The sequence below is a fragment of the Bacillota bacterium genome, from assembly GCA_033549065.1.
Lineage (GTDB): Bacteria > Bacillota > Dethiobacteria > DTU022 > DTU022 > JAWSUE01.
Genome location: JAWSUE010000002.1, coordinates 173015 through 230685 on the forward strand (window position 1 = coordinate 173015; position 57671 = coordinate 230685).

The following is a 57671-nucleotide window of genomic DNA, read 5'->3' on the forward strand; positions in this document are numbered from 1 at the left end:
TCGCCCAATGTATCAACCCCGGTGCCCGTGTTGTTTACGGTGGCGCACCGGTCCAGTTCGATATGCGTTTCGGAACAACACCGTTCAGCGCTGTCGAAGCAACCATGATGGCCGCTGCATATGCCCAGATGGGTAAATATTTCGGCATGCCGACCCACACATACGCCGCTCTGAGCGACTCCAAAACAATTGATACCCAGGCCGGAATAGAGACAGGTATGAGCGGGATTATCGCCCAGCTGGCCGGAATAAACATGATTTCAGGCCCCGGTTCACTCGATTTTGTTAATACTTTCAGCCTGGAGAAACTGGCTATCGATAATGAAGTTTGTGGAATGGCCCTGCGGATGCAGAAGGGCATAGACTGCTCACCTGAATCACTGGCCATCGATGTTATCGACGAACTAGGACCCGGCGGTGCCTACCTGGAAGCGGAACATACCTTCCGGTGGTTTAAAAAAGAGCCTTATATTCCGTCCCTGATAATTGACCGTCACGACCGAAAGAACTGGGAAGACGAGGGAAGCAGGAGCGCCTTCCAGCGAGCGCAGGAGCGGGTTAAAGAAATCAAAGAAACTCATACTCCCCTGCCCCTGGGAGATGATAGGGAAGAGAAACTTGATACGGTTACACGTGAAATCATGAAAGAGCTGAAGATCAGCGAGCTCCCCCAGGGCCCGAAATAAGCCGGGTAAAGAGCTCAATATAAAATCAAGATGATTATAAAAGAAAATAAGTTGACGAAAAGTGGACAGGCTTTAAATCGTCAACTTATTTTTGTTAAAAAGCTGAACATGATATGATAAAGGAAAAGAAGAAGAGGAGAAACCGATGATTTCCCCTGGTTCAGATTTTCAGGACAGAAGAGCGGTTATTGTTTCCAACAGGCTGCCGGTAACCGTTACCAGAAAAGGTGGGATAATAAAAGTCGCACCCAGCGTGGGCGGGCTCGCTACCGGTTTGTCATCTTTTCATCGAAGCAATGACGGATTATGGGTCGGCTGGCCCGGATTCAGCCCCGGAAGCCAGGCGATACAGGAAGAAACTGAGGAAATACTCCGCAATGAACAAAACTGTGTTCCTGTTTACCTCTCTGCATCTGACCTTAAAAAATATTATAATGGCTTCAGCAACGGAACTCTTTGGCCTCTCTTTCACTATTTCACAACATACTGCTCGTATAAGATCTCAGAATGGGAAGCCTACAAAAAGGTTAATCAAATGTTTTGCCGCAGGTTAAAAGAAGTGGTCCAGCCCGATGACATGGTATGGATTCATGACTACCATTTACTCCTTCTCCCGGAACTCCTGCGCCGGGAAGTGCCTGATGTGACCATCGGATTTTTTCTACATATTCCCTTCCCTTCCATGGAAATCTTCCGTCAACTGCCCTGGAGAGAAGAGATCCTGAACGGGATGCTCGGGGCCGACCTGATCGGCTTTCACACTTACGATTACACCCGGCATTTCTTGAGCTGTCTGCTGCGAATACTGGGTAAGGAGCAGTCATACGGGAAACTGGTTGTTGATAACCGAATGATCACGGTTGATACTTTTCCCATGGGGATCGATACAGAAAAATTCGCTTCAGCATCTGCATCTCCGGCAGTATCTATTAAAAAGGAGCATCTCCTGAAAAAAGTTAAAACAGAAAAAATCATTCTCTCCGTCGACCGTCTTGATTTCTCAAAGGGAATTCCGGAACGGCTTAAAGCTTTTGAACTCTTCCTTGATCAATACCCGCAGTGGCAGGGGCGGGTAACCTTCATCATGCTCTGTGTTCCATCCAGGACCAAGGTTAGGGAATACCGTATGTTAAAAAGCGAAATCGATGAACTGGTTGGAAGGATTAATGGCCGTTTCGATACACTGGAATGGCTGCCCATCCTTTACATGTACCGATCACTCCCCTTTGAAGAGCTGGTATCTCTATATACTTCAGCTGATCTAGCCCTCGTAACCCCCTTGCGAGACGGGATGAACCTGGTTGCCAAAGAATATCTGGCCTGTCAGAGCCATACTGCCAAAGGTGCGCTTGTTTTAAGTGAAACTGCCGGCTCTGCCGCAGAACTTGGCGAGGCTATATTGGTCAACCCGAATGACCTTGAAATGATGGCCGGAGCCATTGCCCGGGGGTTATCGCTTACGGATGAAGAAAAGAAGTATTCAATTGATACCATGGTCGACCGGCTCAACAAATATAATATATACAGATGGGCGGAGGACTTTATTACTACCCTTACCCAGACCAAGGAGAACCAGGTTAACAGCAAACAGCGTTTTATGGTTCGGCAGTATGAGAAAAAATTGCAGGAAAAATATCAGCTGGCAGACCGCAGATTATTGCTGCTCGACTATGACGGCACCCTGACCTCCATCAGGAAAAGACCGGACCTGGCCAATCCCGATGCTGAACTCATAGAGCTGTTGGCCGGATTGAAGAATGACAGTAAGAACACGGTAGTGATTATCAGCGGCAGAGACAGGGAAACCCTTACCCGGTGGCTGAGCGAAACAGGGGTTGATTTAGTTGCAGAACATGGTACCTGGCTTCGTGAATCCTCCTGGGAATCCTGGAAACCGACTATCGAAGGGCTGACAGACGATTGGAAACAAAATGTTCGGCCTATACTCGATCAATTCAGTATCAGGACGCCAGGCTCATTCATCGAAGAAAAGGCGCATGCCCTGGTTTGGCATTACCGAAAATCAGACCCCGCGCTCGGTGACCTGCGGGCCAAAGAATTAAATGATGCTTTACACGACATTCTCTCAGGGACTGACCTTCAGGCGCTCCCCGGCAGAAAAGTATTGGAAATTAAACCGGTAGGTGTCAATAAAGGGCGGGCAGCCCAGCACTGGCTGGAAAAAGCTGACATTGCTGACAGCTGGGATTTTATCCTAGCCATGGGTGATGACCTGACGGACGAAGATATTTTTTCAATCGTTCCTGAATATGCCTGGAGTATCAAAGTCGGGTTGGCTTCGTATACCAGGGCTGGTTTCTTCCTGGAATCGCCTGATCAGACCAGGAAGTTGCTGCAAAATCTTGAAAAATCGTAGTAAGATTTAAGTGAGTGGTCGCGCTGTCTTGACAGAACACGATCATTTCCAAACGAACATACAATATATCTGGGAGTGTTGGACAATGGCAAAATACAAAAAATATCACCCAGTTGATTCCTCTGTTATTTCCCGATTTTGAAGACCTGGGTTTTCAAGTTATCACAGCTGTACAGCTTCATCAACTCGGTTTAGATCAGGTGGGTCGGATCATTAATGAGCGGGTTGGCGACAAGAAGGCGTTTTTGACCTTTGATATTGACTTTTTAGATCCTGCCTATGCCCCTGGTACTGGTACCATTGAAGTTGGTGGTTTTACCAGTTATGATACATTGTATCTTTTACGACAGACCAAAGATATCAATTATGTAGCCTGCGATGTAGTAGAGATTCTTCCGGCGTTTGACCCTACACAAATTACTGCCTATATGGCCGGATGTATTATTCACGAGTTTATTGCAATGTTAGCATATCGTAAGAAGAAAGAGCTTGAAGCGCAGAATTTTTGACCAGGTATTCCTTAGTTGCCAAAAGCCGGATAAACTAACCAAAAATATCTTCGAGTCTGATTGCCGCTACTGAAGGATAGACAAAGTCAGCATCTCCCACCCGCTCGGGAGGGCCGATACCGATCGTAGCCATTCCGGCCTGCCGGGCAGCTGCAATGCCCGCTTCCGCATCTTCCACCACGATGCACAACTCCGGTGGCACATTGAGCTTTTTGGCGGCATAGAGAAATAGATCCGGCGCCGGTTTGGTCCTTTCAACACTGCTGCCGTCGGCAATTACCTCAAAATAGGAAGCTATCCCCAGAGCATCCACCACCGTTGGGGCATTTTTACTGGCTGAGGCAAGGGCAAGCCTGAAACCTTTTGATTTTAGCTCCCGAAGCAGGTCAACTGCGCCGGGCAGTAAGTCTTTCCCGGAAACCGATTCCAGATAATCACGGTAGTAACCATTCTTGCGGGCCATTAGTTCCAGCATTTTTTCTTCAGGTAAACTGCGGCCTTTCAGGATCAATTCAAGTGAAGCCCTTCGCGAAACTCCGCGCAGTTTCTCGTTATCCTCCCTGGTGAAAGGCAGGTTTTCTTCGTCAGCGAGGCGTTTCCAAGCCCGGTAGTGATACTCTGCCGTATCGGTTATGACTCCATCCAGGTCAAAAATAAAAGCTTCTATTTTTTTCTTGATCTCTTTTCCCATACTTACACCACCACCAAAGCTTAACTTATTCAATGTGAGTTGATTTGTTGTTTCTGGCCAGCCAGTTTAAAATTGACAGTTTCGCCCTCGGACAGCGTAACCCAGGTCCCCTGGTGAGCAAAACTGATACTTTCCCCTTCCAGAAGTTTATACCTGGCCTTTCGCTTCCTTACAATTACTTCCAGCAAACAACCTCTGACTCTGATTCTGAATCGATACTGTTTAAGGTTATCAGGCATATAAGGATTAAAGCTCACAGAGCCTTCCGAAATGCGCATTCCGGCAAACCCACTGACCAGGCACATCCAGGACCCGGCCATGTTGGCCATATGAATGCCGTAGTGAGTAACCTTCATTATATTCTCCAGGTCCAGCCGCGCCGACATGAGGAAATATTGATAGGCATCTTCACAGTAGCCCAGTTCAGAGGCAACGATACTGAAGATGGAAGGGGAGAGGGATGAGTCATGAGTGGTGATCGGTTCGTAATAGTTATAATCGCGCCGTTTTTGCTCAAGACTGTAGCGCTCACTCAATAAGAGGTGGGCAAGAATAACATCCGGCTGTTTGCAGACCTGGAACCTGTAGATCACCAGGGGATGATAATGCAGAAGCAGGGGGTAGTTGTCTGCCGGTGTCGACTTAAAATCCCAGACTTCTTTATCGAGAAAGCCGTCATCCTGGGGATGGATCTGCATCACTTCATCGTAAGGAATATACATGTATTCAGCCGCCCGCTGCCATGCCTTTAACTCCTCTTCGCAAAGCTTGATTTTTTTTGCCAACTTGCTGAATTCATTTGGATGGTTTTGCTGCAGGTAACGGGCGGTTTGATAGGCATACCGAAGGTGCCACTGTGCCATCAGGTTTGTATAACAGTTATTATTGACCAGTGCGGAATACTCATCGGGGCCGGTTACCTCGTTATAGCAGAACCGGTTTCCTTTCCTGGGGACATATGTGCCCAGATCTTCCCACAAACGTGCAGTTTCAAAAAGAATTTCTGCTCCGAAATCGAGCATTAAAGAAAAATCTCCGGATATTTCAATATATCTGTGCATGGCAAAGGCAATGGCGGCGTTGATATGGTACTGTGCCGTACTGGCCGGAAAATATGATGAACCCTCTTCACCGGCAATGGTTCGCCAGGGGTAGAGAGCGCCTTTCTGATGCGATAATTCACGAGCTCTGCTGCGGGCATGATCAAGAATACTATACCGGAATTCAAGAAGCTTGCGGGCTTGCTCCGGCTTGATCGAAGTAAAAAAGGGAACCATGTAAATTTCCGTATCCCAAAAATAGTGACCGTCATATCCCTCACTGGTCAGACCCTTGGCCGGGATACCTGTTGTACCGTTGCTTCCAGACGCCTGTAAGAGGTGGAAAAGGTTAAAGCGCAGTCCCTGTTCAGCTTTTGGATCTCCTTCCAGGTAAACTCCTGCGGAATCCCAATATTTTTTGCAGTGTTCTTTCTGTTCGTCGCACAAAGATTTGAAACCGATTTTTTGCGCCTTCCCGACTGTTTCCAGGGCCATGTCAGGTATCTTTTCCGCTGGGTAATCCCGCGATGTAAAGTAAGCCACATATTTGAGCAGGGTGATCTTTTCATTTTCATTGGCAGTTAGCTGGAAAGTTGTAGTAGCCTGCTGATCAGTTCGCCCGGTATCTGCCTTGAGCAGTTTTCCACCTTTAAGCCGGTTTTCCATGGCACAGGCCATGGCCAGTTGGGAGCGGACAGTCTCCTGAATGATAACTGCCCCTGTATCCTCCAGCTTTATATCGCTTACCTGCAGACGGAGATCGCCAAGAGATGCCGAGAATCGTTGATCATATTCAACATGGGTATGGTTATCAACATTTCCGTCCAGTGAAGAACGGAGCGTAATTTGGCCGGAAAAATTTAGCGGTATAACCTGGTAGTTGAAAACAATCAGATGGCGGTGTTTGAAGGGAACCAGGCGTGTAACCGTGATCTGTACTTCCCGGCCTTCCGGAGATTTCCAAACCACCTTTCTTTCCTGACAACCCTCTTTCATGTTGAGAATTCGCCTAAAAGATAAAATGGCTCCGCTGCCGAGACTGAAGCGTTCACCATCCAGGTAAAGCTCAATAATTTTACTGTCGGTAACATTCAACAGGGTTTGGGTATTCTGCGCAAACCCATAGCCTCTTTCGGCATGGGGGATCGGCACTGATTCAAAAAAACCATTCAGGTAAATACCGCCAATCGTCCGGTCGGGATGTTCGAAAAGCCCTTCCTCGAAACTTCCCCTGATCCCGATATATCCGTTGCTAACGGTAAATAAGGTTTCACTGAGCATATTATTTTCCGGAGAGAATTTATCCTCGATAATTCTCCACGGATCAACCCTGTAAGCCGGCGGGTGTTTAAAGTTCAGCAGTTTCACAACTTAGTAAGCAAACCTCCATCTGTAATTATTTACTGTTTGAAAGGACATACTGCCAGCCGGCTTCAAAGGACTGCTTGTTAATCTCCACCAGCTTGGCCTTGATCTCCTGTTCCATCACTGTCAGCCATTTACCTTTGTCGAAGGGCATGATATGGGCCAGGATACCCAGTAGAAAAGTGTTAACCATGCGCGGGTTCGCTTTAACCGGTTCAATGGAGAGGGCGTCGACAGCAATCAGCTTTTTCACCTTGCTCCCGATCTCTTCCAGAATTCCGGTAAGATAATCCACCTGCCCGGTCAACACCGGCAGCGGTTCCAGCTCCTGGGTGTTGACGATTACTGTCCCCTTTGGTGAAAGGAAGGGCAGCCAGCGCAGGGCCTCCAGCTTTTCGAAGGAGAGCAGGATATCACCGTCCCCCTGGGGGATCAGTGGTGAGTAAACCTTTTCACTGATTCGGACATGGGTAATCACACTTCCACCCCTCTGAGCCATCCCATGGGTTTCAGCAGTTTTAACATCCAGCCCCTCGGAAATGGCCAGGGCGGCGATCACTCTCCCGGTAAGTATAGTTCCCTGCCCGCCAACACCGGCAATCAATATATCGGTCTTATTCATTATCTTCACCGGCCTCTCCTACAGGATATTTAATGGCATCAAAGCGGCATAACTGTTCACAGAGACCGCAGGCGTTACAGATTGTGCTGTTGATAATCGCCTTGTCATCTTTAAAACTGAGAGCGGGGCAGCCCAGGGCAATACAGGCTTTACAGCCGTTGCAGAGATCCTCATCAATATAGAGCGGTTCGTCAAAAGAAGTAAGCAGGAATATACAAGGCTGGCGGGCGATTATTACCGACGGCTCTTTTACTTCTATTTCAGTATTAATGACCGCACGTACCTCCTTCAGGTCAAAGGCATCGACGGCAGTTACCCGTTTTACACCAAGCGACCGACAGAGGGTTTCCAGTTCAACAGCCGGAGCGGCTTCGCCCTGCAGAGTTGTTCCGGTGCCCGGGTGTTCCTGGTGTCCGGTCATGGCCGTTATTCCGTTATCAAGAATCATCAATGTTATTGGAGCCTGGTTATAGACTGCATCAAGCAGCGGGGTGATTCCAGAATGAAGAAAGGTGGAATCCCCGATTACAGCCACTGTCTTTTCAGCAGAATCGGGATTGGCCCGGGCCATACCGAGCGCTGTTCCCACGCTGGCTCCCATGCAGATACAGGAGTCGATCGATTCCAGCGGTTTAAGAGCTCCCAGGGTATAGCAACCAATATCGCCCATTACGTTCAGCTTCAACTTGCGCAGCGTGTAGAATACACCGCGGTGTGAACAGCCGGGACACATCACCGGCGGCCGGGCCGGAATGTCGCCATCGATCTTGATCAGCTCCGGCTTGATATTATAGATTTTCTCACGGATAATCTCCACTCCCAGTTCGCCGAGAAGGCTGAATATATCTTTGCCTCTGACCGGCACATCAAGGTGCATGGCCAACAGCTGCTCTTCAAAGAAAGGATCGAGTTCTTCGATGACCAGGATTTCTTTGACCATGGAAGCGAACTGGCGGACCATTTTTTTCGGCAGCGGGTGGCTGAAACCGAGTTTCAGGAAACTTGCCTCAGGCAGCGCCTCTTTGGCATACTGGTAGGCGATACCGCTGCAGACGACTCCCAGCTCACCTGAGCCCTTTTCGATCCGGTTGAGCGGGTTCTTTTCGGCTTCAGTCTGCAGGTCAATCAGTCGCTGTTCTACTATGGGGTGACGCATGCGGGCAAAGCCGGGCAGCATAACATACTTGGCCGGATTTTTCTTGAAACCGGGAATTTCCATTTCTTCCCGCTCTCCGGGAATAAGGGTGCTCCTGGAATGGGAAATTCTCGTTGTTGTACGCAGAATTACCGGCGTATCGAAACGTTCGCTCAAGTCCAGGCCGTATTTCACAAAATCTCTTGCTTCTTCACTATCGGACGGCTCGAGCAGGGGGATCTTGGCGAAACGTGCGTAATGGCGGTTATCCTGTTCGTTTTGTGAACTGTGCATCCCCGGGTCGTCGGCGGAAACCAGCACCAATCCACCGCCCACTCCGGTGTAGGATAAAGTCATCAGCGGGTCGGCAGCAACGTTTACACCCACATGCTTCATTGCCGACAGAACCCGCGCTCCCTCCATGGATGCGCCGATGGCCGTCTCTAAGGCAGTCTTCTCGTTGGATGACCAGTTACAGTTCACCCCCGGATAACGGCTCAGGTTCTCCAGAATTTCGGTACTCGGGGTGCCCGGGTAAGCTGTTCCCACCCGCACACCGCCTTCATAAGCCCCGAGGGCGATCGCCTCGTTGCCGGTCATAATTAATCTCTTATTGCTCAAGGCTTTGATCCTCACTTTCGATTATCCTTTTTGCCTTACCGGTAGTTCTCTCCAAAGATTTTGGTTCCATTAATTTTATCTTAGGCGCCAGTGATAATGTGGAGCGCAATTTGGTGCGGATCCGCCCTTCCAGTGCTTCCAGATCTTTAAAACGATCAGTGAAGCCATCGGGGGTCAGTTCAACCTGAACTTCCATATCCCTGATAAAGCCCTTCTGCTTGTGCAGGACGAGCAGGTAGTGCGGCGATACCTCGCGGAATCCGGCCAGAACCTCCTCGATCTGTGAGGGGAAGACATTAACACCCTTGATGATGATCATGTCGTCGCTGCGGCCGGTGATATAATCCATGCGCCGGGTAGTCCTTCCGCATGGGCAGGCTTCGGCGATCAGGCGGGTAATGTCACCCGTGCGGTAGCGCAGTACCGGAAAACCTTCTTTGCCAAGCGGGGTTAGCACCAGTTCACCGGTTTCTCCGTCTTTTAGAACGTTGCCGCTGATCGGATCGATTATTTCCGGATAGTAAATATCCTCCAGGATATGCATTCCCGCCCGCTCGGAACATTCGCCTGATATACCGGGGCCGACAACCTCGGTCAGTCCGTAATTAACCGTTGCTTTCAGCTGCCACTGCCTCTCGATATCTTCCCGCATCGCCTCCGAGCATGGTTCGCCTCCGAAAAGGCCAAGCCTCAATCCGAATTCAGCCGGATCAAAACCCATGTCCCTGGCTACTTCGGCCATATAGATGGCAAAGGAAGGGGTACTGACCAACACGGTTGTCCGGAAATCCTTCATCAGTGATAGCTGGCGTTCAGTGTTTCCGCTCGAAAAAGGCACGACGGTTGCGCCCAATCTCTCCAGGCCGTAGTGCAGGCCGAATCCACCGGTAAAAAGACCGTAGCCGAAAGAGATCTGGGCAATATCGCCTGCAGTCACACCGGCCATTTCGCAGATCCGGGCCACCGCATCCGCCCAGTCATCCAGGTCGCGCTTCGTGTAACCGGCGACAATCGGCTTGCCGGTAGTTCCAGAGGAGGCATGAATTCTTAAGATCTGTTCCAGCGGAACAGCCGCCATTCCGTAGGGGTAGGCATCCCGCAGGTCTTTTTTAGTGGTAAAAGGGATGGACCTGAAATCTTCAGGTTTCCCGAAATCCTCCGGTTTCAGGCCGGCTTTCTCAAACAGCTGGTGGTAAAATGGGCTGTTGCTGTAAGCATGTTCAATAGACTGCTGAAGGCCGTTTTTCTGCCTGAGCAGACGCTCTTCAGCGGTCAGGTGATCCTTCTGCATCTGTTTCAACTCCTGTAGGTTTTAGCTGCGGTTAGAAGCTGTAAATGCGGTCACTGCCGACGAGAGGAACGTTATTTTTCTCCAGCACGGCTATGGCATCATCAATTCGCTCAACACGCATCATTATTATAGCATTATGAGTCGGTTTTTCGATAAAGGAATAGAGGTATTCAATGTTGATACCTGCTTCCTCAAGGAAAGAGAGGACTTTGGCCAGGCCGCCAGGCGTATCAGGCACCTCCATGGCAACAACCTCGGTTACCGTGGCCATGATGCCTTTGTCTTTCAACTCCTTGATGGCCTTATCGGGTTGATCGACGATCAGGCGCAGGATGCCGAAATCGGAAGTGTCGGCAATGGAAACCCCGCGGATATTGATCTCTGCCTCGCCGAGCACGGTTGCCACCCGGACCAGTCTGCCCGATTTATTCTCCAGGAAGACTGAAATCTGTTTGATCATGTAATTTTACCTCCGTAACATTCAAGTAATAACAGGGCACAAAATTAAAAATTCAATATTTAACAGGTCTTTTCCTGCCCCGGGGTGACTTTTTGTTCAGTTCTTAAGGCTTGCGCTTTATTCTCTCATACTGTAAAATGTTTCCATAGAGACCAAGGAGAGGTGTGAAGAAGATCCCTCCCAAAGCCAGATTTATACCAGCTTACCTGAAGATGAATCCTGCTGACCGGAAAAAACGTGTTGAGCGGTTTTACCAGATCATGAGCCGCTGCCGGATCTGCCCACGCGATTGTCAGATTAATCGTTTGCTTGGGGTTCGCGGAAAGTGCGGCGTTGCCGATGAGCTGGTCATCAGCAGTTATGGCCCGCATTTTGGTGAAGAGAGAGAACTGGTTGGTCCCGGCGGATCAGGCACCATCTTTTTTACCCATTGTAACCTTGAATGCTGTTTCTGCCAGAACTGGACGATCAGCCGCGGGGCAGAAGGTGGGGAGCCAATCACAATCGAAGAACTGGCTGGTATAATGATCGATCTCCAGAAACGGGGCTGCAGCAACATCAACCTGGTCAGTCCCACACCTTACCTCTACCAGATTACAGCAGCAATCGACCTCGCTGCCCAAAGAGGCCTTAACCTGCCGACAGTCTACAACTGCGGAGGCTACGAATCCGTCGAATCCCTGCGGCTTCTCGAAGGATTTATCGATATCTACATGCCCGATGCCAAGTACGGATTCGATGCAGCCGGAGAAAAATATTCTGGTGTGAAAGACTACTACACCCGTCTGAAAGAAGCCTTATTAGAAATGCAGTGCCAGGTGGGAGATCTGCAAATCGGTCCCGGCGGCCTTGCCACCCGCGGTTTGCTGGTCCGTCACCTGGTAATGCCGGAAGACCTGGCAGGGAGCGCGGAAATTGCTTGCTTCCTCGGTGAAAAAGTATCCCCAAATGTTGCGGTCAATGTGATGGCCCAGTACTACCCGGCCTACCGGGCGATGAAGTATCCCGAACTCTCAAGGCGTATCACCTCCGCTGAATTCACTGCTGCCTGTGAAGCATTCAGAAAAGTGGGGCTTCGCCTGCTCTGATCTCTTTAAATTAACCCAATTTACCTGATCCGGTTGACCCTGCCGGAAGGGCTGGTGTAGAATGATAATAAGCAAAGCCAAAGGTTTGGCTTTACTGAAATACTGAAGGAGGTAGTGCTATGGCTGGTGCTGTAAAGGAGATAACCGAATCACAATTTGAAGCAGAAGTAATGAAAGCTGAACTTCCCGTCCTCGTTGATTTCTGGGCCCCCTGGTGCGGTCCCTGCAAGATGCTCGGACCCGTGCTTGAAGAGCTGGCTGCAGATAATGACAGCCGCTTGAAAGTGGTTAAGGTCAATGTTGACGAGAACCCCGATCTGGCCCAGAAATACGAGGTAATGAGCATCCCTACCATGTTCCTCTTCAAAAACGGACAGGTGATCGACAATTTTATGGGCGCAATGAGCAAGCAGGCCTTGAACGATAAAATCAGCCAGTTTATTTAATCGATACGTAAAACCTGGACAATCCGGGCCTTCCGGGACTAATCTCACCGGTGGGCAGGAACTAGATTTCGGTTGGCGAATAACAGTTTAAATATTCCGAAAGGATGTGTTGTTAGCCATGGAACGACAGGTAATCGGCCAGGTAACCCATTTTTACAGTAAGATCGAGGTGGCCATTATCGAGCTCGAAGGCCCCCTGAAAGTAGGAGACCAGATTGCGATTGTCGGCTCGACATCCGATCTGGAACAGCCGGTCAAATCGATGCAGGTTGAACACCAGAATATCGAGGAGGCAAATGCAGGCGACCTGGTCGGCCTGAAGGTAAAAGATAAGGTCCGGGCCGGAGATACAGTTTTCAAGTTAATCTGAACAATAAATAAGTTGGAGTGTCTAACCGGGATTAACCGACTTATTTAGTACCCCAAGGTGATTTTTTGGATTTTAAGAGAGCAAATGAAACCTCGGCCTCATCTGAAGAGGCTGCAGCCGGGGTTAAAGGTGAGCAAAGAAATCAAGCCCTGATCGGGATGATCAGGGCTGTTCCAATTATGCTCGGTTACCTGCCCATCGGCTTTGCCTTCGGTGTACTTGCCGTTACAAACGGGTTAAGCATCTACAGCGCGGTGGCCATGTCAGTATTCGTTTTTGCCGGTTCATCCCAGCTTATTTCAGTAGGCATGATCGGAGCCGGTGCCGGCATAGCCGCCATAACCATGACTGTTTTTCTTGTAAACCTGCGTCACATGCTGATGAGTGCCTATCTTGCCCCCTACCTGAAGTTATTCAGCCCGCTGCAGCTCGCCCTCTTCAGTTACGAGGTAACAGACGAATCTTTCGCCGTCCATTCCGCCTATTTCCGTTGTGGCGGGATCCCTCCGGCTGCACAACTCTTTGCTCTCAATGTATCAGCCCAGCTATCCTGGGTGATCGGCACCCTGCTTGGAGCGTGGATCGGCGGTCGTCTCTCCTTTGATATCGCCACATACGGAATAGACTATGCCCTGCCGGCAATGTTTATTGCCCTGCTGGTGATGCAGATCGACGGCTTACGCCGCGCTTATATTGCTCTTCTTTCCGCTGCAATTGGCCTTACACTTTACTTGGCTGGTATGAGTCAGCTCTATATAATTGTAGCCACCGTGGTAGCTGCTGCCGTCGGTGCTGCTGTCGAATACAGGAATGAAAAGAAGGGAGTGGAGGCAACCTGATGCCTGAAATCGCCCTTTTAATCTTTCTCATGTCTCTGGTCACTTACCTGCCCCGGGTAATCCCCATGATTTTACTCTCCAGGCGCACCCTGCCCCGGGCAGTTGAACTCTGGCTTTCCTATGTCCCGGTAGCCGTCCTGGCAGCCCTATTGGCTCCCGGACTTTTCGTGCCCGATAGCCGTTTTGAACTGGCCCTGCCGGCCAACCCGGCCTTTTGGGTCTCCATCCCGCTCTTCATTATCGCCTTCCTTACCCGCAATCTTTTTATCACTGTCCTCAGTGGAATGGTTTTGATTGCAGCCTTACGTTTATTTATCTGAACTGAAAATAGGTTAGTTATATGTTGGAAAAGAATGCTAATAATTAGCAATTGACCGACAATTTACGCTTATGCTATACTAGACGAAGATTATGGTAAGGCGGATGATAGGCTGCCAAAAAGTGATCTTAATCCTCAAAGTAACCGCATCAAGTAGCACATCTAAATTTAGTTGATTTCCAGCAGCGCAGTATAATTTCTGAGTTAAACATACCATCCGTCAAGCCAAAAAATGTTCAAGGAGGAGCTCGTATGGACAAAATTGTTCGCGTCAATATGACGGACAAGAAGGTAACGGTTGAACCGGTTCCGGATAAGTACAAAGGTAAAGGTGGACGCTGGCTGACCTCTCTGATGGTATCCGATGAGGTACCGGCCGGAGCACACCCCCTGGGACCGAATAACAAGTTATTCTTCGCCCCGGGGATGGTTACCGGCACCCATGCGCCCAACTCGGGACGCATCTCGGTCGGTGGCAAATCTCCTCTCACCGGTGGGATCAAGGAAGCCAATGCCGGATCTCCCTTCCCCCAGAAATTGGCCCGGATGGGCTATGCAGCCCTGGTTCTTGAAGGCCTCGTGGAAGATGACAAACGCTGGTTGCTCAAGCTTGGATTGGACGGCGGAGAACTGCTGCCGGCAGATGACCTTAAAGACAAGGGAACTTATGAATGTGCGAAGATGTTATGGGATAAATACGGAGAAAAAACTGCCTTTTGCGTAAACGGTCCGGCCGGAGAAGCAAAAATGGCCATGGCCGGGATAGCATTTAATGACCCCGAGGGAAGGCCCGCACGCTATGCCGGGCGAGGCGGACTCGGAGCCGTTATGGGCAGCAAGGGGCTGAAAGCAATTGTTCTCGAAGATGAAAATGCCCCGGCAGTTAAGCCAAAAGATCCTGAAATGTTCAAGGCCGGTCAGAAAAAACTGGCTGATGCCATCCTTTCTCATGATGTAACCAAGAAGGGCGGAGCGCTGAACAGCTACGGTACTGCAGTGCTGATCAATATCCTCAATGAAGCAGGCGGTCTACCGACCAACAACTTCCGCACCGGCGTTTTCGACGGCGCCCAGAAAATCAGCGGTGAAGCCCTGGCCGAGGCAGCCAAGACGAGAGGCGGCGCCGGAATGATGGGTCACAGCTGCCACCCCGGCTGTATTATCCACTGCTCCAATGTCTATGCAAAGGAAGACGGCAGTGAGCATGTTTCCTGCGTGGAATATGAATCATCCTGGTCGCTCGGGGCAAACTGTGGTATCGACAATCTTGATCAAGTAGCCGAACTGATCCGGATGTGCAACGACTACGGAGTAGATACCATCGAAGCCGGCGTTACTGTCGGTGTGGCCATGGAAGCAGGTTTGGCCAAATTCGGCGACGGTAAAGGGGCCATTGAACTTTTCAGTGAGATCGGCAAGCGCAGCCCGCTTGGCCATATTCTCGGCCAGGGTGCCCAGTTCACCGGTGAAGCCTACGGCGTGACCCGCATTCCCACCGTCAAGCGCCAGGGAATGCCTGCTTACGAACCGCGTGCAGTCAAAGGGATTGGCGTAACCTATATCACCACCCCGATGGGTGCCGACCATACGGCCGGCTATACTATTGCTCCCGAAATCCTCTCTGTTGGAGGTAAGGCAGAACCGCTGTCGGCGAAAGATAAGATCGGTCTCTCCAAGGCTTTCCAGCAGACAACCGCCTTTATCGATTCCTGTGGCTACTGTCTCTTTATTGCCTTCCCCATCCTCGACATTCCATCCGGATTCGACGGGGTAGTAGAAACGGTTAACGGCATGCTCGGTACCAAGTACACCGGTGATGATGTAACCAGGATCGGTGATGAAATCCTGCGCATCGAGAAAGATTTCAATGTCAGGGCCGGAGTCGGTGGCAAAGATGCCGACCGTCCGCCCGAGTTTATGCGGTATGAAAAACTGCCGCCGCACAACCATGTCTGGGATATCCCCGACGAAGAACTCGATACTTTCTGGGATAAGTAATGAAAATAGAGGTTGTGCTCTACGCTACCCTGACCCGCTATCATCCGGAAGAGAAAGGCAATAAACCTTTCAGCGTTGAACTACCGGAAGGGGCGACAATAAAGGAACTGATTGAAAAAGTGGGAATTCAGGAAGGCGAGGCGAAGCAGGTTTTTATCAGGCACAAAAGCCGCCGACCCGATTACGTTCTTGAAGATGGTGAACGGGTGGCTATATTTCCTCCCGTAGCAGGAGGATAGGATCCGCAATAAGAGGCCCGTTGCTCTAAACCGAGCAACGGGCTTTAATATTTATCGATCCATTTAGATCTCAGATCAGGACGAATATTTTTCAAGCTTTTCTGCCACCCAAAATTTTATTACTGATTGTCTGGGTACCCCCAAGCGTTTTGCTTCCATGTCCAGAGCTTCAACCATCCAGGATGGAAAATCTACATTGACAAGTTGTATTTGTTCGTAAAAAAACCCTCCCTGGTGCAAAGGGAGGGTAAGGGTGAGGGTGAAAACTTTTTCAATCTAAATTTTTAAACTTTATATCAGGGGCAGCGCACGATCCCCTGCGACCATAAACAGTCGGCACAGGAGGGGACATTGCCCCAGCAATCTTCATTTTTATCGGCATAATCACAGGTTTTGCTTGCCGAGCAGTCCATGCATGACGGGAAGCTGTAATTCCGCACTTTATATCTGAAGCGGATGTAGTCGGGACTATTCCAGATATCATATAGATCCTGCTCGCCGATGTTGCCCAGGCTGTATTCGGAAACCTCTTTCCTGCGGTTATCAAGAATATATGGGTATGAATACATCAGGGCAAAACAGGGGGCGACCATGCCGTCCCAGCGGATTACCGCAGCGTCCTTATCAATAAAACTGCAGCGGCGGCTGCTGCCCCAGTACATCCTCGGCAGGCGCATGGAGCCCCATAATACAAAATCCTGTTCTACGGCCGGCCAGACTGCCGGTTCGGGAAACTGGAACTGCGGCTCAACGTTTTTCCAGCTCAGCGGAGCGAGTGCCCCTGAACCCATACTACGGTCTACACCTGGTACTTCATAGAGCACTTCGTTATACATCTCTTCCGAATAAGCCAGCAGGTTAGTTATCAGCACTTCCGGCGAACCGAGTTCTTTGGCCAGCATAGGAAGCTTGGCCAGTTGGTCCACGTTGCTGCGCATCATTACAAACTCCAGCCCAATTTTGGGGTTGTAAACCTTCATCTCCTGTTTCAGTCGGCGCAGGGTCTTGATATTCTCAATGACTTCTTCCAGTTGTCCGTTAACCCTGATCTTGCCGAACATATCCTGGTCCAAGCCGTCGATGGAAAAGTAGACGGCCTGCACACCGCTTTTGATCAGCTCCCGGGAAACCTCTTCTGTAACCAGGGTGCCGTTGGTATTAAAGGAAACTCGGTAGCCGTTTTCAGTCAGCCTGTGGATCATTTCCAGCGCTCTCGAATGGGCCAACGGTTCACCGAAGCCGCCGAGATGGACCCTTTCCAGATCGGGGAACTGCGTCATCTGATCCAGAAGTTTGTCGAAAAGCTTCATGCTCATTTCACCGTCAGGTGCATCGGGCCACTGCCGGCGCATGCAGGTGATACATTCGAGGTTGCAGCGGGCTGTCGGTTCCAGGTAAAGCTTCTTGAGCCCGGCCCCAATCTTGTGTAAAATTATTTCCCCGTTCCGTTCATCATAGACATAATTATCTTTCTGCATTATATGAGCAACCTCGGGAAGGGAATTGAACTTTCTTGCTACGGCCATCAACTGCACCTCGAATCACCGAACTATATATAACCAGAATGGTTATATATATTATAGCGCAATAATCCTACCAATGCAATAGTAATTATTTTAAATAACATTTTTTTTTCAATTATGTTATTATATGAACTGTATGAAAGGAGGGCAACTATGAAATTAAAGGAAAAAATTTTCATGTACCTATGGCAGGGCCGGGCCAACAACTGCAACAGCTACATCTATAAGGGAGAGAAAACAATACTTTTCGATCCGGGACACATTTTCAATGACTTCGACGAAAACTGCCTGGAACAGCTCTACAAGAAAATGGTCGAAGACGGCTTCAAGCTGGAAGATCTTGACTACATACTCTGCACCCATGGTCATCCCGATCATGTCCAGTCGGTTGGTTTGCTGCGTGAGCAGACTGGCGCCCGCTTCGGCATTCACCAGGGCGATTCCTTTATTCTTGAAGCTCTGAGCAAGCATTATGGTTCAGGCAGCGATATAGAGCTGCCTTCCCTGCAGCCGGATTTCTACCTGGAAGAAGGCCTGCTTGATATCGGTTTGAGTGACAATAACAGCGCCGACCAGATTGAAGTAATTCATACCCCGGGACATTCTCCGGGCTGTGTCTGTTTCCATCTGCCCGGTGAAAAAGCGCTGATCAGCGGTGATACCGTTTTTCAGGGCAGTGTCGGCCGGACCGATCTGCCGGGAGGCGATACAGGAACACTTGGTCAGAGCATCGAGAAACTTTCCGGGATCGAAGGCATTGAATTTGTCCTGCCCGGCCATATGGGCTACGTAAAAGGCGCAGCCATGGTCATGCAGAATTACGACCGGATCAAACGCTACTTTTTTGGCTAACCATTGCGGGGCAGGATTAAACCGGTCAACCGCGAATTATTTATTATTAAACGTACACAATAAGTAAACGTTTTAAAGCCTGTCCAGAAATCGTACACTTATTTGATTTCCATAAGGAGAAAAGCTAAATGATTTACTATAACCACCAGAGACCGACCACGCTTTTCAAGCGTTTTGAAGGCAATCCCATCATTACCCCCGATACCTGGCCCTACCCGGCAAATGCTACTTTCAATCCGGGAGCGATCAAGCATAATGGGGAAACAAAACTGCTGGTCCGGGTCGAGGATATGCGCGGTTTTTCGCACATTACTGTTGCTCGCAGCAAGGATGGTAAAAAAGACTGGAAAGTCGATAACAACCACATCCTCCTGCCCGATTCAAATTACAACGAGGAGAGATGGGGGATAGAAGACCCCCGGATCGTTTGGCTTGAGGACCTCGGTCAGTATGCTATTACATATGTTTCCTTCTCCAAAGATGGACCGGTGGTATCACTGGCCCTCTCTAAGGACCTGAAGAAATTCAAACGTCGCGGAGCCATGCTCCCCCCTGAAGACAAAGACGCATCACTATTCCCGCGGAAGATCAAGAATCGCTACATGCTCATTCACCGCCCGATAATCCGCGGTGAAGCCCATGTCTGGATCGCCAATTCACCCGATCTGATCCACTGGGGAGAGCACAGGATTCTACTGCCGGTCCGTCCGGGCTGGTGGGACAGCACACGGGTCGGCCTGGGGCCTCCGCCGCTTGAAACGAGTGAAGGCTGGCTGATCATCTACCACGGAGTGCGCATGACTGCTTCGGGCAGCCTCTATCGGGTTGGCCTGGCTTTGCTCGATCTTGATGAACCATGGAATATTATCAAGCGCAGCGATCAGTGGGTCTTTGGCCCTCATGAACCTTACGAAAGGGTCGGCGATGTGCCGGGTGTAACCTTCCCGACCGGAATAACCCATGATCCCGCCACCGATGAACTGAACATGTATTACGGAGCCGCCGACACCAGTGTCTGTGTCGCCTCCGCCAAACTGCAGGACCTGCTTGATTACCTGAAAAGCTGCAGTGATTCGAAAGAGGAGGGTTTCTGCGTCATCTGATGATGAAAATTGCGATGCTGGCCCCCATATCCTGGCGTACCCCACCCCGACACTACGGACCCTGGGAGTGGGTGGTCAGCATGCTCACTGAAGGTTTGGTCAGGCGCGGCATTGACGTTACCCTCTATGCTACGGCCGATTCTCTCACCAGGGCTAAACTCGAAGCGGTGGCGCCACGACCCTGGTCCGAGGACCCCGAGCTGGAACCGAAAGTCTGGGAATGTCTCCACATCTCGGAGGTTTTCGAAAATGCGGGTCGCTATGACCTCATCCATAACAATTTCGATTTTTTACCCTTAAGCTATTCAGGCTTGGTTAGCACACCTGTTCTGACTACCATCCACGGTTTTTCTTCTCCGCGGATTCTGCCTGTTTTCCGCAAGTACAACGGGAAGGCCCACTACGTGGCGATCAGCGAAGCAGACCGACATCCCGATCTCGATTACGCCGCAACGGTCTACCACGGCATTCCCGTTGCAGATTATCCTTTCAGCGAAAGCTTCTCGACCGCTCAGTCACCCGAAGGTTACCTGCTATTCTTCGGCCGCATTCATCACGACAAGGGAGTTTACGAATCGATCCGTCTGGCCAAGCAGGCCGGCTTACCGCTGGTGATCGCCGGGATAATTCAGGACCAAAACTATTTCGATCGTTACGTCGCCCCGTACCTCGACGATGAAACAGTACGCTACATCGGCCCGGTCGGCCCAGGTAGCAAGGGAAAGCTGCTCGGCGAAGCCCGTGCCCTGCTGCATCTGATCAATTTTGACGAGCCCTTCGGTATCAGTGTGGTAGAATCGATGGCCTGCGGCACACCGGTCATCGCCTTCAACCGAGGTTCCATGTCCGAGCTGATCGTCGACGGTGAAACCGGATTTCTGGTCGGCGATCTCGACGAAGCCAACGGCACTCTCTACAAGCTCGATAATATCGACCGCCGGAAGTGCCGGCAGCGGGTTGTAGAGAATTTTACCATCGATATCATGGTCGATCGCTACATAGAGGTCTACAGGAAGATAATCAGCTAACCACCCGGTTTGACCTTACCCTTCATATCTTTTAACTGGTATAATAGAAGATAAGAAATTCACAAGTAACTTAAGAAACCTGAAATGATCTGAAATAAGCTTCCTGATTACGGCTTCTGACTTCGATAAGTGAGGTGACCGCAATGCATCCAGGTAAGATATTACGACCGGTTAAGGTTTCATTTATCTCCACCTACCCTCCGCGCCAGTGCGGCATAGCCACCTTCTGCGGGGATCTCTTAAACAGTATTAAAGACCTTTATGTAACCGGTGATTCCGCCGGGGAGCAGAGCAATTTTGAAGTGGTTGCCCTCAATAGCGCCAACGACGACTTTAACTACGGTCGTGAGGTAACCTTTCATATCCGTGATCAGTACCGCAGCGACTACCAGCGGGCGGCTGACTTCATCAACCATTCCCCTGTTGATGCTGTCTCAATTCAGCACGAGTACGGCATTTTCGGTGGCGAAGATGGCAACTATATTATCTCGCTCCTGTCCGGCCTGAAGAAACCGGCCATCACCACTTTGCATACAGTTCTGGAAGAGCCCTCTGCCGGACAGAGACAGACCCTGATGCGTATCTGTGAACTATCGGTCTACGTGGTAGTAATGGCGCAGGCTGCCGTCGATATTCTTACCAGGGTTTACCGTGTTCCTGACGAGAAGATCCTGCTTATCCCCCACGGCGCTCCCGATGTCCCATTTCTCGATTCATCCTACTACAAAGACCAGTTCCAGGCTGAGGGGCGCAAGGTCCTGTTTACATTCGGCCTGCTCGGCCCGAGCAAGGGACTTGAATATTCTGTGGCAGCCATGGAAAATGTGGTCGAAGTCCACCCAGACGTCCTCTATATCATTCTCGGTGCGACCCATCCCGAGGTGAAGCGGCGTTACGGTGAGGAATACCGCCACATGCTGCAGAAAATGGTTCAGGATAAAGGTCTGGATAAAAACGTTGCCTTCTACAACCAGTATGTATCGGTGGAGAGGCTGGTCCAGTTCCTGGTAGCCACCGACATTTATATCACCCCCTATTTAAGCCGGGAACAGATTACTTCCGGAACGCTCGCCTACGCGCTGGCATGCGGTAAAGCGATTATCTCCACTCCCTACATCTATGCCGAAGAGCTGCTGGATAACGGCCGGGGTAAACTGGTGCCCTTCAAGGATAGTGATGCCATGGCGGAGGCTATTATCGACCTGCTCAGCGACGAGGGATGGCGTAACCGTATGCGCAAGAACTCCTACCAGTACGGCCGTCAGATGATCTGGAAGGAAGTTGGCCGCAGCTATGCTGCCGCTTTCGAGCAGGCTCGTTTCAACTTTGGTGATATGTTTATTCGCACCGTGCAGAGCACCGATGTAACAGAGAGGGCCATTCTGCCTGAAGTTAACCTAAAGCACCTGCGGAACATTACCGACGATACTGGTATCTTCCAGCATGCCCTTTTTGCCACACCGGATCGCAACCACGGTTACTGTACCGATGACAATGCCCGGGCCCTGATTGCTGCGGTGATGAACTACCGCCTGTTAAAAGATGATCAGGTTTTGCCCCTGCTCAATACATATTTAAGCTTTCTCTACCACGCCTGCAACCGGAAGAAGAAGTGGATGCGCAACTTCATGAGCTTTAACCGCAGCTGGCTCGAAGATGTTGGCTCCGAAGACAGCCACGGCCGCACCATGTGGGCTCTCGGCTATACTGTTGCCCACCCGCCAAACGATCATATTCTAGGTCTGGCTACCAGGCTCTTCAAAGAAATCGCTCATACCCCGGCTAAATTTACATCTCCCCGGGCCTGGGCCTTTTCGACCATCGGTGCCAACTACTACCTGCGCCGCTTCGGGGGAGATGCCCGGGTGCGCGACCTGATGACCGAACTGAGTGAAAAAATCTATGATCTCTTCAGGGAAAACGCCACCGAAGAGTGGTACTGGTGTGAGGATATTCTGGCCTACGACAATGCCCGTCTGTCCCAGGCTATGATCATTGCCGGCAGTTACCTTGATCATGAAGAGATGTTTGATGCAGGCATAAAGAGCCTGCAGTGGTTGATAAAAGTGCAGACCAGCCCGGAAGGGGGACACCTTTCCCTGGTCGGAAACGATGGATGGTATAAAAAAGGCGGGACAAAAGCCCGCTTCGACCAGCAGTCACTCGATGCTACGGCGATAACCGATGCTTGCTATCAAGCTTACGTGTTAACCGGTGAATCAAGCTGGCTTAAGCAGATGGAATGGGCCTTCAACTGGTTTTTCGGCAGCAACGATGTCAAGCAGCCGCTTTACGATTTTCACAGCGGCGCCTGCTATGACGGACTGCAGCCCGGCGGAATCAACCAGAACCAGGGAGGCGAATCACTGGTATCCCTGCTGCTTGCTCTACAGCGAGTCCACCTGGTCGCTCACCAGGGCCTATTCCAACAGCAGCAACAGCTAAACCTCACCAAAAAATAACACACGGGGACGGTTCTCTTGTGTCACAAAACAGCACAGGGGGACGGTTCTTCTGTGTTGACGATGACAAAGTTAAACTAATATATTATCAGACTTCTAATATATAGCTTAGGAAGCATTATAAAACTTTATGTAAAAAAAGATACGTAGACAAAGGTATTGTGAACTTCTGTAGCAAGCTTGAAAAATGGGCCAGCGATTTTGCAAAGATAGATAGAAAGCTTTTCCGGGGACGTAACCATAAGTCTTGGTTAAGAATTGAATGAATTTAAAACAGAAAAGTGTGTCAGGAGAACCGTCCCCGTGACACACCGTCCCTGTGACACGAAAAGGAGGGAATTTTATGTATGCTATAATCCTTGCCGGTGGCAGCGGTACCAGGCTATGGCCGATCAGCCGCGAACTCTATCCCAAGCAGTTTCTTCAGCTGCCGGAAAACTTAAAGACACTTAAGGGAGAAATCAAAGCTCATACCGCGGGAGAGACGCTCGACACAACTTCCCCGCTGAAGAATATCAACCTGACCTTGATTCAGGCTACTGTCAGAAGGGTTCTCGCTGCCGTCCCGGAAGAAAAAATTATTGTCATTACACATTTTGAACAGGCAGACGAAATCCGCCGCCAGATCATGCAGCTTGGCCATTCGAAAATCCGTATTCTCGAAGAGCCGGAGGCCTGCAACACCGCTCCGGCCATCGGACTTGCCGCTACTTTACTTGACTACGAATCGGGTCCAGACGAAATAATGGCTGTATTGCCATCGGATCACCTCATTCCCGATCATGCCCAGTTTGTCGAACTAATGAAGCAGGGGGAGAAGGCCGCCGAGGAATATGGTCTGGTTACCTTCGGTATCAAACCGACCTACCCTGAAACTGGTTATGGCTACATCTGTACCGGGGAAAAACTCGACGATCATACCTTCAAGATTCACCGCTTTGTTGAAAAACCTGATCTGCCTACGGCGAAGATTTACATGCTTGATAACCGCTATCTCTGGAACAGTGGCATGTTCATCTTCAACGTTGGCGATTTATTGGATAAGTATGAAGAGCTGCTTCCGGAAATGTACGATTCCCTGAAAAAAATCTACCTTCCGAGTTTAAGAAATTTGGATGAAATATACCCCGCACTGCAGAAGATATCGATCGACTACGGCATCCTCGAAGCGGCCAGCGATGTTACGGTCATTCCCACCGATATCGGCTGGAGCGATCTCGGCAGTTGGGATGCTTACTACCAGATCACCAAAAAAGATGAAAACTTAAATTACATCAGGGGCAATGTTATCCCCTTCGAAACCGAAAAGAGCCTGATTATCTCAACTTCCCGACTGGTCGGTACTGTTGGTTTGAACAACATGGTGGTGATCGATACCGAAGATGCCCTGCTAATCTGTGACCGCGACAACACCCAGGATGTCAAAAAAGTAGTCGATCAGTTGAAAAAGGAAAAAGCAGTCGAAGCCCGCGAGCACAGAACCATCTACCGCCCCTGGGGCAGCTATACCTCGCTTGAAGTTGGCGGAAACTATCAAATCAAACGGATTAATGTCAACCCCGGAAGCCGTCTCAGCCTGCAGAGCCACAAGCACCGCTCCGAAAACTGGATTGTCGTTGAAGGAGAAGCGCTGGTTACGGTTAATGACCGGGTATTTGTAGTTAAAAAAGGTGAAACAGCCCATATTCCGAAGGAAGGTCGCCACCGCATGGAAAACAAAGGCCCCGACCCCCTGACACTGATCGAAGTCCAGTACGGAGAATACCTGGGTGAGGACGATATCGAACGCTATGAAGATGATTACGGCCGTGCAGGTAGTGTAACCCCGACCTTTGAGAGGCCGGCCTATAAGCAGGAAACATCTGAAAGAACCGCTTCGGAAATAGCTTACTCCGAGCCGTCGCTCCCCACAGATAGTCCGAAATTGACCGGGAAGCCCGAGACCGATCTGCCGGAAAGGGATCTGCCAGAAAAGGTAGTGCCAGATGAACTAACAATTGAAATGACGGAAGAGGAGACACCTCCAGCCGAAACTTCTGAACAAGAATTTTCTGAAGAGGGAAAAGGCGATGAAGGCGAGCAAAAAGAGGAAGTCAAAAAACTGCAGGAGGAAGCGCCGAAAGAGCCCAAGCTGATGCCTTACGGCCGAATCGATGCCGGCGATGCCACCTACAAGCCGCTAACCGAAGAGGAGATCCAGAAATACACATCGCCCGATTTTAAAGATCTTAAAGAGCCGGCTCAGGAAGAACCGGAGGAGGACGTTGATGAAGAGGAAGAAGGCGTTATTCGGCCGGCTGGAAAAGATGAAGAAGATTCTATCGAAGACACTTTAATCATCCCCACCCCGCCGAAACCCGTCTCCGGTATTCCACCCCGTACCGTGGAAGGCCCGGAAATTCCCTTCCCCTCCTGGCGAGACGTTAAACCCGGAGATGAAAAAGATTCGTATACACCCTATGATGCCGAAAATCTTTCAGATGAATTCTCAACTGCAGATGAAGTTACCGATATGTCCTCTCCTCTGATCGAAGGGGACACAGACACTGCTCCACCAACCGTAGAACCAGAAACTCCCTCACCTTCACCCCCAAGTGGAGAAGTTCAGGATGAGACTGAAGAAAAAGATTTCTGCGCCCTGCCCGACGAGGAAGATACGCAGAAACTGCCCCCGCTCAAGAGCAAACCCTGGCTTAATGACGAAGACTACATCAAGCCTCCTTCAGAAATCCTGCTCGAAAAATGGATTACCCATCCCGAACTCGAGCCCTCCATGCGCCGCGAGCTGCTGGCGATGAAAGAGAATATAGTTGTTGTCGACGAGCATTTCGGCAATGAACTGGAATTCGGAACCGGAGGGATGCGCGGACTGATCGGACCCGGTCTGAACAGGGTTAATATCTATACCATTCGCAGGGCTACCCAGGGTCTGGCCAACTATATAAACAAACAGTCCCCGTCTAAAAGCGCCCCGAAAGTGGCCATCGCCTACGATACCCGCCACCACTCGGCTGAATTTGCCGAAGCGGCCGCCCTGGTGCTTGCCGCCAACGGTATTAAAGCCCTGCTTTTCAAAGATATCCGGCCCACACCGCTGCTCTCTTTTGCTACCCGCGAGCTCAAATGTGCAGCCGGAATCGTGATCACCGCCAGCCATAACCCTTCGGACTACAACGGTTACAAAGTCTACAGCTCCGACGGAGGTCAGGCGGTCAGCCCATTCATCGACGAGCTGATCAGCGAGATAACACAGCTCGATATTTTTGATGATGTAAAAACCATCCCCCTCAAAGAGGCGGTTAACCAGGGATTGATCAAGGCAATCGATCCCGCCCTTGATAAGTATTACCTGGAAAAGGTAAAGAGTCTCTCCCTGACCAAACCGGAGAAGTGCCTGAAGGCGGTTTTCACTCCGCTGCACGGGACAGGTTCTGTCTTCATCCCTGGCCTGCTTACCAGCATGGGCTGTGTAGACCTTGTCCTGGTTGAAGAACAGATGACAGCAGACCCCGAATTCAGTACGGTCAGGGTGCCCAACCCCGAAGATCCGGCAGCCCTCCAGATGGCCCTGGAAAAAGCGGCAGAAGTAAAAGCCGACCTGATCCTCGCCACAGATCCCGACTGCGATCGCGTGGGCACAGCCGTCCGTGACACCTTCGGGCGCTATGTAATCTTGAGCGGCAACCAGGTAGGCGCCTTGCTCATCGAATATATCTGCAGCAACCTTGTAAGCAGCGGTAAGATGCCGATTAGTCCCGCCCTGGTCAAAACAATTGTTACCGGGGACCTCGGCCGGAAAGTGGCCGAATCGTATGATTTGCATATTGTGGAAACCCTGACTGGCTTTAAATTTATTGGGGACAAGATCAGGCAATTTGAAGAAGAAGATACCTTTGACTTCATTTTCGGTTACGAAGAAAGCTATGGGTACCTGGCCGGAACCTTCGTCCGCGACAAAGACGCCGTTATAGCTTCCCTGCTGATCGCCGAGATGACCGCTTTCTACAAGCAGCAAGGTAAGAGTTTGCTCGACGTGCTTGATATGCTCCATCGCCGATTTGGATTCTTCCGGGAAGATCTGCTCACCGTGGAACTGAAGGATATCTCACTGGCCGACCGTCATGTGAAGGCTTTTCGTAATCTGCCTGCCGAAGTTGCCGGTAATCAGGTGATTGAGAAAAGGGACTACGAATTAAGCAAGGGGTGGGATCTCGCCAATAACCGGGAATTCGAGTTAACCCTGCCCAAATCGAAGGTTCTCCACTACACCCTGGGAGACGGTTCCTGGTTTGCCGTCAGGCCGTCCGGCACCGAACCAAAGGTAAAATTCTACCTCTCGGTAAGCGCGCCCACGGCATCGGAAGCCGACCACAAACTGGGCCAGCTCCGCCAGGCGATCAAAACGATCTGCTGATTTCAACAAAATGTCCTTCTATGATATAATCATAATATCAGTATGCTGAAATACTGAAATGATGAAGTAATGGAGGGGTGAAAAGATGAATAATGCTCAGTTAAATGATCGGGGACAGCTAACTATCCCAAAAAACATACGTGAAAAGCTTAATTTAAAGCCGAAAGATATAGTTAATATTGAAGTTATAAACAATGACAGAATTCTTATTTCAAAGCGTGATATATACGATGATCTGGATGATCTAATTAAACGAGATCTGATTAATGAAGGTTGCGCTCCTTATGAATTGGATGATAAAATTGCAGAGAAAAAGAAAGAATTGGCGACTGCTCTCTTGAAAATGACTAAGGATGCTGGCGAGGATGTATCAAAAGGTAAATATGTAACACTTGATGAACTCGAGAAAGAACTCAATGAAGAATAGAATATTTGAAGTAACTATTCCAAACAAAGTCAAACAGGATATAAAGAAAATTGATGTGAAGGCTGTAAAAGGAACTTAATATAAATGGATAAAGTCAACACACTAATAATCGGTGCCGGGGTGATCGGTCTGGCTGTAGCTGCCGAGCTTTCAGCCGGAAGCCCCGGCTCTTATATTGTAGTTATGGAACAGCACGAAAGCTTTGGCCGTGAAACTTCAAGCCGCAACAGCGAAGTGATACACGCCGGAATCTATTACCCTAGAGGCACCCTGAAAGCACGGCTCTGTGTGGAAGGCAAAGAACTGCTCTACAGTTTATGCGAAAAATGGTCAGTCCCCTACCGCCGCACAGGCAAGCTGATAGTAGCCAACACCCCCGAAGAATCGGCCTCCCTTGACGACCTGCTATCTCAGGCGGTTTCCAACGGGGTAGATGATCTCGAAGATCTTGCCCCTGCGCAGATTTCCCGCCTGGAGCCGCACATCAAGGCTGAACGGGCCCTGTTTTCTCCTTCCACCGGCATATTAGACTCTCACACCCTGATGGATCGACTCGAATACCTGGCACAGCAAAACGGTGTTCTCATGGCCTACTGCCACCAGGTTAAAGATATTGAAAAACTCTCTGACAGTTACCGGATCACTTTTCAAAACCCAGATGGCAGCTTGGATACTATCGACTGTATCAACCTGGTGAACTCTGCCGGTCTGCAGGCAGATCAGGTTGCCTCCCTGGCAGGCATCGATATCGACCAGGCAGCCTACCGCCAGCACTACTGCAAGGGAGAATATTTCAGCCTGCCCTCCTCGAAAGCATCACTGGTTAATCACCTGGTATACCCGCCGCCCCTGCATGAGTTAACAGGACTCGGTATTCATCTAACTAAAAGCCTCGACGGCCGCCTGCTGCTCGGCCCGAATACTATCTACACTGATGAGCCGGAATACAAAATAGAGCTGACCCACGCAGCCGATTTCTACAGCGCCGTCAAACCATTTTTTCCCTTTATCGAACCAAATGATCCCGAACCCGACATGGCCGGTATCCGCCCCAAGCTTTCAGGCCCCGGGGAACCCTTCCGCGACTTCATCATCACCGAAGAAAGCTCCCGCGGCTTACCCGGCCTGATCAACCTGCTCGGCATGGAATCCCCCGGCCTCACCTGCTGCCTGAGCATCGCCCGCCAAGTTCGGAAACTTCAAAGTGAATAAATAATTTCAATTTGCATAGCTACCTACTTGATCAATAAGGGTTATTAAGTTAAAATAGTCTTACTTGTAAAGCAGGAGGTGTATTTTGGTGAAAGTTAAAATATCATCAAAAGGTCAAATATCTATCCCTGTCGATTTCCGAAGAAGGATGCACGTTGAACCTGGAGATGAAATTTCAATTATTGATAGTGGTGACAGCCTGATTATTTATCCAAGTAAAAAATATGATCCGGAAGAACTAAAAAATATATTCGAGGAACTCAGGGGAAGCTGGCATGATTTGGAAGTAGATGGTGCCGAATACGTCCGTGATATAAGAAAAGGTGGAACTCGTGATGTTTGGTAAAGCCAGCTTATTGTTAGATACCGATATATTTATAAATTATCTGCGCGGTCAGTCAGAAGAGGCAGAGCTAATCAGGAGAATAATTTTTAATGAAGAGTTTAACGGATTCTATTCAGCAATCACTGAGATTGAACTTTATTCGGTTGAGCGGATGAGTTTAGAACAAGAAAAGAAGATCAAGATACTCTTAAGTAGTTTGCAGCGAATTGAATTAAATTCACCGGTTGCTCAACTTGCCGGTAGATTGATTGCCCGATATCGGAAAAACAATGGATTGGAAATGCCCGATGCAGTAATTGCTGCATCCGCTGTCATAGTCAATGCCTCCCTGGTATCAAAAAATATAAAACATTTTTCATATATTCCGGGATTGGTTTTATCGCCACCGGATGCCTATAGTTACTAATCGAGGAACTTAGATGCCTTTACTAAACCTATCACAAATCAGCAAGTCATACGGTGCCGAATCGATCCTTACCGGCATTACCATCCAACTGCAACCCGGTGAAAAAGCAGGCCTGATCGGCCCCAACGGGTCGGGTAAAACCACTCTGCTTAAAATTCTGGTCGGTGAACTGGAAGCAGACATTGGCTCAGTGCATCTTTCCCGCGGCACCCGTATCGGCTATTTGCCCCAGGAGCCCCGGGCCATCCCTGATGGAACATTGCTCAGCCACCTGCGCTACCCCCTGAAGCATCTCTTTGATCTCAGGGATGAAATCGCCGCCCTTGAAAAGGAGATTGCTTCCCGGGCGGAAAGGGAAGGAAAATCCCCGGAGGATTTACTTGAAAAATATGCCACCCTGACCTCCCGGTTTGAAGAAAACGGGGGCTACCAGGTAGAAAGCAGGCTGCTTTCTGTAGCCCGCGGGCTCGGCTTTGAAGAAGGTGACCTCGATCGCGAGCTTTCATCCTTCAGCGGCGGGGAAAAAACAAGGGCGCGCCTGGCCGGCTTACTCCTCCAGGACCTCGACCTTTTGTTGCTCGATGAGCCGACCAACTTCCTCGACCTGTCAGCCCTCGAATGGCTGGAGAAGTTCCTGCGCGACCTGCCCTGTGCCCTCCTGGTGGTCAGTCACGACCGGTTCTTCCTGGACCGGGTAGTTAGCCGTATTTTTGCCCTCAGTCGCCATGACATCAAAAGCTACATCGGCAACTACAGCGCCTACCAGCATCAGCTAGAACAGGAACGACTAAGCCTTGACAGGGAATATCAGCACCAGAAACTGCTTAAAGAACGGGAGGAGCGCCTTGTCCGCGAGGCGAAAGCGGACGAACGTTCCAAGCGCCAGGCCCGCAGCCGCCAGAAACGCCTTGATAAGCTGGAAACGGTCGAACGGGTGGCGGATCAAAAAAGCTTTAAGCTGGGGCTTGGATACAGCGGGCGCAGCGGAAGGCAGGTAATCATCTTCGATTCAGTCGGCATCGATTTCCCTGACCGCACTCTATTTGCCGACTTATCCTTTGAGATTAACTGGGGGGATCGCATCGCCCTGGTTGGCCCCAACGGAGCAGGCAAATCGACCCTGCTGAAGATGATCGCCGGTGCGCTCAAGCCCTCTACCGGCTCAATTCGTCTCGGCCCGTCCACCCGTGTAGTCTATTTCTCCCAGGAGCAGGAGCAGCTCGAGCCCCGGCAGAACCTGGTCGAAGCGATAACTTCAGTCTCTGAATTTGATGTCAAACAGGCCCGCAACCACCTGGGACGCTACCTCTTCCGCGGAGATGACGTATTCAAGCAGGTTCGCGATTTGAGCGGGGGGGAGAAAAGCCGCCTCGCCCTGGCCCGCCTGGCCTTGAGCACCGGGAACTGCCTTCTAATGGATGAGCCGACCAGCCACCTTGACCTGCCTGCCCTGGAAGAAATCGAAAAGGTTCTGGAAAGCTACCCCGGCACCTTGATTATTGTCTCTCACGACCGGTTCTTTCTTAAAGGCATGGCTAACCGGGTTTTTGAACTTGACCAGGGTAAACTTAAGATATTTGATGCGCCATTTGAGGAATACCTCGAACTGAAAGAAAACAGCGCAGCAGCACCGAAGAAAGATGAACAGTCAAAGCTGGATGATAAAGCAAGAAGGCAGGAAGAACACCGCCGCCGTCAGGAAGAACAGCGCAGAATCCGCCGATTGAAGGACGAACAGGCTCGCCTGGAAGAAGAGATTCATGCTTTGGAAGAGAATATCATCGAGCTGGAAAACACCCTCTCGGATCCCTCACGCTATGGAGATCATCACCAACTGGCCGAACTGGGCTCCAGCCTTGAAGAGGCCAGGTCAGAAATAACTTCCCTGATGGATCGCTGGGAAGAAGTCACCGGTTTGTTGGAAGAGTTGTAATCACCAGATTCTTTTACATGATAAGTTGAATAAGTTGTTGGTTCCTATGTCATAGCAAACCCATATGTGATATAATAACGTAAAGCAAATCTTACAAGTAAGGAGGCTTATACATGGAACCTTTTATCGTAAAGATCAGTAGCAAAGGACAATTAACGCTCCCTGCAGAAGTGCGAAAAAAATTGGGATTAATGACAGGGAGTAAGCTTTATCTTGTACTCGATAATAATGAAATCAGGATGAAAGCTTTTAAAGGCCAATTACCGGTTTTAAATAAAAAAAGTAGTATTTATAGCTTAATTGGTTCATTTGCCGGGCCTGAAGATCTGTCGGAAAATCATGATAAATATTTTGCTGAAACGGTTGATAATGATGAGAATAATATTTACTGATACTTCAGCATTTGCAGCACTTTTTAATATTAAGGACGGATATCATAATCAAGCAATAAAAATATTTAAAAAGCTCTCAGAACAGAACGCTGCTCTTGTTACAACAAATATCATTCGACTGGAGACACATGCATTATTGCTCAGTAAAGCTAATAGAGATTTAGCGATGCAATTTCTCGAAGAACAATCGTGGCATGTCGAATGGGTAACATTCGAAGATGAAAACAATGCCTTAAAACTATTAAAAAAGAATAACGATAAAAATTATTCTCTGACAGATGCTGTTAGTTTTGTTGTTATGAATCGTCTTAGTTTGAATGAAGCCTTTACGTTCGATCGCCACTTCCAACAGTATGGTTTTAAGGTTTTAGAATAAGAAAGAAATCAATAGATACTTGGTTTATGTAAATAAAACCATGTACAATAGGTGCCCAAAATGAAAAAAAACGGTACAATGCGCCAGGCAGAAGCATATATAACCACCAGGCTGGAAGAAGAGACCGCCTACATCGGAGAACTCTTTGGCCGTTACCTCGATAAACCCCTTGTGGTTGCCCTGCAGGGGGAACTTGGCGCGGGAAAGACCGTTTTTACCCGCGGCGCCGCCCGTGGTCTTGAAGTAACCGATCGGGTCTCCAGCCCGACTTTTGTCTTGCTAAAGATCTACAACGGTCGCCTGCCGGTCTACCATTTCGATTTCTATCGCTTATCATCCGACGAAGATATAATCGAACTTGGTTTTGACGAGTACCTGCCTGGTGACGGGATCGCCTTTATCGAATGGCCCGAACGCCTTCCCGATCTGCTTCCCCCCGAATATCTGAAGATCGATATCGAGCTCTTTTACGACGAAAAGGGAGAAGGCCGCCGCATAAGGTTCACCCCCCACGGTACCTACCCCTCAAAAATAGTAGAAACCGTAATCGAAAACATCACCTGGCACACCGACGGCACCCTCAATGTGTCACGGGGACGGTTCTCTTGACACATTTTCAATCGCTTTTACGTTTATATAGCACAAGAGGGTTGAGTATTTGAGAGGATAAAGTTTATTTTACCTGACGAAATGGCGACATTATTTTTAAAATAGTATAATGTATCGGGGATAAATTCTATAGATGTTGCATTGGTGCAACATAAAAAAAATAAGTTGAGCATTAGGAAGTGTGTCAGGAGAACCGTCCCTGCGACAAAAAAATAAGTTGAGCATTAGGAAGTGTGTCAGGAGAACCGTCCCTGCGACACGAAATGGGAGGAAATGGCCCTGTTGATTCTTGGCATAGATACAACGACTTTAGCTTGTAGTGTAGCCTTGCTGCAGGGTGATAAGCTGCTGGCCGAGTTGACTTTGAACATAAAGAAGACTCATTCGGAGCGGTTGATGCCTCTGCTTGATCAAATGCTCACCGAAAGCGGTATCGAGCGCGAGCAGCTGGAAGCAGTGGCCGTGGCCGCCGGTCCCGGTTCTTTTACCGGCCTGCGCATCGGCATTTCAACCGCCCGCGCCTTAGCCCAGGGGCTGGACATCCCGGTAGTGGGAGTCGGAACCCTTGAAGCTTTAGCTGAAGCAATTACCGTTCCAAACGCCCTGATCTGCCCCCTCCTTGATGCTCGGCGCAGCCAGGTCTATACCGCCCTGTATAGGCGCCCCTTCGCCAATCCCGCAAACCTCGAAACCTTGATTGAACCAGCTGCTTTATCACTTAGCGAACTTACCTTAGCTCTAGAAAAATATCACGAGCCGGTTAACTTCATCGGTGAGGGTTTAAACAGCTATGCTGCAGAGCTGGAGAAAGCTCTACCAGGCAAAGCAGTTATCGGGCCGCCCCAACTTAGGATTTGCCGAGCTTCCCTGGTTGCCTTTCGCGGAGGCCAGCTCCTGACTGCCAACCCGCCGGTATCATACAACGATCTACTACCGCAGTATTTAAGACGCCCCGAAGCGGAAAGACTGACCGAAAAGAAAGAGAGGACTGGCAGTTAACATCATGCATGATCTGAATGTAGCGATAGTACCCATGCTTGTTGATGATGTAGAGGCGGTGGCCGCTCTGGAGCAAGCCTCCTTTGAAGACCCCTGGCCCCTGCAGTCCTTCCGCACCGAGCTCGAATTGAACCGCTTGGCCAACTACCTTGTAGCCCGCCACGAAGACAGGATAATTGGCTATATCGGCGCATGGGTCATCATCGACGAGGTTCACATCACAACGCTGGCCGTAGGCGAGGAGTATCGCCGTCATGGAATTGCCACCCGCCTGGTCAGAGCTTTACTGGACAGGACATGTAAGTACGATGTAAACGCCATAACCCTTGAGGTCAGACCCAGCAACAAATCAGCGATCGCTTTCTACGAAAAACTGGGCTTCAGGGTGCGTGGAAGAAGAAAAAACTACTATACAGACGAAGATGCCCTGATTATGACCAAGGATATCGTCAAGATTTTCGGCAGAAGAGGGGAGGGGAAGCCTGATGAAAACTGAAGAAGTAAATATCCTGGGGATTGAGACCTCCTGTGATGAAACATCAACTGCGGTTGTCACCGATGGAAGGCTGATCAGAAGCAGCCTTGTTTCCTCCCAGGTAGAGCTTCATGCCCGGTTCGGGGGAGTGGTTCCGGAAATTGCATCCCGCCATCACCTGGTGTTGATCAACACCCTGATCGACGAAGCCCTTAAGCAAGCAGGACTAACCTTCAAAGACCTTGATGCTGTTGCCGTTTCACACGGTCCTGGCCTGGTCGGCGCCCTGCTGGTCGGCGTGGCAACAGCCAAAGCGCTGGCCTACGCCCTGCGCCTACCCCTACTCGCCGTTAACCACCTGGAAGCTCACCTTTTTGCAAATTACCTGGACGGCGCATCCCGCCAGTTTCCGGCTGTAGTCCTGATCGTCTCCGGAGGCCATACCGAACTGCTCCTCCTTGAAGAAGAAGGCAAAATAACCTCACTCGGCCGGACCCGCGACGACGCCGCCGGCGAGGCCTATGATAAAGTAGCCCGCGTGCTTGAGCTAGGCTATCCAGGAGGTCCCCTGATCGATAAACTGGCCATGGCCGGGGATCCCACCGCAGTCGAGTTCCCCCGGGCCTGGCTCGATGAAAAAAGTCGATTTGATTTCAGTTTCAGCGGCCTGAAAACAGCTGTGATAAATCACCGCTACCATGCCAACAGGCGCGGTGAGGAAATAAATATCCCCGACCTGGTTGCCTCCTTTCAGGAAGCACTGGTTGAAGTTCTGGTTGAAAAAACAGTAGATGCCGCCACCGAATACAAAGCCAAGGCAGTAATGCTGGCCGGCGGAGTGGCCGCCAACAGTCGCCTGCGCAGCCGACTCTCTGCTCGCCTTTCCGAATCACTACCCTCCGCCAAGCTCTACTACCCGCCCCTTGAACTCTGCACCGACAATGCAGCGATGATTGCCGCTGCCGCTTACCCGCTCTACCTCAATCGAAACTTCGCCCCCCTAAACCTAAACGCCATCCCTGGCCTCGGTATCGGCCAATAATAATTAAAAAAACGCACAAGGGGACCGCACACGGGGACGGTTCTCTTGTGCGGTAATTAGACTAACTAAAGATCCTTATGTTAGTTAAATTCGAGTTAACATTAAAAGATACAAAATTGCACAGCCACGGTCGGTGTAAAATTTCATTTCAGCCTGATCGGTTTGCCTCACTCACCTCATTCATTCTGTTCTGTCATGGCCGGTATTTCGTCTGTACTGATTAATTTTTCCAGAATCAACCCGATGACAATTACCGCAGTCAAGGTTAAAACGAAGCGCAGGGCTGTAAACTGCAGCCCCAGGAATTCCGTTTCTGCCACCAACTGAGGAATTTTGATCGCCGCCCAGGCGCCAAGAAAGATAACAATATTTGAAATCCTCGCTCCTTTGTGAATAAGCGATCCGGCCAGAGGAAAGGCGATATACAAAGGGCCAGTTGGCAGAGTGCCCATCAAAAAAGAGAAGAACATGCCCTTAATACCGGATCCTCGGCCGATCAACTGTTTGATCTTCTCTTTGGGTACCCATACTTCCAGCAGACCCATCAAGATGAAAATAGCGGGAATAATCATGGCCATTTCTTTAAGATAGCTAAAAGAAACAGCTGCCGTGCGATTGGCGATCTCCGGCCACCAGAAGGCGAGAACCAGGAATATCAGGGCTAAAATTAACGGGGCTCTAAACTTCTTGATGATCATCATTTCAAAACCACCCCCATTATCAGGGCTATTAGCAAAGCAGCCAGAAAACTGAAGCTGTTGCGAAGCAGGGTAAATTTTCTTCCAAGTGCTTTAATTTCCAGCGGGGCCGTTACGAAACCGACCATCACCAGGGTGGTGATAAAAGCGGCGATCGTTGTAACAGTTGCTCCGGAACGAAGCAGTGAAGCGGCCAGGGGAAAGGAAATCAGCGCCGGAATCAGGGTGAGCGCTCCGATAAGGGCGGCAGTGACAGTTGCTGCAAAGCCAGCCTCGGCTCCGACTAATCGAGTTATCGTCTCGGGCGGCAGGATGCCCAGAATCAGCCCCACCACACCGATAATGGCCAGCAGGCCGGGAGCCATCTTCCAAAATGCTTTTCCGGCAACCTTGAAAGCTTTGCCGGTTTTTTGCCGGTCTTTAATTAAAGATAAAGCCAGCAGGATAAATAGAATAATATAGATCACCAGAGTAGTCATCTTTATTTACCTGCCTTTGATATTTTTTATTTAGGCATACTGAACTGCCAGCACAACCATTTCAGTTTTCGCGACAAGCTGTCTTTCCAGCCCGGGTTCGATGATAACCAGTGATCCTTCTGAAACAGGTTCTTCAATATCAACCTCTTTTACAAAGCCTTCGCCTTCTATAATATAAAACATGGTATTGCGGCTCATCACGCAGGGATCTACCGCCTGGCCAGACTCAAAAAAGATTAAAAGCACTTTTGATTGCTCGGTAACTTGCAACTCTTTTTTGTTGAAGTTCTCAGGGGTAAATGCTTTCAGCTCACTGATTTTATAAGTCTTCATTAGCCAACATCTCTTTTCTTTATTAGTCTGCCGAACAGCGCAGGCATATTAAATATTATCAGCAGGGTAAGTTTCCTCGTATAGCTTTAGAAAACTTTCGAGGCTAGCCTTACGGCGGCGGATTTTTAGAATCCACATCTCCAGGTAATCCTCGCCACCTGGTGTTATTGAGTAGACCTTGCGGGCCGGCCCTCCGCTTCCGGGCACCAGCTCCGACTTAACCTTGCCTTCTTCCTCAAGATTGCGCAGGTGCCTGTAAACAACGCTTGGGTCAGGCAGGCTATCCAGAAAGCCCAGGTTACCCAACTTATCCATAATTTCATAACCGTGGGCCGGTTTTTCTTTTAAAAGAAAGAGAATACAGGGGACAATGAAACCCTCGACTTTCAGACCCGATCCTTCACAATGGCAGTTTTCACTCTCACACATCCTAAAACACTCCCTTTTGTTGCTATGTCATTAGTGACATATTACCACTACTGACTCACGGTGTCAATACTTTATGGTTTGTCCCCCTGTGTGCATTGCTAACTTCACTTTCCTCCAGCTGGCTCCACTTATTGAAAAAAGTAAGATAGCCGAAGCGAATCAGCATGTATAAAGTAATCGAAACACTGCCCAGGATGGCCAGCATGATGGCAATTTGATACTCGATGGCAATCAGGGGCGACATGCCGGCCAGGATCTGTCCGGTCATCATGCCGGGTAAAAAGATGATTCCCATGCCGAGCATCGAATTAAGGGTGGGCATGATTGCCGATGTAAAAACATCTTTGATGATAGGCAAAGTTGCGTCCCCGGGAGTTGCTCCAAGCATGAGGGCCCCTTCAACCAGCTGTTTTCTGGCCTTCATCTCACCGATCATCCTCTCCACACCCAGTGACACACCGGTCATCGAGTTGCCGATGATCATGCCGGCAATCGGTATAAAATAGCGCGGCTCGTACCAGGGCTCAATATTGATCACCAGCAGCAAAAAATAGAAGGCGGTGATCACGGTGCCCGATATCATCGAGACCATAATTACTTTGCGCAGCTTAGCATTAACCGGTGTTTTGACCCGGCTGAAGATATTGCGGATCGCAAAGAATATCATCACCGCGTAAATCAGCAGGGTGATGTAGAAACGGCTGTAATCAAAGATGTAAACCAGAATGTAGCCCATTGCCAGCAACTGCAGGGTCATCCGCACGGTCGAGATGATAATCTCCTTTTCCTTCCTGATGCCCAGATTTCTGGTCAGGAACAAAAGGAGCAGGATGAACACATAGGCAGAAAGCAGGCGTAGCGGGCCGATTTGAACTATTTCGTTCATTGCTCAGGCCACCTCCTCAATGTCTGTGATTCTGCCGTTGTAAACGGTAACAATTTTTTTCCCCATACTTCTGGCAAGCGGTTTGGAATGGGTAACCAGCACGAGCGTTCGATTACCGGCCGCCAGGTAATCGTTAATATAGGCGGTGATTTTATCCTCCGTATCGTCATCGACTGCGGAGGTAGGTTCATCGAGCAGCAGAACCTCAGGCTCCATCAGGATTACCCGGATCAAAGCCAGACGCTGCTTCTCGCCCCCCGAAAGCGGTTCGGCATCCTCGTCGAGCTCCTTTTGTTGAAGGCCTACCTTCGCAAGCTCTTCAAGCAGCCGTTCGTCGGTCACCGGTTCTTTTTTGGCAAAAGAGAGGCCGATCAATAGATTATCCCTCACCGTGCCCGGAAAAATAACCGGAACCTGGGGCAGCAAAATCACTTCCCTGCGGAGCAAAACCGCATCGAGGTTTTTTAGATCACTACCCTTATAAAAAATTGAACCCTCGCTGTAATCAATCATATGGTTCAGCAGCTTCAGCATGGTTGTCTTACCGCTGCCGCTTTCGCCGACGATGCAGGTGGTTTGACCCTCATCGATGGAAAGCTCATCGACGCTAACAATATTTTTATAGCGCACATTATTTAACTTGAACACTGTTTACACCTCGCTGCAATAAATTTGCTCAGCTCTGCCTGAGTTCCCTGGCCAACTCTTCCGCCTTGGCCGTCGCTTCCCGTAATACCTTTTTACCAGCCGTAGTAATACGGTAGTACTTGCGAATCTTGCCGCCGACCAGCCGGTTGGTTTTGGTCAGCAGCCCTCCCGCCGCCAGGCTGTTCAGGATAGGGTAGAGGGTACCGGCGCTAATGTCATAACCGTGGCTTTTCAGCTCATCGATCATGAAAACACCGTAAACCGACTCCTTCTGAGCATGGTAGAGGATATGAAGCTGGATAAACCCAAGAAATAACTTCCGCAGGATCTGCTGTTTCATCAAAATCACCCTTAAAATAGAATAACGATATCGATATACGATATTATAAATCGGAAGAAAATACCTGTCAAACTAACGTGTCACGGGGACGGTTCTTCTGACACATTTCTTGTTGACTTCACCCAGTTCTTTGATAACAGCACAGAAAAGTCACTTCAGAACATCTCCCTGTGCTATATAGAAGCACTGAATCGCTTCAAATTATGAATCAGTGGTATAAATTCAGTTAGCAAACAATAGAATGTTGCATTCTAATTTATGAAATGATATTCTAAATAAAGCAACAAAATTATTGAAGATTTAATATGCTCCTATTAGACATTTATTACTTATATCAAAGTTATTTCAAGATTAATATAATAAAGGAAGTGTTTGACTTGGATACCGAAGAAAAAAATACAACTAAATATCCTGTCCATACTCTTGAAAAATCCTTGGAAATAATTGAAGCAATGAAGGAAGCTCCAGCAGGCGGAATAAGAATTGTTGATATCAGTAAAAAGTTAAATATCGGGAAAAGCACTATTCATCGTATTTTAAGCACACTGGCAGCTTATGGTTATGTTGAGAAATGCTCCGAAGGCAGAAAATACCGTTTGGGTTGGAAACTATTTGAGATTGGCAGCCTGATACCACGACAGCGAAACCTCAATAATATTGATATGATTATCCTCGAAGAACTTAGCGATAAGTGTGAAGCAACGGTGAATCTGGGTATCAGGATAAATGATAAGGTTGCAATTATAGCAAAAGTCGATCCGCAGAAAATTCCTTTCAAAGCAGGACCGTATCTCGGAGAACAAGAACCACTTCATGCAACAGCTCTGGGCAAGATACTTATATCTGAACTTGATGATGACAAGATAAAAAGTATTTTTAAAAGTCCAGAACTGGTTAAGTATACCAACAACACAATAGATTCACTCAGGAAGTTGCGGGATGTTTTAGCCCGGGTTCGAGAACAAGGCTACGCGGTAGACCAGGAAGAGCTGTGCGAAGGAATTTCGTGTATTGCTATGCCAATTCGAAACTACGAACAGAATATAGTCGCTGCGCTAAGTGTTAGTGGTCCGTCTTTCCGGTTTAATTTCAATAAGATTGCAGAAATAAAGCAAGATCAACAAAACGCATGCGTAGAAATATCACGTTTTTTCGGCGCTCATTAAAAGGTCCCTTCATGCATTAAAAATATCAATTAATTTGCTTCAACCAGTTATTAAAGTTGGTTGAAGTATATTTTTAGTGTAGCAAGTTCTGTTATATGGAACATCATTGTTTTATTTAAAATTTTTTTGAAATCTGGCAGGACAATCATATTTTTTGTAGAATCAATCAAAAAAAACAAACATATATTACCTTATTTCAACTATCGTTAAATCTATATTACCTCTAATTACTGCTCCATTACTATTGTTCTATTATGCGAAACAGAGTTTTTGTAATCTATCGCCTTCCATCTACGGTAACGTTATTTCTACCAACTCTAGTTTAATTACTATCAATCACTGCTCGTTTAATTTGTTCATTAAACATTCTATTAGATCTATTACGTCGAGATTAATTCAACATGCCTATAGAATGAAAGGGGACAACAGCGTGGCTGATATAAGAAAAGCTGTCAATGAGGTGTCTGAAGAGGTTTTAATGCTCAGGCGCGATATCCATGCTCACCCCGAGCTAGGGTTTGAAGAACACCGGACAGCAGAATTGATTGAAAAATATCTCCAGAAACTGGGTATCTCAACCAATCGATTTGCCAAGACAGGAGTGGTCGGATTAATTGAAGGCACCCAGAAAGATCAGGTTTTGATGCTGCGTGCCGATATGGACGCGCTACCGATCGAAGAAGAAAATGATTTAAGTTATCGCTCTCAGAATCCTGGCATTATGCATGCCTGCGGACACGATGCACATACTGCCATGCTGCTGGGAGCAGCTAAAATCCTCAATCAAATGAAAAGTCAGCTTTCAGGCTCTATCAAGCTTGTTTTCCAGCCCAATGAAGAATGTGCAGGCGCGCTGCGAATGATCGAAGAAGGAGTTCTTGATAACCCCCGTGTAGATACTGTTTTTGGATTGCATGTCTGGTCGCCCCTTCCAACAGGATTTTTCGGAATATCGGCCGGGGCAGTGATGGCCGGACTTGAGATTTTTAAAATTACAGTAAAAGGTGTTGGAGGCCATACCGGTTATCCAGAATCAGCAGTAGATCCGATTATAGCTGCTGCGGATATTATATTATCCGCTCAGCGTATTCAAACCCGGGAAATCAGCCTCATGAAGCCGACTGTTATCGTTTTCGGTAATGTTCATGGAGGAACCAAGGCCAATATTATCCCCGACACTGTAATGCTTGAAGGTTCTATCAGGACCCTCTATCAAGTAGGAAGTGAAGATAATCCTTCCAAACGACTTCAAGATCTCGCAGAAAAAGTTTCTGCTGCCCACGGTTGCAGCTGTAATTTTGAAAGTTATAAAGAAAATATCCCTCTGGTTAATAATCCCGAATTGTCCATGTTTGCTTCTGAAGTTGCAGTCAGTATAACAAATGACCAGCATAAAGTCATCCCATATTCCTGCATGGCCAGCGAAGATTTTTCGGAGTTCACAGCTCGTGTTCCGGGTGTCTTTGTATTTCTTGGAATCGGATCAGAAAGCAAAGGAACCCACTATCCGCATCACAACTGCCGTTTTAATATTGACGAAGATATACTTCCCGTTGGAGTCGAAATGTATGTAAGGTATGCCTGGCAGTTGTTAAATAACAGGGGGGTGTTAGCTGCGCAATAGTACTGACAGGCATTAGTGGAACACCGCAATGGAGATTTTTAAATTTTAGGGGGTATTAAAAATGAAAGTATTGAATGCAAAGTGGTTATTACCAATATTATGCCTTTTGCTGATTGTCGGTTTGATCATGGTTTCGGGCTGTGCAGCTGAAGCACCCGTTGATGAAGCTCCAGACGATGAACCAATCGATGTTGAGGACGAAGATGAAGCTGTCCTTGATCGCTTAATTGAAGCTAAACTTGCATCCGAAGAGATCGAGGGTGATTTCATGACTGTCTGGGCAGAAAATTTTGCCGATCATATGCTTGATTGGTCTAGCAGCATGTTTCAGCTTGATGTTTATCCTTACGGGACACTCGGTGATACCCGTGACATCAATGAACTTGCCCAGCTCGGAGTAGTGGAATATGTATTTTCCGACTTTGCCTGGATGGGCGCTTTTGTCCCCGAAGCTACTGTTTTTGGACTTCACTACATCTGGCCTGAGGAAAGACCATGGGAAGTAATGGAATGGGTCGTTCGCAATGGTGACAGCTGGCCGATTATCGTGGAAAGCTTCAGGCGTGAAGGTCTAGTCCCACTTAGTATTATGTTTGAAGGATGGCAATGGATTACTTCCGACAGCCCAATTCGGACAGTTGATGACATGGTCGGTTTCGACGTCAGAATCATGGGATCCGATATGCTTAACGCCCAGTACCTTGCTCTTGGAGCATCGCCGACTCCCATGTCGTATGGCGAAGTTTACAGCGGATTGCAAACAGGTCTTATAGATGGCCAGGTTAACCCGATCTTTGCTATCCGGAGCATGAACTTCTATGATGTTCAGGATTACTTTACCCAGATATATGCAGAACCTTTTGTAGGTATTCCCACCATTAACATGGTTTTCTTCGATTCTCTTCCAGAAAATGTCAAGGAGCAGCATAGGGAATGGTGGGCAGACGCTATTGTGCCTGCGGCAGACTGGATTAACACCCGCCATGAAACAGACCTTAATGCAATGACAGAAGAAAGGCCTGAAATTGAAGTCATTCATGTGACTGGGGCAGAGCAGGAAAGATTCAAGGAAAAAGCGATGGATGCCCATCAGGTATTCCTTGAAATTGGCGGACCAAACGCCCAGGCTGTTTATGATGCACTGATGCAGGATATTGAAAAAGCAAAAGTTGAACTTGGTATTGCAAATTAAGCGCCGATCTTGAATAAACCTTGCGGCGGCCTGATAGGCCGCTGCAAGGCTTTTAAAAAGTGAGGTTTTTGTTTATGAGTGATCGTATCAATACAATAGAAAACGGGAATAATAACAAGCACCACAGCCGTCTTTCCAACATATTTCATATGGTGGGAGCTATAGTTAATTGGTTTGAAGTATCACTTTTAAGTATAGGAGTATTTCTTCTGGCCGCTATCCTTATCGCCAATGTGATCGCCCGAAATTTTTTCCGGAGTATCTACTATGCTGAAGAAGTTTCTATGATTCTGGTTCTATTTATAACCTTTGTCGGCGTAAGTTATGCCGTCAGAAAAGCGAGACACATTAGAATGGGCGCTATCTTCGATATGTTAAATCCTAAAATTAAGAAGATATTGCTCTTTATCATAGTCACATACAGCTCCATCGTTATGTTTTTGATGGCCTATTACACATACCAGTATATGATAACCTCCATGGTCACCATGCAGGTCACTCCATCGCTAAGGATTCCCTACTGGATGACGCTGATTATTGTTGTGATCGGTTTCGCCTCAGCCGGTATCCAGTTTTTGCGAACAATTATAAAAAATATCATTGAAAAAGACGTATGGTTATCCCCCGAGCAACAAAGTGAATATGAAGAAGTAGGTTGACCGGTTATTGTGTGACTGAAAGGTGGTGAATTTTATTGCTATTTTTGGGCCTTAGTATGCTCACAAAGCTGCTTCTGGGTTTTCCGTTTATGGTTGTAATCCTGGGTTCCCTGATTCTATATTTTTGGATCTACATGCCTGGGTTTAACATGAACGTTCTGGTTCAGCAGGTTTTATCCGGAATCAAACCGCCAGCCCTGGTCTGTGTGCCCATGTTCATTCTGGGCGCCAATATCATTACTTCGGGCAAAGCAGCAGAAAAGCTTATAAACATGGTAAAAGCTTTTGTTGGACATATACCAGGTGGATTACCAATTACCACCAATGCAAGCTGTACGCTTTTCGGTGCAGTATCAGGTTCAACTCAAGCCACGGTAGCCGCCATTGGTGGAACCATGCGTCCCATGCTTCTGCAGGCGGGCTATCCAAGTTCATTTACCCTCGGCTTGATTATTAACGCCAGCGATATAGCATTTTTGATACCTCCCAGTATTGGGTTTATCGTTTACGGTGTAGTAACCAGCACTTCGATTGGAAAACTATTTATCGCCGGTATCCTGCCTGGCTTGTTAATCTTTTTGTTATTTTCGATCTACTGTTTCTTTTACTCAAAGATAAAAAAAGTAGGGCAGCTCCCAAAAGCTACCCGACGGGAACAATTAATAGCAATCAAAGAAGGATTGCCTGTACTCGGTTTTCCGGCTATTATCATCGGCGGTATTTATGCTGGTATATTTAGTCCGACTGAAGCGGCGGCGGCAGCTGTAGCTTATGCTCTTTTCCTGGAGCTTGTTGTTTACAGATATCTGACTATAAAAAGCCTGGTCGAAAGTTTTTTATCGACCGGCGTCATAACCGGCGTGGTATTTGTTCTGGTTGGAGCAGGGCAGGCACTATCCTGGATGTTAAGCTTCCTGAAAATTCCCCAGCAGTTCCTGGGACCGCTGTTTGGCTCAGATCCATCTTACCTGACAGTTGTATTAATTATTGTAGTATCATATTTCGTGGCCTGTATGTTTGTCGACCCGATCGTCGCAATCTATGTGTTGAGCCCGATTTTTGCGCCCTATGTTATCGAGACCGGAGTTGATCCGATCCTGCTTGGGGTTCTGGTCACCCTGCAGGCAGCTATCGGCTCTGCTACTCCACCATTTGGTTGTGATATATTTACCGCCCAGCTGATATTCCGGCGGCCCTATCTGGAGGTAATTGCCCATACTCCACCATTCATTCTGATCCTGATCCTGGTAACTATTCTCCTGGTGGCTTTTCCACAGATAGCTTTATTCCTGCCAAATACAGCGTTGTTATAAGCTATAACGACAAAAGCCGAAGGAGTGAGCAAAGTGATTTATCGCGCCAGCCCCGGTCAAGTCAGTTACGGAGAAGTAATAGGGATTATTTTACTGGACAGTTGTGCTCCCTACATCCCGGGTGATGTGGCCAATGCTTCAACATATCAATACCCTGTACGCTTCCGAAAAGTATCAGGGCTCACCGTAGAGCGAATCTTTAATCATGACCTCTCTTTGCTGGAAAAAGTAACCGAGGCTGCTTTTGATTTAAAAAACAACGGGGTACGGGCTATAACTGGAGACTGCGGTTTCATGGCTATCTATCAGCAAGCTTTAACTGAAAAAGTCGATCTGCCGGTATTCATGTCCAGTCTGTTACAGATTCCTTTCCTCTGCCGTCTGATCAAGCAAAATGACCAGATTGGTATAATCACTGCTAATTCTGAATCATTGACGGAGAAGGTCCTTGAATCATGCGGGGCAAATTTACCAGGGCGAATCGCTGTTGGAGGGATGGAAAAATGTCAAAACTTCAGGGCTGCATTTATTGAAGAGAAAGGGGACCTAAACAGAAATAAGGTTGAAGAAGAAGTGGTTTTAACTGCCAAAAATTTGCTGGCCAGTTTTCCTGCAGTGAGGATAATACTCCTCGAATGCAGCGTTTTACCGCCCTACGGGGCATCAATCCAGCAAGCAACAGGACTGCCTGTTTTCGATTTTATAACTATGATCGACTATGTATGTTCGGCTGTGTTAAAAAAAGAATTTCAAGGGTTTATGTAACGCGACAGTGCCTGAAACCTTACCGTATTGAGGCAAGAGTTCTATATCTTTATTTGTAAGGAGGAAAGAAAATGGCCGCTGTTTTTTCAACGGACGAGTACAGGGATAGGATCAAGCGAACAAAAGATAAAATGATGGAAAAGGATATTGATCTGCTGGTAGTTTCTCAACCGGCTAATATGAATTACCTGACCGGATATGATGGATGGAGTTTTTATGTTCACCAGTGTTTGCTACTCCATCTTGATCAGGATGAACCGGTGTGGATTGGCAGAGGGATGGATGCCAACGGGGCGCGCCTGACCACATTTCTGGCTGAAGAAAATATTCTTGAATATGCCGATAATTATGTGCAGTCGACAGTCAGGCACCCCATGCATTTTGTAGCTGATACGATAAAAGAACGCCAGTGGGAAAAATGCTCCATAGGTGTAGAGATGGATCAGTTCTATTTTACTCACCGCAGCTACATTGAACTTGAACGTTCACTCCCCGGCGCTACTTTCAGCGATGCCAATGCCCTGGTCAACTGGGTCAGGGTTATTAAATCTGATGCTGAAATAGAGTTTATAAAAAGGGCAGGTAAAATAGCCGTCAATGTGATGGATGCCGCAAGGGAAGCCATCAGTGTTGGTGTGCGTGAATGTGATGCAGCCGCTGCAATAGCCCATGCACAGTATTCCGGCACCGATGAATATGCCGGTGATTATCCGGCCATAGTCCCGCTGATGATGGCCGGTGAAGCAACAAAAACCCCTCACCTGACCTGGACCGAAAAAGTTTATAAAGCAGAAGAAGCAGTTTTACTTGAGCTTAGCGGAACCTACAGACGGTATCATGCCCCGATAGCCAGAACGATCTATCTGGGTAAAAACCCGCCAAAATTACTTCTCGACACAGCTTCAGTGGTCCTCGAAGGCCTGAATACAGCTCTGGGGGTTATAAAACCCGGAATAACTGCTGAAGAAGTTGAAGCTGCCTGGCGTAAGGGTATTGCCCATTCAACGGTAGTCAAAGAATCGCGAATCGGCTACTCTTATGGTCTTAATTATCCTCCCGATTGGGGAGAACAGACCATCAGTATCCGCCCCGGTGATCAGACAGTGCTTGAACCGAATATGACTATACATTTGATACCGGGCATATGGTATGACGATGTAGGGTTTGAAATTGATGCGACTTTAAGGGTTACCCCGGAAGGGTATGAATCGGTTTACGATTATCCCCTGGAGTTGCTTTTCAAATCATAGCATCCTGCATTCACTAAATCAAAGAAAGGAGCATTTAACTTGTCTAAAAAAAGCGTTATCGATTTTATGAAAATGAAAAAAGATGAGGAAAAAGTAGCCTGGGTGACGGCCTATGATTTTCCGATGGCTCTATTTGCCGAGCAGGCCGGAATGGATATGATCCTTGTTGGTGATTCTATGGGTATGGTTCTTCTGGGTTTTAAAGATACTATCCCGGTCACCATGGAAGATTGTCTTTCCCACTGCCGGGCAGTGCGCCGTGGTGCACCAAATACCTGGGTTATTGGTGATATGCCTCTTGGATCATATCAGGTGAGCGATGAAGATGCTGTCAGAAATGCTATCCGTTTCTTAAAAGAGGCAGATATGGACTGCATCAAACTTGAAGGAGGCACCCGGGTAGCCAGCCGTATTAAAGCTATTAATGATGCTGGGGTGCTCGTGATGGGTCATATCGGGCTAACGCCACAAAGTTCAGGACAGTTAGGAGGTTTCAGGGCAACAGGCCGTGATGTGGTCACCGCCCGGAAATTAATCGAGGATGCCCTGGCAGTTCAGGAAGCCGGTGCATTTGCTCTGCTGATTGAAGCTGTTGCCCCTGAACTAGCCGAATTTCTGGCCAAACGATTGGAGATACCTGTTTATTCTATCGGCGCCGGAGTGAACTGCGACGGCCAGTTGTTAATCTGCGGCGACATGCTCGGTCAGTTCCAGGCTTTTACCCCGAAATTTGTTAAGGTTTATGCCAATATTGCCGAAACAAGCGTCAGCGCCTTCAAACAATACATAAAAGAAGTGAAAAATGAAGAATTCCCAACCGAGGAGCATGTTTACCCACGAAAGGATAGCCTTGAAGATTTTCAGAAACTTTTTGCCGAGTATAGCTGAAATAATGGAAAAGCACTCAACAGGTGTAAAAACTATACGAAATGGGAGGATGAGTAAAAATGTCTTTTAATAAAATCGAAGAGTATATCAAAGAAAAAACCGGTTTCCCACTGCGGGATCGATATGACCTGCCCACATCTCAGCACAGTTTCCCTGATGGATCTCACTACCGAATAGAAATAGCCGGAATAGAAACAGTTAAAAACCTTGAAATAATGACCAGGGAAGCGGAAAGAAGAAATGTGCCTGTTCACAGGGTTATTTCACTGGTTCGCGGTTCGGCGATGATGGATAATACAGAACTGAAGGAGTTTGCAGCAGTAGCAGCTGATAACAAATATGAAGTAATTATCAATCCGCTGCCCAGCAGAGCTTGGGATAGCGGTAGGCAGTACGCCACTCCCGAAGGCTATGTTTCAGGAATGAGAATCAGGGGAAGCGATAAAGTCTATGAATGGTTGAAAGAATTCGACCGATGCCTGGAAGCGGGAATCCGAGGGTTTCTGATAGTTGATGAAGGACTTCTGGCTCTGGTTACTCGGATGCGTACCGATGGTATTGTCCCGAAAGACGTTAAATACAAAGTATCGGTTTTTGCCGGGCATGGCAGTCCATATGGAGCGAAGCTACTTGAAGATCTTGGTGCCGATAGTTTCAATCCACTGGGCGATTTGACTTTACCAATGCTTGCTTCGATCAGGAGCACAGTCAAACTGCCCCTGGATGTCTATGTAAGCCTGGTTGAAACGATGGGCGGTTTCCAACGCTACCATGAGTGCCCGGATATAGCCCGGATAGCGGCGCCTGTTTATTTCAAGATTGAACCGGGACGTTCAGAAAGCGAGATGTACAATTCCTGGGTTGATGACAACCTCGTTAATCATCTCGCCGCTCATCGGGTTAAAATTGCTGAAATCTGCATTGACTGGGTTGAGCGTGCAGGGATTGGTATGGTGTTAAAAAAAGGTGGTAATGACCTTTCCATTCCAAAACCTTAAGCAGCTCTTTTTAACATAAAATAATAATCTAAAGGGGTGTTCCTATGGGTGCAAATCCACTGGATACTGCGCTTCACTCGTTAAAGAAAGCGGCCGAACTGGCTAAAACCGATCCCAAAGTCATTGAACTGCTAAGCAGGCCGAAGAGAACTATTGAATTTACCTTCCCGATGCGTATGGACAACGGGGAAGTAAATATCTTTACTGCATACAGGGTCCACTGGTGTGATGCCCTGGGTACGTTTAAAGATGGAACAAGGTTTACCGGAAACCTGACCCTCGATGAACTAAAAGCACTTGCACTCTGGATGACTATCAAGCACGCTGTAGGTGGTATACCAGCCGGTGGCAGTAAAGGTGGTGTTGTTGTCGAACCCGCAGAATTGAGCCGCTGGGAGCTGGAAAGGCTGGCTCGCAGTTTCATGCGCAACCTGCCGATTAAGGGAGCCTGGATCGATGTTCCGGGAGCTGATATCGGGACTGGAGAGCAAACCCAGGCCTGGATGCTCGATGAGTATGAGTCGATCGTTGGTTTTCACAGTCCGGCAGCGGTTAATGATAAACCGGCAGCAGTGAGCGGTACAGTAGGAAGCAGTGAGGCTACCGGAACAGGCGCCTTCTATGTGTTTGAGCAGGTAGTTAATGATTTCTCCTTTGATAGAAAATGTTCTGTAGCTGTTCAAGGTTATGGTAAAGTCGGCTCGGTTTTCGCCAATTTGCTTTATGAGAACGGGTACAAAGTCGTTGCTGTCAGTGATATCCGCGGCGGTATCTATAACTCCGACGGGATTGATTGTTCCCGGCTGAATGAATATGTAGCAGAAAAAGGGTCAGTGGTTTATTTCCCGGGAACTGAGGCTGTATCTAACAATGAGCTGCTGGAACTTGAAGCAGATATCCTTGTTCCGGCAGCTGTGCAGAGCGTCATCGATGGAAAAAATGCTCCAAATATAAAGGCAAAGTTAATTATTGAGGCAGCGAATGGCCCCGTCTCACCGGATGCTGAAGAATACCTGTACAAGCACAACATCCCTGTCATACCGGATGTGGTAGCCAACGTTGGTGGAGCTATTGTTTGCCATTTTGAACGTATACAGGGCTTAACTGATGAATATTGGGATATTGATCGTGTTAGAAAGCAGCTGAAGGAATGGATATTAAAAGCGTACCAACAGATGACCGATACAGCCGGTGCTCATAAAACTACATATCGAATGGCTGCCTGGATCAATGCCTTGCAAAAAATTGAAGCCTCAATTAAAAAAAGAGGCTGGGTATAATATTAAGCCATCGAAAGGAGAAATTTAGATGCCTGCTGAATGGGCATTAACGGAACTGGCAAGCGGGGCGCAGCAAATCTGGAAGGCTCAAAAGAGAATACAGGGTCTTGTTGATAAAACGCCCCTCATCTATTCTGACAAACTATCCAAAAAGTTCGAAGCAGGAATTTATCTGAAATATGAATTCCTTCACCCAACCGGATCATTCAAGCTGCGGGGGGCAGCAAGTAAGATACTGAGTCTTGAGCCGGAGGAACGTCAGCGCGGTGTGGCTACTTTTTCTACTGGCAATCACGGCTTGGCTGTAGCTTATACAGCACACAGGCTTGGGATTCCTGCTTCAATATTTATTTCTGAACGAGTGCCCGAAACAAAAGTTAACAATTTAAAAAAACTGGGTGTAAAGCTTTTTGTACACGGCCGCAGCCAGGATGAAGCTGAAGATTATTGCTATGATAAATCCCGCAAGGAAAATTGGACTGTGATTAAGCCCTTTGATGATCCATTAATCATTGCCGGGCAGGGAACAATCGGGCTTGAAATATTATCACAGCTACCTGAGCTTAATACTGTTATAGTACCTCTTTCCGGTGGAGGCTTAATATCAGGTATAGCACTTGCCCTGAAATGTAACCTTCCGGATGTCCGGGTAATCGGCGTATCCATGATGGAAAGCGCTGTTATGTACCAATCACTTCAAGCCGGTCATCCGGTTAAGCTTGAGGAACATAATACTCTTGCCGACAGTTTGCTGGGTGGTATTGGCCTTGATAATCAGTATACTTTCCCCCTGGTAGAGCAGTTTGTTGATCATGTAATACTGGTCAGCGAGGAAGAAATTGCCAGGGGTATGGCATATCTTTATAGCGAACATAGGATTGCAGTTGAAGGGGCGGCGGCCACCACAGTTGCCTGCTTGAGGAAAAGCGAGATAGTTAAACCGGCAGACAACGTTGCCTTGATACTATCAGGTAATAATGTAGATACCAGCTCGTTTCACGAAGTCGTATCAGCTTACCTTTAACTTAACAACCTGCTTGGGGGAGGAAAATAAAATGTTGAAAAAAGAATGCATCTATCCCGAAAGTGCACCTATACCGGCCGGACCTTATTCACCGGCTCTTCGTGTAGATAATTTTGTTTTTGTCAGCGGTCAAACCCCGGAAAAACCGGGAACAGATCAACTTGTAGAGGGAGATATCACAATCCAGGCAGAACAAGTATTTGAGAATATAAATAACATCCTTTCGGCAGCTGGATGTACCCTAAATAATGTAGTGAAGGTAACTACCTTTCTCTCTGATATAAAAGACTTTGAGCAATACAACCAGGTTTATAAAAAGCACTTCTCAAAACCCTATCCCGCCCGGACAACCGTGCAGGCTGTTATCCCCGGCGGCGCCCTCCTTGAAATAGAAGTAATCGCATTAGTTTAAAACATGTCACGGGGACGGTTCTCCTGACACATCTTTTCGTCCATCTCTCTTACAACAGAACAATCTGACGGTTCTACATAAAAACCCCCACTTCTTAATACCTTGACTTTTTGCCCCTAATGATATAGAAAAGAAATCAAAAAAGTGGGAGATGGCAGATGAAAGAGGTCGTTGTCCAAAAGTACGGTGGAAGTTCCCTGGCTAACCTGGAAATGATGGAGAAAGTGGCCACACACATTAAAAAAACAATCGAGGCCGGCAAGATTCCCATTGCAGTTGTGTCGGCAATGGGCAAAGAAACCGACCGGCTGATCGAAACAGTTAAAGAATTTCACGGAGGACAACCACCGGTTACGGAGACAGATAAGGTTCAGGCCACCGGGGAAAACCTTTCAGCCTCACTCCTGGCCATCGCCCTTCACAAGGCCGGTGTAGAAGCTGTCTCGCTTACCGGCTGGCAAATCGGCCTGGAAACAAGCCGGAACCACCGGCAAAAAATAAAAAGGATCCGCAATATCGACAGAATAAAGGAGATCCTATCCCAAAACAAGGCAATCGTCATCACCGGATTCCAGGGAGTAGTTGAAGACACAGACGAAATTACCACCCTCGGCAGGGGCGGCTCGGACCTCTCAGCCATCGCCCTGGCCGGTGCCTTAGGCCTCGAATACTGCGAAATCTATACCGATGTGGACGGAGTATATGCCATCAATCCCCAGATTGTCCCCAAAGCCCGGCGCTTCGACCAGATCACCTACGACATGATGATCGAGCTCTCCGCCCGTGGCGCCAAAGTCCTCATGGACCGAAGTGTGGAACTGGCTCGCAAGCTTAACGTTCAAATTAAGGTTTTACTCTCCCCGAGCTTCGGAAAAAGCAGCGGGGGAACGTTGGTTTGTTCGCATACCGGCAACCTGCAGGAGATGGAAACCTCGGAATCGGAGCGGACCGGGGTGGCTATCCAGAAGAACCTTTCAACTATAATCGTTTCGAACATCCCTGACGAACCGGGAATTACCAGCAAAATCTTCGGGGCGCTCTCCACTATAAACCTGGTCGATACCGCCCAGGTGCCTGTAAACGGCAAAATATCAATATCAATTCTTTGTCAGGCAGATGACCTGAAGAACGCTCTCGCTAAATTGAGTGAACTAAACAAAAGCATTCCCGGGATTGAAATCAAGGGTTTAACCAACATGACAGGATTAACGCTGGTTTCTCCATTAATGAAAGAAGGACCGAGCTACCTGAGCCGCTTCGCCGATGCCATGAAAGAGGTAAATGTGAAAGTAGAAATGATCGCTTCCTCCGGCACAACAATTCTTTTCATCATCGATGAAAGCAGCCTGACTAAAGCCGCGCTTACCCTTGCCAAAAAGTTCAACCTCGCGACTTAAGTGTGTCACGGGGACGGTTCTCCCGACACATAAGGACTTGATTGCTTGACATGTAGCATATATGTGCTACAATAAAAAAATAGCCTTTCATAAGAGGTGTTTGCTAAATGGTTAAAAAAGTTACACTGCGTCAAATGGGCGGTTCAATCGGTGCTACTATCCCCAAAGAGTTAACTGATCGTTTCCATCTCAATAAAGGAGATGAAATCTTTGTACTGGAAACTGAACGGGGTATTTTGTTGACTCCTTATGATCCGGATTTTGAAAAAGCAATGGCTCTTTATAAGAAAGGGGCAAAGAAATATGTAAATGCCCTTGATGAGTTGGCGAAGTAGATCTATGAAAGAACCAACCTGGCTTACTTTAAATATAATAGAAACGATACATGTTGATTTAATTAAAGTTCATGGCGGTTACCATGGATATCGAGATAAAGCAATGGTTGAAGCTGCCCTTGCCAGACCACTTCAGCGCTGGAATTACGAAAAAAATTTGGATATTTTCTCATTAGCAGCTTCGTATGGCTATGCTTTGACAAAAAACCACGGTTTTATTGATGGGAATAAGCGTGTTACCTTTATGGCCATCTATATATTCCTCGGCCTAAACGGGTATGAACTTGATGCCCCTGAACAGGAGATAGTTGATATAATCCTGAAGCTGAGCAATGATGACCTAGATGAAAACAAACTGGCTCAATGGTTACGCAGGGCAGCCATATTTGGTTTTGAAAATGGAGGGCAAGATGCCAATGAGTAAAGATAAATCTTCAGGAGGTTTTTCTGACTCCGAGAAAGCTGCGATGCAACAGCGCGCTAAAGAGTTGAAAGCAGAAGCTAAGGCAACGAAAAAAAGGGAGCAGGGAGAAGCTGCGCTTCGGGAAGTGATTGCCGCCATGTCAAAACCAGATCGTAACCTGGCTGAAGGGATTCATGCTATTATATCCGAGTTTGCCCCGGATCTCTGGCCAAAAACCTGGTATGGGATGCCGGCATATGCCAACGAGAGCGGTAAGGTTATCTGCTTCTTCCAGGGAGCAGATAAGTTTGAAACGAGATATGCTACATTGGGCTTTAACGATGAAGCGAAACTTGATGATGGCAACATGTGGCCAACAGCATTTGCATTAAAAAAGCTCACTGCCACTGAGCAGAAAAGAATCAAAGAACTAATCAGGAAAGCACTTGGTTGATTAATGGGTTCAGGTCTATACTCTGCTAACGAGGTTGTAACCTGCTTTCACCTGTAGCTTTTGAAGCTGGCCTGTAATGAGCTAATTAATGTGTCAGGAGAACCGTCCCCGCGACACAGTGAGAGCAGTGCTAATAGACATCTGAGCATTTTAAAGGATATTATGTACAAAAGAATTGAAAATTATGGATATTAAAAACATCCTGGAACATATCGCGATTGTGCTAAGCGCTAAGTACTTAACCCCTTGACCGGGGCTGAAGTTAAAAAATAGGTATTTATAAATAATGAATATTCGTAATTACCGCCTAATAAAGTTAGATGCTATAAGATTAAACAAGCATGGCACGAATGGAGGAGATGTTCTTGGATATACTAGAGAAAGATTATGCAGCAGGGCTTTTTGAAAAATGTGACCCCCCCTGCCTATCACTTTATCAGCCGACTCACCGCCACTACCCGGATAACCAAAGCGACCTGATTAATTACCGGAATTTGACGAAAGTTTTAGAGGCGACGCTGCTGCAGAATTATACAAGGAAAGAGGTCCAGCTTCTGCTCACCCCATTTTTGGGGCTGGCTGACAACCGTGAATTCTGGAATCACACCCTCAACGGTCTGGCAGTGCTCGGTTCAAGGGGGTTCTTCCGCGTCTACAGGCTTCAAAGGACGGTTGCTGAACTGGCTATCGTGGCTGAGCGTTTCCATATTAAACCACTGATGCGTATCCTTCAAACGACCGATCGCTACCATGTCCTGGGCATAAACCGACATGAGATTAGACTTTTTGAAGGTAACCGAGATGTTCTGGATGAGATTGAACTGGCTGAAGACATTCCATGGACGATTACCGGGGTGCTGGGAAAAGAACTGACCGAGCCGCACCATAACGCTGCCCCATTCGGCAGTGTTGGCGGATCTCATGGCCATGGTGGTAAAGAGTCCGAAGTTGATGGCGATGCCGAGCGCTTCTTCCGCATTATTGACCGCAGCATCCTGGAACATTACTCGAAGCCCTCAGGTTTACCGCTGATACTGGCCTCACTGCCGGAGCATAAATATCTATTTCACCGAGTCAGCCATAATCCTTTTTTGCTGGAAGAAGGTATTGATATCCATCCGGATGACCTGCCGATCGATGATCTACGACTGAGAGCCTGGCAGGTGATGGAGCCTCATTACCGGGCTAAACTGGCTACTCTGGCTGAGGATTATAAACAATCAAAATCTAAAGGTCTCGGTAACGACGATTTGGCACAGATCGCCAAGGCTATTGTAGCAGGCCGGGTTGCAACCCTACTGATCGAATCCGACCGCGAAATACCTGGCCGGGTGGATGACATAACAGGTGACATTGAACTAAAAAAGCCAGATTACCCGGATACGGATGACATACTTGATGATCTGAGTTCCCTATCCCTGAAGAATGGCGGGAAAGTCGTAGTTCTTCCTGCTGAAAGTATGCCGGTAGAAACCGGAATTGCTGCCATCTACCGCTATTGAGGTGGATGGCGATTCGGTAGCCAAGCCTTGTTAGGTTTAAGGCTGAAGGTGCATGTGTTGTGATGTCCACTATCGCTGGCTCGATGATGACAATAGTCGGGGTGAAGTTTTCAATGATCCTGGTCCGTTTGATTGTCCGCCCGATTCCTTCTCCGTAGAATCAGTATACGATCGCAATTTACTTGAAGCTCGGCTGATACGGACGCGCGAAGTGCTAAATAGATTTCTGCGAACCATGACTGAGACAGAAGATCCACCCCCTGCGCTGTAAAAAAGTGTGTCAAACGAACCGTCCCTGCGACACAATGCATAATAAATGAATATATGCTATAATACAAATAGCAGTAAAATATAACCATTTGTATAATTTCTTAGTTATACATGCTTTCATTTGTGGCTGAAAAATATTTATTTTTTAAAAGGTGATTTTTATGCGTGAGATTAGTTTGGAAGAAATTAAACAAATCACTAACTCACCTGCTGGGAAAAAAATCAAAGAGCAGGTAAGTATATATGTACGCTCTAAACCAGGATATAGTGGAGTACGGAAAAGACCTAGAAATACTGAAGAAACAAAAATACTTGAAAGTTTTAGAAGGAAATAATGAGAAAGTATGATGAAAAGTGGGCTTGTGACAAGCTATCCCAACTAGATCCAGACCAAAAATTTAATACGATGATAATGACCGCTGCAGTTTTAACTAAGCTGCTCGAGAAAGAGCAGGTTAAACCAATAATTGTCGGCGGTTTTTCTTTAGGAATATATTCAGATGAACAATATACTACTCGAGATATTGATATCGTTGTATATGAAAGAAATAAAGCAATCGAATTATTACAAAAGCTTGGATTTAAAAAGGGTAATGATAATCTTTTTCATGAAAATCTTGAAGTTGTGATAGAGTTTCCAGATGATAAATTAGATAAGCAATATATGTTTGAAGTTGGCAAAGGCGCAGAAAACAATAAAGAATCAGCAGAAATCAAAAAGTGGTTCAAAGAATTCGATAAGCTGCGAAAAATATTTTAAAACTCAAGCTTTAATACATAGAAAAGACAACTCTTTTTCCCTATTATAAAAGGCATAATCAAATGCCTACAGTATGTGTGAGCAGTAAAGCTCTCTTTACACAACAAAGTGTGTCAGGAGAACCGTCCCCGCGACACGCATTATTAATATGATGGTTTTGGTTACATATATGAATTATGTAACCAAATTGTTTCTTCTGTTTATAACCGGTTGGAAGTGGTCATAACTTGAAGTTTTGCCTGTGGATAACCCTGTTGATATTGTGGATTACTTTTTTTGGAATCGGTGTTACGAAGCGTGAAAAGCCTGCTGCCTATAAGCCTAAACCCCTGTTCGTAGTTACATAACAAGTTAACTATAAAGCTCAAAAAACCCTGCAGGGTCTACAATTCTGACTGTCTGAAACTCCTTTAAGGGCAGCAGATGTCGTTTATCTCCGCTAATAATATAATCTGCTTTTCCTTCCAGAGC

Annotated in this window: 60 protein-coding genes and 1 pseudogene (2 of these 61 running past the window's edge); 45 read left to right on the forward strand and 16 right to left on the reverse strand. The window is 47.9% G+C overall.

The window, feature by feature from the left end; genetic code table 11:
- From SCJ97_01965 to SCJ97_01975, 3 genes are all read left to right on the forward strand, one after another.
- Positions 1–686, forward strand: partial view of a trimethylamine methyltransferase family protein gene (locus SCJ97_01965; protein MDW7738810.1) — the final stretch only. It extends 796 nt beyond the left edge of the window; the window shows 686 of its 1482 coding nt (coding positions 797–1482); its start codon lies off the left edge, out of view; it ends in the stop codon at positions 684–686.
- A gap of 145 nt (positions 687–831) precedes the next feature.
- Positions 832–3063, forward strand: coding sequence for a bifunctional alpha,alpha-trehalose-phosphate synthase (UDP-forming)/trehalose-phosphatase (locus tag SCJ97_01970; GenBank protein MDW7738811.1), 2232 nt, complete (start codon positions 832–834; stop codon positions 3061–3063).
- A gap of 113 nt (positions 3064–3176) precedes the next feature.
- Positions 3177–3572, forward strand: a complete 396-nt coding sequence (locus SCJ97_01975; GenBank protein ID MDW7738812.1) for an arginase family protein — start codon at positions 3177–3179, stop codon at positions 3570–3572.
- A gap of 34 nt (positions 3573–3606) precedes the next feature.
- Here SCJ97_01975 and pgmB read toward each other — a convergent pair whose 3' ends face one another.
- Genes pgmB through SCJ97_02005 form a run of 6 tightly spaced genes read right to left on the reverse strand, consistent with a single transcriptional unit; the run spans position 3607 to position 10797 of the window.
- A complete protein-coding gene (pgmB, locus tag SCJ97_01980; GenBank protein MDW7738813.1) occupies positions 3607–4296 on the reverse strand; it encodes a beta-phosphoglucomutase in 690 nt (229 codons plus the stop codon).
- Positions 4293–6671, reverse strand: a complete 2379-nt coding sequence (locus SCJ97_01985; GenBank protein MDW7738814.1) for a glycosyl hydrolase family 65 protein — start codon at positions 6669–6671, stop codon at positions 4293–4295. The genes pgmB and SCJ97_01985 overlap by 4 nt, the downstream gene beginning before the upstream one ends.
- A gap of 28 nt (positions 6672–6699) precedes the next feature.
- On the reverse strand, positions 6700–7290 hold the full coding sequence (locus tag SCJ97_01990; GenBank protein ID MDW7738815.1) for an indolepyruvate oxidoreductase subunit beta: 591 nt from the start codon (positions 7288–7290) through the stop codon (positions 6700–6702).
- The gene (iorA, locus tag SCJ97_01995; protein MDW7738816.1) at positions 7283–9025 is read right to left on the reverse strand and encodes an indolepyruvate ferredoxin oxidoreductase subunit alpha; all 1743 of its coding nucleotides are present in this window, start codon (positions 9023–9025) and stop codon (positions 7283–7285) included. The genes SCJ97_01990 and iorA overlap by 8 nt, the downstream gene beginning before the upstream one ends.
- A 10-nt stretch (positions 9026–9035) precedes the next feature.
- The gene (locus SCJ97_02000; protein MDW7738817.1) at positions 9036–10337 is read right to left on the reverse strand and encodes a phenylacetate--CoA ligase; all 1302 of its coding nucleotides are present in this window, start codon (positions 10335–10337) and stop codon (positions 9036–9038) included.
- A gap of 31 nt (positions 10338–10368) precedes the next feature.
- Positions 10369–10797, reverse strand: a complete 429-nt coding sequence (locus SCJ97_02005) for an ACT domain-containing protein (GenBank protein ID MDW7738818.1) — start codon at positions 10795–10797, stop codon at positions 10369–10371.
- A 164-nt stretch (positions 10798–10961) separates the two neighbouring features.
- Here SCJ97_02005 and SCJ97_02010 point away from each other — a divergent pair, with 164 nt between their 5' ends.
- The 7 genes from SCJ97_02010 (at position 10962) to SCJ97_02040 (ending at position 16096) form a co-directional block, all read left to right on the forward strand.
- The gene (locus SCJ97_02010; GenBank protein MDW7738819.1) at positions 10962–11885 is read left to right on the forward strand and encodes a radical SAM protein; all 924 of its coding nucleotides are present in this window, start codon (positions 10962–10964) and stop codon (positions 11883–11885) included.
- Positions 11886–12004: 119 nt separating this feature from the next.
- Complete coding sequence (trxA, locus tag SCJ97_02015) at positions 12005–12331, forward strand: thioredoxin (protein ID MDW7738820.1); 327 nt, start codon at positions 12005–12007, stop codon at positions 12329–12331.
- 118 nt (positions 12332–12449) lie between these two features.
- Positions 12450–12701, forward strand: a complete 252-nt coding sequence (locus SCJ97_02020) for an EF-Tu/IF-2/RF-3 family GTPase (protein ID MDW7738821.1) — start codon at positions 12450–12452, stop codon at positions 12699–12701.
- 65 nt (positions 12702–12766) lie between these two features.
- Positions 12767–13540 carry an AzlC family ABC transporter permease gene (locus tag SCJ97_02025; protein ID MDW7738822.1) on the forward strand — a complete coding sequence of 258 codons (774 nt, stop codon included), beginning with the start codon at positions 12767–12769 and terminating at the stop codon, positions 13538–13540.
- Complete coding sequence (locus SCJ97_02030; GenBank protein MDW7738823.1) at positions 13540–13860, forward strand: AzlD domain-containing protein; 321 nt, start codon at positions 13540–13542, stop codon at positions 13858–13860. The genes SCJ97_02025 and SCJ97_02030 overlap by 1 nt, the downstream gene beginning before the upstream one ends.
- Positions 13861–14111: 251 nt before the next feature.
- Positions 14112–15857, forward strand: coding sequence for an aldehyde ferredoxin oxidoreductase C-terminal domain-containing protein (locus SCJ97_02035; GenBank protein ID MDW7738824.1), 1746 nt, complete (start codon positions 14112–14114; stop codon positions 15855–15857).
- Positions 15857–16096: a MoaD/ThiS family protein gene (locus tag SCJ97_02040; GenBank protein ID MDW7738825.1), complete on the forward strand. Its 240-nt coding sequence runs from the start codon at positions 15857–15859 to the stop codon at positions 16094–16096. The genes SCJ97_02035 and SCJ97_02040 overlap by 1 nt, the downstream gene beginning before the upstream one ends.
- 75 nt (positions 16097–16171) lie before the next feature.
- Here SCJ97_02040 and SCJ97_02045 read toward each other — a convergent pair.
- Both SCJ97_02045 and SCJ97_02050 read right to left on the reverse strand, forming a co-directional pair.
- Positions 16172–16312: pseudogene (locus tag SCJ97_02045) on the reverse strand (CopG family transcriptional regulator).
- Positions 16313–16392: 80 nt separating this feature from the next.
- A complete protein-coding gene (locus SCJ97_02050) occupies positions 16393–17622 on the reverse strand; it encodes a radical SAM protein (protein ID MDW7738826.1) in 1230 nt (409 codons plus the stop codon).
- Positions 17623–17772: 150 nt separating this feature from the next.
- Between SCJ97_02050 and SCJ97_02055 the strand changes: the two genes are divergently transcribed.
- The 16 genes from SCJ97_02055 (at position 17773) to tsaD (ending at position 35695) form a co-directional block, all read left to right on the forward strand.
- Entirely contained in the window at positions 17773–18471 is a 699-nt protein-coding gene (locus SCJ97_02055) for an MBL fold metallo-hydrolase (protein ID MDW7738827.1), read from the forward strand.
- A 128-nt stretch (positions 18472–18599) separates the two neighbouring features.
- A complete protein-coding gene (locus SCJ97_02060) occupies positions 18600–19574 on the forward strand; it encodes a glycosidase (GenBank protein MDW7738828.1) in 975 nt (324 codons plus the stop codon).
- Between the two features lie 2 nt (positions 19575–19576).
- On the forward strand, positions 19577–20602 hold the full coding sequence (locus SCJ97_02065) for a glycosyltransferase family 4 protein (GenBank protein ID MDW7738829.1): 1026 nt from the start codon (positions 19577–19579) through the stop codon (positions 20600–20602).
- A gap of 143 nt (positions 20603–20745) precedes the next feature.
- The gene (locus SCJ97_02070; GenBank protein ID MDW7738830.1) at positions 20746–23064 is read left to right on the forward strand and encodes a glycosyltransferase family 4 protein; all 2319 of its coding nucleotides are present in this window, start codon (positions 20746–20748) and stop codon (positions 23062–23064) included.
- A 343-nt stretch (positions 23065–23407) separates the two neighbouring features.
- Positions 23408–27478 carry a mannose-1-phosphate guanylyltransferase/mannose-6-phosphate isomerase gene (locus SCJ97_02075; GenBank protein ID MDW7738831.1) on the forward strand — a complete coding sequence of 1357 codons (4071 nt, stop codon included), beginning with the start codon at positions 23408–23410 and terminating at the stop codon, positions 27476–27478.
- Between the two features lie 85 nt (positions 27479–27563).
- Positions 27564–27905, forward strand: a complete 342-nt coding sequence (locus SCJ97_02080; protein ID MDW7738832.1) for an AbrB/MazE/SpoVT family DNA-binding domain-containing protein — start codon at positions 27564–27566, stop codon at positions 27903–27905.
- A gap of 84 nt (positions 27906–27989) precedes the next feature.
- Positions 27990–29117, forward strand: coding sequence for an NAD(P)/FAD-dependent oxidoreductase (locus SCJ97_02085; GenBank protein ID MDW7738833.1), 1128 nt, complete (start codon positions 27990–27992; stop codon positions 29115–29117).
- A gap of 88 nt (positions 29118–29205) precedes the next feature.
- Complete coding sequence (locus tag SCJ97_02090; GenBank protein MDW7738834.1) at positions 29206–29463, forward strand: AbrB/MazE/SpoVT family DNA-binding domain-containing protein; 258 nt, start codon at positions 29206–29208, stop codon at positions 29461–29463.
- Positions 29453–29869, forward strand: coding sequence for a type II toxin-antitoxin system VapC family toxin (locus SCJ97_02095; GenBank protein MDW7738835.1), 417 nt, complete (start codon positions 29453–29455; stop codon positions 29867–29869). Before SCJ97_02090 ends, SCJ97_02095 begins: the two co-directional genes overlap by 11 nt.
- A 13-nt stretch (positions 29870–29882) precedes the next feature.
- Entirely contained in the window at positions 29883–31802 is a 1920-nt protein-coding gene (locus SCJ97_02100; protein ID MDW7738836.1) for an ABC-F family ATP-binding cassette domain-containing protein, read from the forward strand.
- Positions 31803–31915: 113 nt separating this feature from the next.
- Positions 31916–32194, forward strand: a complete 279-nt coding sequence (locus SCJ97_02105; GenBank protein ID MDW7738837.1) for an AbrB/MazE/SpoVT family DNA-binding domain-containing protein — start codon at positions 31916–31918, stop codon at positions 32192–32194.
- Positions 32175–32570 (forward strand): PIN domain-containing protein, encoded by a 396-nt coding sequence (locus tag SCJ97_02110; protein MDW7738838.1) that lies wholly within the window; start codon positions 32175–32177, stop codon positions 32568–32570. Before SCJ97_02105 ends, SCJ97_02110 begins: the two co-directional genes overlap by 20 nt.
- Before the next feature lie 60 nt (positions 32571–32630).
- The gene (gene tsaE, locus SCJ97_02115) at positions 32631–33179 is read left to right on the forward strand and encodes a tRNA (adenosine(37)-N6)-threonylcarbamoyltransferase complex ATPase subunit type 1 TsaE (protein ID MDW7738839.1); all 549 of its coding nucleotides are present in this window, start codon (positions 32631–32633) and stop codon (positions 33177–33179) included.
- A 273-nt stretch (positions 33180–33452) separates the two neighbouring features.
- Complete coding sequence (gene tsaB / locus SCJ97_02120) at positions 33453–34178, forward strand: tRNA (adenosine(37)-N6)-threonylcarbamoyltransferase complex dimerization subunit type 1 TsaB (protein MDW7738840.1); 726 nt, start codon at positions 33453–33455, stop codon at positions 34176–34178.
- Positions 34179–34182: 4 nt separating this feature from the next.
- Positions 34183–34674, forward strand: a complete 492-nt coding sequence (gene rimI, locus SCJ97_02125; protein MDW7738841.1) for a ribosomal protein S18-alanine N-acetyltransferase — start codon at positions 34183–34185, stop codon at positions 34672–34674.
- Positions 34664–35695, forward strand: coding sequence for a tRNA (adenosine(37)-N6)-threonylcarbamoyltransferase complex transferase subunit TsaD (tsaD, locus tag SCJ97_02130; protein ID MDW7738842.1), 1032 nt, complete (start codon positions 34664–34666; stop codon positions 35693–35695). Before rimI ends, tsaD begins: the two co-directional genes overlap by 11 nt.
- A 176-nt stretch (positions 35696–35871) precedes the next feature.
- Here tsaD and SCJ97_02135 read toward each other — a convergent pair whose 3' ends face one another.
- From SCJ97_02135 to SCJ97_02165, 7 genes are read right to left on the reverse strand one after another with little or no spacing between them, the layout of a single operon-like run.
- Positions 35872–36393, reverse strand: a complete 522-nt coding sequence (locus SCJ97_02135; protein MDW7738843.1) for a permease — start codon at positions 36391–36393, stop codon at positions 35872–35874.
- Entirely contained in the window at positions 36393–36872 is a 480-nt protein-coding gene (locus tag SCJ97_02140) for a permease (protein ID MDW7738844.1), read from the reverse strand. The genes SCJ97_02135 and SCJ97_02140 overlap by 1 nt, the downstream gene beginning before the upstream one ends.
- A 30-nt stretch (positions 36873–36902) precedes the next feature.
- Complete coding sequence (locus tag SCJ97_02145) at positions 36903–37205, reverse strand: hypothetical protein (protein ID MDW7738845.1); 303 nt, start codon at positions 37203–37205, stop codon at positions 36903–36905.
- Positions 37206–37253: 48 nt separating this feature from the next.
- The gene (locus tag SCJ97_02150; protein MDW7738846.1) at positions 37254–37634 is read right to left on the reverse strand and encodes a helix-turn-helix transcriptional regulator; all 381 of its coding nucleotides are present in this window, start codon (positions 37632–37634) and stop codon (positions 37254–37256) included.
- A 55-nt stretch (positions 37635–37689) separates the two neighbouring features.
- Positions 37690–38520 carry an iron export ABC transporter permease subunit FetB gene (gene fetB / locus SCJ97_02155; protein ID MDW7738847.1) on the reverse strand — a complete coding sequence of 277 codons (831 nt, stop codon included), beginning with the start codon at positions 38518–38520 and terminating at the stop codon, positions 37690–37692.
- A gap of 3 nt (positions 38521–38523) precedes the next feature.
- Positions 38524–39168, reverse strand: coding sequence for an ATP-binding cassette domain-containing protein (locus tag SCJ97_02160; GenBank protein ID MDW7738848.1), 645 nt, complete (start codon positions 39166–39168; stop codon positions 38524–38526).
- Between the two features lie 28 nt (positions 39169–39196).
- Positions 39197–39508, reverse strand: a complete 312-nt coding sequence (locus SCJ97_02165; protein MDW7738849.1) for a PadR family transcriptional regulator — start codon at positions 39506–39508, stop codon at positions 39197–39199.
- 377 nt (positions 39509–39885) lie between these two features.
- Between SCJ97_02165 and SCJ97_02170 the strand changes: the two genes are divergently transcribed.
- The 19 genes from SCJ97_02170 (at position 39886) to SCJ97_02260 (ending at position 57200) form a co-directional block, all read left to right on the forward strand.
- The gene (locus tag SCJ97_02170; protein MDW7738850.1) at positions 39886–40674 is read left to right on the forward strand and encodes an IclR family transcriptional regulator; all 789 of its coding nucleotides are present in this window, start codon (positions 39886–39888) and stop codon (positions 40672–40674) included.
- Between the two features lie 430 nt (positions 40675–41104).
- Positions 41105–42298, forward strand: coding sequence for an amidohydrolase (locus tag SCJ97_02175; protein ID MDW7738851.1), 1194 nt, complete (start codon positions 41105–41107; stop codon positions 42296–42298).
- 61 nt (positions 42299–42359) lie between these two features.
- On the forward strand, positions 42360–43490 hold the full coding sequence (gene dctP / locus SCJ97_02180; protein MDW7738852.1) for a TRAP transporter substrate-binding protein DctP: 1131 nt from the start codon (positions 42360–42362) through the stop codon (positions 43488–43490).
- Between the two features lie 74 nt (positions 43491–43564).
- Positions 43565–44149, forward strand: coding sequence for a TRAP transporter small permease (locus SCJ97_02185; protein MDW7738853.1), 585 nt, complete (start codon positions 43565–43567; stop codon positions 44147–44149).
- A gap of 35 nt (positions 44150–44184) precedes the next feature.
- On the forward strand, positions 44185–45462 hold the full coding sequence (locus SCJ97_02190) for a TRAP transporter large permease (protein MDW7738854.1): 1278 nt from the start codon (positions 44185–44187) through the stop codon (positions 45460–45462).
- 24 nt (positions 45463–45486) lie between these two features.
- Entirely contained in the window at positions 45487–46227 is a 741-nt protein-coding gene (locus tag SCJ97_02195; protein MDW7738855.1) for an aspartate/glutamate racemase family protein, read from the forward strand.
- 71 nt (positions 46228–46298) lie between these two features.
- Positions 46299–47477, forward strand: coding sequence for a M24 family metallopeptidase (locus tag SCJ97_02200; GenBank protein ID MDW7738856.1), 1179 nt, complete (start codon positions 46299–46301; stop codon positions 47475–47477).
- Between the two features lie 39 nt (positions 47478–47516).
- Positions 47517–48365 (forward strand): 3-methyl-2-oxobutanoate hydroxymethyltransferase, encoded by an 849-nt coding sequence (gene panB / locus SCJ97_02205; GenBank protein MDW7738857.1) that lies wholly within the window; start codon positions 47517–47519, stop codon positions 48363–48365.
- 59 nt (positions 48366–48424) lie between these two features.
- Entirely contained in the window at positions 48425–49363 is a 939-nt protein-coding gene (locus tag SCJ97_02210) for a hypothetical protein (GenBank protein MDW7738858.1), read from the forward strand.
- Between the two features lie 44 nt (positions 49364–49407).
- A complete protein-coding gene (locus SCJ97_02215; protein MDW7738859.1) occupies positions 49408–50643 on the forward strand; it encodes a Glu/Leu/Phe/Val dehydrogenase in 1236 nt (411 codons plus the stop codon).
- A gap of 28 nt (positions 50644–50671) precedes the next feature.
- Positions 50672–51667 (forward strand): threonine/serine dehydratase, encoded by a 996-nt coding sequence (locus tag SCJ97_02220; GenBank protein MDW7738860.1) that lies wholly within the window; start codon positions 50672–50674, stop codon positions 51665–51667.
- A 31-nt stretch (positions 51668–51698) separates the two neighbouring features.
- The gene (locus tag SCJ97_02225; protein MDW7738861.1) at positions 51699–52079 is read left to right on the forward strand and encodes a Rid family detoxifying hydrolase; all 381 of its coding nucleotides are present in this window, start codon (positions 51699–51701) and stop codon (positions 52077–52079) included.
- A gap of 158 nt (positions 52080–52237) precedes the next feature.
- Positions 52238–53476 (forward strand): aspartate kinase, encoded by a 1239-nt coding sequence (locus SCJ97_02230; GenBank protein MDW7738862.1) that lies wholly within the window; start codon positions 52238–52240, stop codon positions 53474–53476.
- Between the two features lie 107 nt (positions 53477–53583).
- The gene (locus tag SCJ97_02235) at positions 53584–53811 is read left to right on the forward strand and encodes an AbrB/MazE/SpoVT family DNA-binding domain-containing protein (GenBank protein MDW7738863.1); all 228 of its coding nucleotides are present in this window, start codon (positions 53584–53586) and stop codon (positions 53809–53811) included.
- 4 nt (positions 53812–53815) lie between these two features.
- A complete protein-coding gene (locus SCJ97_02240) occupies positions 53816–54235 on the forward strand; it encodes a type II toxin-antitoxin system death-on-curing family toxin (protein MDW7738864.1) in 420 nt (139 codons plus the stop codon).
- Positions 54228–54668 (forward strand): DUF1801 domain-containing protein, encoded by a 441-nt coding sequence (locus SCJ97_02245; protein MDW7738865.1) that lies wholly within the window; start codon positions 54228–54230, stop codon positions 54666–54668. Before SCJ97_02240 ends, SCJ97_02245 begins: the two co-directional genes overlap by 8 nt.
- Positions 54669–55033: 365 nt before the next feature.
- Positions 55034–56170 carry a hypothetical protein gene (locus SCJ97_02250; GenBank protein ID MDW7738866.1) on the forward strand — a complete coding sequence of 379 codons (1137 nt, stop codon included), beginning with the start codon at positions 55034–55036 and terminating at the stop codon, positions 56168–56170.
- A gap of 431 nt (positions 56171–56601) precedes the next feature.
- Complete coding sequence (locus SCJ97_02255; GenBank protein ID MDW7738867.1) at positions 56602–56775, forward strand: hypothetical protein; 174 nt, start codon at positions 56602–56604, stop codon at positions 56773–56775.
- On the forward strand, positions 56775–57200 hold the full coding sequence (locus tag SCJ97_02260; GenBank protein ID MDW7738868.1) for a hypothetical protein: 426 nt from the start codon (positions 56775–56777) through the stop codon (positions 57198–57200). Before SCJ97_02255 ends, SCJ97_02260 begins: the two co-directional genes overlap by 1 nt.
- Before the next feature lie 351 nt (positions 57201–57551).
- Here the strand turns inward: SCJ97_02260 and SCJ97_02265 are convergent, their stop codons facing one another.
- Positions 57552–57671, reverse strand: partial view of a putative toxin-antitoxin system toxin component, PIN family gene (locus SCJ97_02265; GenBank protein ID MDW7738869.1) — the end only. 285 nt of this gene lie beyond the right edge of the window; only the last 120 of its 405 coding nucleotides appear in the window; its start codon lies off the right edge, out of view; the stop codon is at positions 57552–57554.

What these genes read in the sequence shown, in the direction of transcription:
- tsaD (MDW7738842.1), top strand. Translation starts at nt 34,664, where the DNA reads ATGAAAACTGAAGAAGTAAATATCCTGGGGATTGAGACCTCCTGTGAT.
- SCJ97_02110 (MDW7738838.1), top strand. Translation starts at nt 32,175, where the DNA reads ATGAGAATAATATTTACTGATACTTCAGCATTTGCAGCACTTTTTAAT.
- iorA (MDW7738816.1), bottom strand. Translation starts at nt 9,025, where the DNA reads ATGACCGGCAACGAGGCGATCGCCCTCGGGGCTTATGAAGGCGGTGTG.
- SCJ97_02235 (MDW7738863.1), top strand. Translation starts at nt 53,584, where the DNA reads ATGGTTAAAAAAGTTACACTGCGTCAAATGGGCGGTTCAATCGGTGCT.
- SCJ97_02105 (MDW7738837.1), top strand. Translation starts at nt 31,916, where the DNA reads ATGGAACCTTTTATCGTAAAGATCAGTAGCAAAGGACAATTAACGCTC.
- SCJ97_01970 (MDW7738811.1), top strand. Translation starts at nt 832, where the DNA reads ATGATTTCCCCTGGTTCAGATTTTCAGGACAGAAGAGCGGTTATTGTT.
- SCJ97_02085 (MDW7738833.1), top strand. Translation starts at nt 27,990, where the DNA reads ATGGATAAAGTCAACACACTAATAATCGGTGCCGGGGTGATCGGTCTG.
- fetB (MDW7738847.1), bottom strand. Translation starts at nt 38,520, where the DNA reads ATGAACGAAATAGTTCAAATCGGCCCGCTACGCCTGCTTTCTGCCTAT.
- SCJ97_02030 (MDW7738823.1), top strand. Translation starts at nt 13,540, where the DNA reads ATGCCTGAAATCGCCCTTTTAATCTTTCTCATGTCTCTGGTCACTTAC.
- SCJ97_02080 (MDW7738832.1), top strand. Translation starts at nt 27,564, where the DNA reads ATGAATAATGCTCAGTTAAATGATCGGGGACAGCTAACTATCCCAAAA.
- SCJ97_02230 (MDW7738862.1), top strand. Translation starts at nt 52,238, where the DNA reads ATGAAAGAGGTCGTTGTCCAAAAGTACGGTGGAAGTTCCCTGGCTAAC.
- SCJ97_02255 (MDW7738867.1), top strand. Translation starts at nt 56,602, where the DNA reads ATGCGTGAGATTAGTTTGGAAGAAATTAAACAAATCACTAACTCACCT.
- trxA (MDW7738820.1), top strand. Translation starts at nt 12,005, where the DNA reads ATGGCTGGTGCTGTAAAGGAGATAACCGAATCACAATTTGAAGCAGAA.
- SCJ97_02225 (MDW7738861.1), top strand. Translation starts at nt 51,699, where the DNA reads ATGTTGAAAAAAGAATGCATCTATCCCGAAAGTGCACCTATACCGGCC.
- SCJ97_02140 (MDW7738844.1), bottom strand. Translation starts at nt 36,872, where the DNA reads ATGACTACTCTGGTGATCTATATTATTCTATTTATCCTGCTGGCTTTA.
- dctP (MDW7738852.1), top strand. Translation starts at nt 42,360, where the DNA reads ATGAAAGTATTGAATGCAAAGTGGTTATTACCAATATTATGCCTTTTG.
- SCJ97_02135 (MDW7738843.1), bottom strand. Translation starts at nt 36,393, where the DNA reads ATGATCATCAAGAAGTTTAGAGCCCCGTTAATTTTAGCCCTGATATTC.
- SCJ97_02095 (MDW7738835.1), top strand. Translation starts at nt 29,453, where the DNA reads ATGTTTGGTAAAGCCAGCTTATTGTTAGATACCGATATATTTATAAAT.
- SCJ97_02040 (MDW7738825.1), top strand. Translation starts at nt 15,857, where the DNA reads ATGAAAATAGAGGTTGTGCTCTACGCTACCCTGACCCGCTATCATCCG.
- SCJ97_02240 (MDW7738864.1), top strand. Translation starts at nt 53,816, where the DNA reads ATGAAAGAACCAACCTGGCTTACTTTAAATATAATAGAAACGATACAT.
- rimI (MDW7738841.1), top strand. Translation starts at nt 34,183, where the DNA reads ATGCATGATCTGAATGTAGCGATAGTACCCATGCTTGTTGATGATGTA.
- SCJ97_02215 (MDW7738859.1), top strand. Translation starts at nt 49,408, where the DNA reads ATGGGTGCAAATCCACTGGATACTGCGCTTCACTCGTTAAAGAAAGCG.
- SCJ97_02200 (MDW7738856.1), top strand. Translation starts at nt 46,299, where the DNA reads ATGGCCGCTGTTTTTTCAACGGACGAGTACAGGGATAGGATCAAGCGA.
- SCJ97_02055 (MDW7738827.1), top strand. Translation starts at nt 17,773, where the DNA reads ATGAAATTAAAGGAAAAAATTTTCATGTACCTATGGCAGGGCCGGGCC.
- SCJ97_02100 (MDW7738836.1), top strand. Translation starts at nt 29,883, where the DNA reads ATGCCTTTACTAAACCTATCACAAATCAGCAAGTCATACGGTGCCGAA.
- SCJ97_02145 (MDW7738845.1), bottom strand. Translation starts at nt 37,205, where the DNA reads ATGAAGACTTATAAAATCAGTGAGCTGAAAGCATTTACCCCTGAGAAC.
- SCJ97_02245 (MDW7738865.1), top strand. Translation starts at nt 54,228, where the DNA reads ATGAGTAAAGATAAATCTTCAGGAGGTTTTTCTGACTCCGAGAAAGCT.
- tsaB (MDW7738840.1), top strand. Translation starts at nt 33,453, where the DNA reads ATGGCCCTGTTGATTCTTGGCATAGATACAACGACTTTAGCTTGTAGT.
- SCJ97_02070 (MDW7738830.1), top strand. Translation starts at nt 20,746, where the DNA reads ATGCATCCAGGTAAGATATTACGACCGGTTAAGGTTTCATTTATCTCC.
- SCJ97_02260 (MDW7738868.1), top strand. Translation starts at nt 56,775, where the DNA reads ATGAGAAAGTATGATGAAAAGTGGGCTTGTGACAAGCTATCCCAACTA.
- SCJ97_02050 (MDW7738826.1), bottom strand. Translation starts at nt 17,622, where the DNA reads ATGGCCGTAGCAAGAAAGTTCAATTCCCTTCCCGAGGTTGCTCATATA.
- tsaE (MDW7738839.1), top strand. Translation starts at nt 32,631, where the DNA reads ATGAAAAAAAACGGTACAATGCGCCAGGCAGAAGCATATATAACCACC.
- SCJ97_02210 (MDW7738858.1), top strand. Translation starts at nt 48,425, where the DNA reads ATGTCTTTTAATAAAATCGAAGAGTATATCAAAGAAAAAACCGGTTTC.
- SCJ97_02005 (MDW7738818.1), bottom strand. Translation starts at nt 10,797, where the DNA reads ATGATCAAACAGATTTCAGTCTTCCTGGAGAATAAATCGGGCAGACTG.
- SCJ97_02075 (MDW7738831.1), top strand. Translation starts at nt 23,408, where the DNA reads ATGTATGCTATAATCCTTGCCGGTGGCAGCGGTACCAGGCTATGGCCG.
- SCJ97_02220 (MDW7738860.1), top strand. Translation starts at nt 50,672, where the DNA reads ATGCCTGCTGAATGGGCATTAACGGAACTGGCAAGCGGGGCGCAGCAA.
- SCJ97_02000 (MDW7738817.1), bottom strand. Translation starts at nt 10,337, where the DNA reads ATGCAGAAGGATCACCTGACCGCTGAAGAGCGTCTGCTCAGGCAGAAA.
- SCJ97_02165 (MDW7738849.1), bottom strand. Translation starts at nt 39,508, where the DNA reads ATGAAACAGCAGATCCTGCGGAAGTTATTTCTTGGGTTTATCCAGCTT.
- SCJ97_02020 (MDW7738821.1), top strand. Translation starts at nt 12,450, where the DNA reads ATGGAACGACAGGTAATCGGCCAGGTAACCCATTTTTACAGTAAGATC.
- SCJ97_02065 (MDW7738829.1), top strand. Translation starts at nt 19,577, where the DNA reads ATGAAAATTGCGATGCTGGCCCCCATATCCTGGCGTACCCCACCCCGA.
- SCJ97_02035 (MDW7738824.1), top strand. Translation starts at nt 14,112, where the DNA reads ATGGACAAAATTGTTCGCGTCAATATGACGGACAAGAAGGTAACGGTT.
- SCJ97_02150 (MDW7738846.1), bottom strand. Translation starts at nt 37,634, where the DNA reads ATGTGTGAGAGTGAAAACTGCCATTGTGAAGGATCGGGTCTGAAAGTC.
- SCJ97_02185 (MDW7738853.1), top strand. Translation starts at nt 43,565, where the DNA reads ATGAGTGATCGTATCAATACAATAGAAAACGGGAATAATAACAAGCAC.
- SCJ97_01990 (MDW7738815.1), bottom strand. Translation starts at nt 7,290, where the DNA reads ATGAATAAGACCGATATATTGATTGCCGGTGTTGGCGGGCAGGGAACT.
- SCJ97_02060 (MDW7738828.1), top strand. Translation starts at nt 18,600, where the DNA reads ATGATTTACTATAACCACCAGAGACCGACCACGCTTTTCAAGCGTTTT.